The 57,671-nt window shown below is 71.4% G+C and carries 39 protein-coding genes, 2 tRNA genes and 1 pseudogene (2 of these 42 cut by a window edge); 17 read left to right on the top strand and 25 right to left on the bottom strand.

Annotated features, from left to right (window positions below):
* The 3 genes from ABD332_RS49555 to ABD332_RS49545 form a co-directional block, all read right to left on the bottom strand.
* Positions 1-340, bottom strand: partial view of a metallophosphoesterase family protein gene (locus tag ABD332_RS49555; protein WP_344512246.1) — the 5' end (the start) only. 488 nt of this gene lie to the left of the window's left edge; only the first 340 of its 828 coding nucleotides appear in the window; it begins with the start codon at positions 338-340; the stop codon falls past the left edge of the window.
* A 103-nt stretch (positions 341-443) separates the two neighbouring features.
* On the bottom strand, positions 444-1,307 hold the full coding sequence (locus tag ABD332_RS49550; protein WP_344512244.1) for a hypothetical protein: 864 nt from the start codon (positions 1,305-1,307) through the stop codon (positions 444-446).
* Positions 1,274-3,202 (bottom strand): fibronectin type III domain-containing protein, encoded by a 1,929-nt coding sequence (locus tag ABD332_RS49545; RefSeq protein ID WP_344512242.1) that lies wholly within the window; start codon positions 3,200-3,202, stop codon positions 1,274-1,276. Before ABD332_RS49545 ends, ABD332_RS49550 begins: the two co-directional genes overlap by 34 nt.
* Positions 3,203-3,227: 25 nt before the next feature.
* On the opposite strand from ABD332_RS49545, the gene ABD332_RS49540 reads away from it, so the two are divergent.
* Complete coding sequence (locus ABD332_RS49540; RefSeq protein WP_344512240.1) at positions 3,228-3,533, top strand: hypothetical protein; 306 nt, start codon at positions 3,228-3,230, stop codon at positions 3,531-3,533.
* Positions 3,534-3,894: 361 nt separating this feature from the next.
* Complete coding sequence (locus ABD332_RS49535) at positions 3,895-6,705, top strand: GH92 family glycosyl hydrolase (protein ID WP_344512238.1); 2,811 nt, start codon at positions 3,895-3,897, stop codon at positions 6,703-6,705.
* A gap of 129 nt (positions 6,706-6,834) precedes the next feature.
* Here the strand turns inward: ABD332_RS49535 and ABD332_RS49530 are convergent, their stop codons facing one another.
* Positions 6,835-7,065, bottom strand: coding sequence for a hypothetical protein (locus ABD332_RS49530; protein WP_344512236.1), 231 nt, complete (start codon positions 7,063-7,065; stop codon positions 6,835-6,837).
* A 39-nt stretch (positions 7,066-7,104) separates the two neighbouring features.
* The gene (locus ABD332_RS49525; protein ID WP_344512234.1) at positions 7,105-14,016 is read right to left on the bottom strand and encodes a polymorphic toxin-type HINT domain-containing protein; all 6,912 of its coding nucleotides are present in this window, start codon (positions 14,014-14,016) and stop codon (positions 7,105-7,107) included.
* A gap of 430 nt (positions 14,017-14,446) precedes the next feature.
* On the opposite strand from ABD332_RS49525, the gene ABD332_RS49520 reads away from it, so the two are divergent.
* Complete coding sequence (locus tag ABD332_RS49520; protein ID WP_344512232.1) at positions 14,447-19,345, top strand: LamG-like jellyroll fold domain-containing protein; 4,899 nt, start codon at positions 14,447-14,449, stop codon at positions 19,343-19,345.
* Between the two features lie 237 nt (positions 19,346-19,582).
* Positions 19,583-20,431 (top strand): alpha/beta fold hydrolase, encoded by an 849-nt coding sequence (locus ABD332_RS49515; RefSeq protein WP_344512230.1) that lies wholly within the window; start codon positions 19,583-19,585, stop codon positions 20,429-20,431.
* 20 nt (positions 20,432-20,451) lie between these two features.
* Here ABD332_RS49515 and fxsT (ABD332_RS49510) read toward each other — a convergent pair whose 3' ends face one another.
* From fxsT (ABD332_RS49510) to ABD332_RS49485, 6 genes are all read right to left on the bottom strand, one after another.
* On the bottom strand, positions 20,452-24,360 hold the full coding sequence (gene fxsT, locus ABD332_RS49510; protein WP_344512228.1) for an FxSxx-COOH system tetratricopeptide repeat protein: 3,909 nt from the start codon (positions 24,358-24,360) through the stop codon (positions 20,452-20,454).
* Positions 24,357-25,586, bottom strand: coding sequence for a TIR-like protein FxsC (locus tag ABD332_RS49505; RefSeq protein ID WP_344512226.1), 1,230 nt, complete (start codon positions 25,584-25,586; stop codon positions 24,357-24,359). The genes fxsT (ABD332_RS49510) and ABD332_RS49505 overlap by 4 nt, the downstream gene beginning before the upstream one ends.
* A gap of 270 nt (positions 25,587-25,856) precedes the next feature.
* The gene (gene fxsT / locus ABD332_RS49500; protein ID WP_344512224.1) at positions 25,857-27,527 is read right to left on the bottom strand and encodes an FxSxx-COOH system tetratricopeptide repeat protein; all 1,671 of its coding nucleotides are present in this window, start codon (positions 27,525-27,527) and stop codon (positions 25,857-25,859) included.
* 226 nt (positions 27,528-27,753) lie between these two features.
* Positions 27,754-27,826, bottom strand: a tRNA-Arg gene (locus tag ABD332_RS49495).
* Positions 27,827-27,854: 28 nt separating this feature from the next.
* Positions 27,855-28,385 carry a DinB family protein gene (locus tag ABD332_RS49490; protein WP_344512222.1) on the bottom strand — a complete coding sequence of 177 codons (531 nt, stop codon included), beginning with the start codon at positions 28,383-28,385 and terminating at the stop codon, positions 27,855-27,857.
* 67 nt (positions 28,386-28,452) lie between these two features.
* Positions 28,453-28,941, bottom strand: coding sequence for an NUDIX hydrolase (locus ABD332_RS49485; RefSeq protein ID WP_344512220.1), 489 nt, complete (start codon positions 28,939-28,941; stop codon positions 28,453-28,455).
* Positions 28,942-29,018: 77 nt separating this feature from the next.
* On the opposite strand from ABD332_RS49485, the gene ABD332_RS49480 reads away from it, so the two are divergent.
* From ABD332_RS49480 to ABD332_RS49465, 4 genes are all read left to right on the top strand, one after another.
* On the top strand, positions 29,019-29,558 hold the full coding sequence (locus ABD332_RS49480) for a hypothetical protein (RefSeq protein ID WP_344512219.1): 540 nt from the start codon (positions 29,019-29,021) through the stop codon (positions 29,556-29,558).
* Positions 29,559-29,680: 122 nt separating this feature from the next.
* Positions 29,681-34,438 carry an nSTAND1 domain-containing NTPase gene (locus ABD332_RS49475; RefSeq protein ID WP_344512218.1) on the top strand — a complete coding sequence of 1,586 codons (4,758 nt, stop codon included), beginning with the start codon at positions 29,681-29,683 and terminating at the stop codon, positions 34,436-34,438.
* A 285-nt stretch (positions 34,439-34,723) separates the two neighbouring features.
* The gene (locus ABD332_RS49470; protein WP_344512216.1) at positions 34,724-34,900 is read left to right on the top strand and encodes a hypothetical protein; all 177 of its coding nucleotides are present in this window, start codon (positions 34,724-34,726) and stop codon (positions 34,898-34,900) included.
* A gap of 8 nt (positions 34,901-34,908) precedes the next feature.
* Complete coding sequence (locus ABD332_RS49465; RefSeq protein WP_344512215.1) at positions 34,909-37,230, top strand: FxsB family cyclophane-forming radical SAM/SPASM peptide maturase; 2,322 nt, start codon at positions 34,909-34,911, stop codon at positions 37,228-37,230.
* Between the two features lie 1,460 nt (positions 37,231-38,690).
* Here ABD332_RS49465 and ABD332_RS49460 read toward each other — a convergent pair.
* From ABD332_RS49460 to ABD332_RS49435, 6 genes are all read right to left on the bottom strand, one after another.
* Positions 38,691-38,767 (bottom strand) — tRNA-Ala (locus tag ABD332_RS49460).
* A 65-nt stretch (positions 38,768-38,832) separates the two neighbouring features.
* Complete coding sequence (gene sepX, locus ABD332_RS49455; RefSeq protein ID WP_425552411.1) at positions 38,833-39,540, bottom strand: divisome protein SepX/GlpR; 708 nt, start codon at positions 39,538-39,540, stop codon at positions 38,833-38,835.
* Positions 39,541-39,732: 192 nt separating this feature from the next.
* On the bottom strand, positions 39,733-40,347 hold the full coding sequence (locus ABD332_RS49450) for a GNAT family N-acetyltransferase (protein ID WP_344512213.1): 615 nt from the start codon (positions 40,345-40,347) through the stop codon (positions 39,733-39,735).
* A complete protein-coding gene (locus tag ABD332_RS49445; RefSeq protein WP_344512211.1) occupies positions 40,344-41,639 on the bottom strand; it encodes a molybdopterin molybdotransferase MoeA in 1,296 nt (431 codons plus the stop codon). Before ABD332_RS49445 ends, ABD332_RS49450 begins: the two co-directional genes overlap by 4 nt.
* The gene (locus ABD332_RS49440; RefSeq protein ID WP_344512209.1) at positions 41,636-42,571 is read right to left on the bottom strand and encodes a UTP--glucose-1-phosphate uridylyltransferase; all 936 of its coding nucleotides are present in this window, start codon (positions 42,569-42,571) and stop codon (positions 41,636-41,638) included. Before ABD332_RS49440 ends, ABD332_RS49445 begins: the two co-directional genes overlap by 4 nt.
* Positions 42,572-42,580: 9 nt before the next feature.
* Complete coding sequence (locus tag ABD332_RS49435; protein WP_344512207.1) at positions 42,581-44,710, bottom strand: GGDEF domain-containing protein; 2,130 nt, start codon at positions 44,708-44,710, stop codon at positions 42,581-42,583.
* A 59-nt stretch (positions 44,711-44,769) separates the two neighbouring features.
* Here ABD332_RS49435 and ABD332_RS49430 point away from each other — a divergent pair, with 59 nt between their 5' ends.
* Positions 44,770-45,408, top strand: coding sequence for a 5-formyltetrahydrofolate cyclo-ligase (locus tag ABD332_RS49430; protein WP_344512205.1), 639 nt, complete (start codon positions 44,770-44,772; stop codon positions 45,406-45,408).
* 3 nt (positions 45,409-45,411) lie between these two features.
* A pseudogene (locus tag ABD332_RS49425) lies at positions 45,412-45,504 on the top strand (FmdB family zinc ribbon protein); the annotation flags it as partial.
* Positions 45,505-45,566: 62 nt separating this feature from the next.
* Here ABD332_RS49425 and ABD332_RS49420 read toward each other — a convergent pair.
* Positions 45,567-45,794, bottom strand: a complete 228-nt coding sequence (locus ABD332_RS49420) for a hypothetical protein (RefSeq protein WP_344512269.1) — start codon at positions 45,792-45,794, stop codon at positions 45,567-45,569.
* Positions 45,795-45,835: 41 nt separating this feature from the next.
* The gene (locus ABD332_RS49415; protein WP_344512267.1) at positions 45,836-46,018 is read right to left on the bottom strand and encodes a hypothetical protein; all 183 of its coding nucleotides are present in this window, start codon (positions 46,016-46,018) and stop codon (positions 45,836-45,838) included.
* Positions 46,019-46,102: 84 nt separating this feature from the next.
* Here ABD332_RS49415 and ABD332_RS49410 point away from each other — a divergent pair, with 84 nt between their 5' ends.
* Both ABD332_RS49410 and ABD332_RS49405 read left to right on the top strand, forming a co-directional pair.
* On the top strand, positions 46,103-46,249 hold the full coding sequence (locus ABD332_RS49410) for a hypothetical protein (protein ID WP_344512203.1): 147 nt from the start codon (positions 46,103-46,105) through the stop codon (positions 46,247-46,249).
* A gap of 54 nt (positions 46,250-46,303) precedes the next feature.
* Positions 46,304-46,606: a translation initiation factor 2 gene (locus ABD332_RS49405; protein ID WP_344512201.1), complete on the top strand. Its 303-nt coding sequence runs from the start codon at positions 46,304-46,306 to the stop codon at positions 46,604-46,606.
* 3 nt (positions 46,607-46,609) lie between these two features.
* Here ABD332_RS49405 and ABD332_RS49400 read toward each other — a convergent pair whose 3' ends face one another.
* The gene (locus tag ABD332_RS49400; RefSeq protein ID WP_344512199.1) at positions 46,610-47,083 is read right to left on the bottom strand and encodes a DUF2231 domain-containing protein; all 474 of its coding nucleotides are present in this window, start codon (positions 47,081-47,083) and stop codon (positions 46,610-46,612) included.
* Positions 47,084-47,207: 124 nt separating this feature from the next.
* On the opposite strand from ABD332_RS49400, the gene ABD332_RS49395 reads away from it, so the two are divergent.
* The 3 genes from ABD332_RS49395 to ABD332_RS49385 all read left to right on the top strand — a co-directional run bounded on the left by ABD332_RS49395 (position 47,208) and on the right by ABD332_RS49385 (position 50,681).
* Positions 47,208-47,666, top strand: coding sequence for a Fur family transcriptional regulator (locus tag ABD332_RS49395; protein WP_344512197.1), 459 nt, complete (start codon positions 47,208-47,210; stop codon positions 47,664-47,666).
* A complete protein-coding gene (locus ABD332_RS49390; RefSeq protein ID WP_344512195.1) occupies positions 47,663-48,469 on the top strand; it encodes an oxygenase MpaB family protein in 807 nt (268 codons plus the stop codon). The genes ABD332_RS49395 and ABD332_RS49390 overlap by 4 nt, the downstream gene beginning before the upstream one ends.
* A gap of 61 nt (positions 48,470-48,530) precedes the next feature.
* The gene (locus ABD332_RS49385) at positions 48,531-50,681 is read left to right on the top strand and encodes a hypothetical protein (protein WP_344512193.1); all 2,151 of its coding nucleotides are present in this window, start codon (positions 48,531-48,533) and stop codon (positions 50,679-50,681) included.
* Here the strand turns inward: ABD332_RS49385 and ABD332_RS49380 are convergent.
* Positions 50,615-51,280, bottom strand: a complete 666-nt coding sequence (locus ABD332_RS49380) for an SDR family NAD(P)-dependent oxidoreductase (RefSeq protein WP_344512191.1) — start codon at positions 51,278-51,280, stop codon at positions 50,615-50,617. The two genes, ABD332_RS49385 and ABD332_RS49380, sit on opposite strands and share 67 nt — an antisense overlap.
* 105 nt (positions 51,281-51,385) lie before the next feature.
* On the opposite strand from ABD332_RS49380, the gene ABD332_RS49375 reads away from it, so the two are divergent.
* Positions 51,386-51,961 carry a TetR family transcriptional regulator gene (locus tag ABD332_RS49375; protein ID WP_344512189.1) on the top strand — a complete coding sequence of 192 codons (576 nt, stop codon included), beginning with the start codon at positions 51,386-51,388 and terminating at the stop codon, positions 51,959-51,961.
* A 1,238-nt stretch (positions 51,962-53,199) separates the two neighbouring features.
* Here ABD332_RS49375 and ABD332_RS49370 read toward each other — a convergent pair.
* Together ABD332_RS49370 and ABD332_RS49365 are read right to left on the bottom strand one after the other, a co-directional pair.
* The gene (locus ABD332_RS49370; RefSeq protein WP_344512187.1) at positions 53,200-54,042 is read right to left on the bottom strand and encodes a RecB family exonuclease; all 843 of its coding nucleotides are present in this window, start codon (positions 54,040-54,042) and stop codon (positions 53,200-53,202) included.
* 33 nt (positions 54,043-54,075) lie between these two features.
* Entirely contained in the window at positions 54,076-54,693 is a 618-nt protein-coding gene (locus tag ABD332_RS49365) for a MarC family protein (protein WP_344512185.1), read from the bottom strand.
* A 115-nt stretch (positions 54,694-54,808) separates the two neighbouring features.
* Here ABD332_RS49365 and ABD332_RS49360 point away from each other — a divergent pair, with 115 nt between their 5' ends.
* The gene (locus ABD332_RS49360) at positions 54,809-56,053 is read left to right on the top strand and encodes a glycoside hydrolase family 18 protein (protein ID WP_344512183.1); all 1,245 of its coding nucleotides are present in this window, start codon (positions 54,809-54,811) and stop codon (positions 56,051-56,053) included.
* Between the two features lie 68 nt (positions 56,054-56,121).
* On the opposite strand, the gene ABD332_RS49355 is transcribed toward ABD332_RS49360, so the two are convergent.
* Complete coding sequence (locus tag ABD332_RS49355; RefSeq protein WP_344512181.1) at positions 56,122-56,883, bottom strand: TetR/AcrR family transcriptional regulator; 762 nt, start codon at positions 56,881-56,883, stop codon at positions 56,122-56,124.
* 168 nt (positions 56,884-57,051) lie between these two features.
* Positions 57,052-57,671: the 3' portion of a PHP domain-containing protein gene (locus ABD332_RS49350; RefSeq protein ID WP_344512180.1), read on the bottom strand. It continues 229 nt past the right edge of the window; 620 of the gene's 849 nt are visible here — the last part of the coding sequence; its start codon lies beyond the right edge, outside the window — the gene reads right to left on this strand; it ends in the stop codon at positions 57,052-57,054.

The raw sequence follows: 57,671 nt of genomic DNA, 5'->3' as shown, positions 1-57,671 counted from the left end.
GCCCGCCCTCGCCGTCCCACACCGGATACGGGTCCTCGGGCGTGACGACCCCGAGGTTGCGGGCCATCGCCACCAGCCGCTGGAAGCGCTCCTCGCCGCGCGACTGGTCCGGGTCGTCGCGGGTCGTCCACAGCTCGTGGTTGCCCGGCACCCAGATCACGTTGGCGAAGCGCTCCCGCAGCGTCCGGAGCACCCACCGGACATCGGCGACCTTCTCCCCCACGTCGCCGGCCACGATCAGCCAGTCGCCGTCGTCCGTCGGCTTCAGCTGCTCGACGATCTCCCTGTTCTCCTGATACGACACATGCAGATCACTGATCGCCAGCAGTCGTCCGGTCACGATTGGACCTTAGCCGCTGGCATCGCCCGGTGACGATCTCGTGCGTGCGGGACACGACGCGGGGCCCGCACCGGTGCGGGCCCCGCGGGTGGTCGACGACCGGTCAGCCCACGGTCGGGATCGGCACCACGGTGTCCGTCGGGACGGGCACCACATCGGTCGGCACAGGCACCACGGTGTCGGTCGGGACGGGCACCACGGTGTCGGTCGGCACGGGCACCACGGTGTCGGTCGGCACGGGCACCACGGTGTCCGTCGGGATGGGCACCGGGACGCTGGCGCACGACGGCGTCGAGCCGGGCACCGGGGTCGCGCCGGTGGTGTCCCCCGGCGACGGCGTCGCGCTGGTGTCACCGGGCAGCGGGGTCGAGTTGATCCCCGGCAGCCCCGTCGAGGTGTCGCCGGGCAGCGGCCACGGGTTGGTGCCGGGCTGCACCGACGTGGTGTCGGCGGGCAGCGGCACCGTGCCGGCGGCACCACCGGTCGGCACCGTGCCGTCGCCGGGCGTCGGCATCCCGGTGTCGCCGGGCAGCGGCACCGTGGTGTCGCCCGGCGTCGCGATCGGCGTCGACCCGTCCATCCCGGGCGGGATGATGATCGGCGCGCCGGTGTCGGACGGCGCCGTGCTGGGTCCGCCGGGCAGGTTCGGGTCGGGCGTCGCGCCCAGGCCGCCGGGCGTCGTCCCCGGGTAGACCGGTGGCAGGCCCGGGTCGACGGTGCCGCCGGGCGTCGGGGTGCCGAACGTGCCGGCGCCCGGGCTCGTGGCACACGGATCCGGGACCGTGAACGGGCCCCCGTTCGGGTCGGTGGTCATGGATGGGTCCGGCGGCTGCGCGATGCTTGGGTCGGTCCACGGCGGCATGGTCTCCGCGACCCTTGCCATGCCGTCGCCCGTCGCTTCGTGCGCGCCCGCCGTCTGTACGATCCCGCCGGTCAGCGCGACGAGGAACCCCGCCGCTCCGACCACGACCGGAATCCGGAGCCGGCCGCCTTTCGGGCGCTGTCGTGTCTGAGACATCTCGTAGAAACCCCCGTTGGTCTCGCTCGATTGCCCTTCACCCTACGTAGTTGGCCAACTACGGATCGCTGAAACGCGGGATCTTTGTCGTATCTCGCGACGCGCCGTAGCGCCACGCCGGCGAAGAGCAGCAGGAGGCCGGTGACCAGGAGCGAGCCGACCGGTGGTCCGGTGGTGGCGAGCCCGCCGGTCCGGGCCCGGCGCACCGGGGGCGCGGCCGCCGGGCCGGTGCCGGGGCCGCCGGTCACGGGGGCGGTCACCGGTTCGGGCTCCGGACCCGGCAGCGGCCCGATGTCCGGCGCCGAGCCCGGCAGGTCCGCCCACAGCAGGAGGCTCCGCACCGTCCCGTCGGGAGCGACCCCGCGGGCCAGGAACGCCAGCCGCATCCCCGCGGTCACTGTCGCCGGCACCCCCACCGCCACGACCGCCGTCCCGTCCGTCGTGGCGGTGGGGGTGCCGAGCAGGTCCACCCGCACGTCGTCGGCGGCGCCGCCCGAGGTGTAGGCGGCGAACCGCACCGACGAGTTGGGCGCGAACCCGCCGCCGTCCAGCGTGATCGGGTCGCCCGGCTCCATCACGTCGCGGGCGCCGCCGCGGCTGGTGTTCAGCGAGCCCGACGCGATCAGGTCCGTCGCCCGCGCCGGGATCTCCGGAAACGTCGGCGTGGTCCGGACGGCGGCCGGCACGGGCGGGGACTCGCCGCCGTACTCGCCGTGGGCGACGACGGAGACCTGGTAGTCGGCGCCGCTCGGCACGAACATGGTGCACCGGTCGGCGGTGCCGTCGAGGGTGGCGCAGCGGCCGTTGCTCGTGGAGGTCGCGGAGTAGTGGCTGATGCCGGAGCCGGCGTCGGCGGGCGGCCGCCACGACACCATGAGCCCGCTGTCGCGGGCCACGGCCGTCACCGCGAGCGGCGCGCCCGGCGCCACACCCGGGTAGACGGCCGTGCTGGGCATGCTCGGCGGCGAGTCGGCCGGTCCGCTGCCCGGGGCGGCGTACGCGACGACGGTGAAGACGTGGGCGCGGCCGTTGGCGAGCCCGGTGATCACGCACGCGGTGCCGGTCGTGGTGCAGGTGAGCCCCCCGGGCACGGCGGTGACGGTGAACCACGCGGCTGCCGCGCCGGTCGTGGCCGGCACCCAGCTCACGGTCGCCCGCCGGTCCACGGGCCCGCCGGACAGGATCGGGCCGAGCCAGCTGACCTGCGCGGAGTTGGGCAGCGCCACGACACCCACGCCGGTCGGCGGGCCGGGCGGGCCGAGCACTGTCAGCGCCGACAGGACGCTCGCCGGCGAGGTGCCGGCGCCGTTGATCGCGGTCGCGACGACGTTGAACGTGTAGCCGCCGCCCGCGGTCAGGCCGGTGACGGTGCAGCTGAGGCCGGTGGTGGTACAGGTCGCGCCGCCGGGGTAGGCGGTCACGGTGTAGCCGGCGATCCCGGCGCCCGGGTTGGCGGGCGCGGTCCACGACACGGTCGCCTGCCGCGCGCCGGCGGTCACGTTGATGCCGACCGGCTGGCTGGGCGGGTTCAGCGGATCGGTGACGTTGGCGGCGACCGGGCTCGACGCGACGGAGGTGCCGCCGAGCCCGGTGGCGGTGACGGTCACCGACCACGTGCCGGCGGGGACGGTCGGCACGGTGCAGCCGAGCAGCGCGGAGGTGCAGGTCCTGGTGAGGGCGCCGCTGGTCGCGGTCGCGGTGTAGCCGGTCGCGCCGCCCGATCCGAGCCAGCTGACGACGATGGTGTTCACGCCGCCGACCGCACCCACGCCGGTCGGGGCCGAGGGGGCCGCCTGGATGCCGGCGATGCCGTCGCCGGCGGACGGTTTGGCGGACGCCTTCACTGAGTCCTTCGCAGAGACGGACGCCGTGGGGGCGGGTGGCGCGCGCGAGCCGCTCGGCCTGACGGGGATCGACGAGGGTGGCACGCCTGCCGGCGTCGGCGGGGTCGTGGTCGCGACCGGGTGGGAGGCGGCCGCCCTGGCGGGGGCGGTCCGCGCCGCGGGCACGGCGCTGGTGGCGGGCGCGGACCGGCCCGACGGCGAGGGCCGCTGGGCCTCCTGCGCCCGGACGGGGGTCTTGCGCGGGATCCTCTTCGCGGGCGCCGGCGACGACCCGGCGGGCCCCGCGGGAGCACCGCCGGGAGCACCGCCGGCGGCGGCCGCCGGTCGCTGAGGTAAGGCTTCTCCGGTGGGCTGGGGCGCCTCGGCGGCGCCGGCCCGATACGCGAACGCGAGAACGGCCAGGCCGACGCCCGCGGCGACGCTCACGCCCAACATCACCAGTCGCGACACCTCGCGACCCTCACAAGCAGGCAATGTGCACCTCCTCGAAGATCCATTTCGAGAATCGCCCACAAATCGTTGGTGTGCCTTGCGAATTCGTGACGTCTGATCTTTCGCCACCCGGGTCGCGCCGCCCGCTTTCGGGGTGAAGACGGTGCCCTCGTGAAAAGAATGTGCCAACGATGACAGCGCCGTTGACCAGCACCTACTGATGCTCATAGGTTTCACATCCTTGGATGGATGGAGGCACTATGAGGTTGAACAGAGGCGGGCGGGTGCTCGCCGCGGTCGCGACGCTGGTGGGGGCCGCGGCGGCTCCCCTGGTGGCGACCCCGCCGGCACTCGCGGTCACCAACCCGGCGAGTTATGTCAACACGCTCGTCGGCACCAACGGCGGCGAGACGTTCCCGGGCGCCGACACGCCCTACGGGATGGTGCAGTGGAGCCCGGAGAACACCGCCGGCAACCAGACCCGGACCGTGCGGCCCGGCGGCTACGGGTACAACGCCACCCGCGTCCGCGGGTTCAGCCTGACCCACATGTCCGGCACCGGCTGCGCGGGCGGGTCCGGTGACATCCCCTTCATGCCCTACGTCGGCGCCGTGAACTCGTCGCCGACGGCGGACACGACCGACGCCAAGTACGCGAGCAACTTCTCCCACGCCGACGAGACCGCCACCGCCGGCTACTACCGGGTGGGGCTCAGCTCCGGCGTCAACACCGAGCTGACCGCGACCACCCGCACCGGGTCGGGGCGCTTCACGTACCCCACCGGCAGCACCGCCTCGATGCTCATCCGCACGTCGAACTCCGAGGTCGGCAGCAGCGCCGCGACGGTGAACATCGACGCCGCCAACCGCACCATCAGCGGCTCGGTGACCAGCGGCAACTTCTGCGGCTACATCAACGCCGTCGGCCGGCGCAGCTACTACACGCTGCACTTCACGGCGGTCTTCGACAAGCCGTTCGCGAGCGTCGGCACCTGGCAGGACGGCACGCTGCGGGCCGGCACGACCAGCGCCTCCGGCGGCACGACCTACGGCACCGACGGCTGGCCGGTCGCCGGCCGGGGCTCCGGTGGCTACGTCACGTTCGACCTCAGCCAGGGCACGGCCGTCGGCGTGCGGGTCGGCATCTCGTACGTGAGCCAGGCCAACGCGCAGGCGAACCTCGCCGCCGAGAACCCGGCCGGCACCACCTTCGACACGGTGCGCCAGCGGGCCACCGACGCGTGGAACACCGAGCTCGGCCGCATCGACGTCACCGGTGGCACCACCGCCCAGCTGCAGACGTTCTACACCGCGCTCTACCACGCGCTGCTGCACCCGAACGTCTTCAGCGACACCAACGGCCAGTACGTCGGCATGGACCAGCAGGTGCACTCGGCGGCGAGCGGCCACGCGCAGTACGCGAACTTCTCCGGCTGGGACGTCTACCGCGGGCAGGTGCAGCTGATCACGCTGCTGCGTCCCGACGTCGGCGCCGACATCGCCCAGTCGCTGCTCAACCAGGCCACCCAGAACGGCGGCGTCTGGGACCGGTGGACACACAACCAGGGCGGCACCCACGTGATGACCGGCGACCCGGCGCACGCGGCCGTGCCGAGCATCTACGCGTTCGGCGGCACCGGCTTCGACGCGACCGGCGCGCTCAACTCGATGGTGCACGCGGCGACCACCGTCACCGCGGCGGACCTCAGCCGGGACGGCTGGAACGTCATGGTCGTCGGCGAGCGCCCCTCGCTGGACAAGTGGCTGTCCATCAACTACATCCCCGCCAACGGCAACGCCTGGGGCGGCGCCGGCGAGACCCTTGAGGACTCGGTCGCCGACTTCGGCGTGTCGCAGCTCGCCCAGCGGCTCGGCAGCACCACCACCGCCTCGCAGTTCCTGGCCCGCTCGCAGTACTGGAAGAACGTCTACAACCCCGGCAACGGCGGCTACATCCAGGACCGTAACGAGAACGGCACCTGGCCGTCCTTCAGTCCAGGCAGCTCCAACGGCTTCGCCGAGGGCAGCGCCGCGCAGTACACCTGGATGATCCCGCACAACGTCCGCGGCCTCTTCGACAAGATGGGCGGCAACGCCACCGCCGTCAGCCGGCTGGACAGCTTCTTCCACAACAGCGACGGCAGCTGGGCCCTGACCGGCGCCGGCGGCACCAAGTCCGAGATGGACAACGAGCCGTCGATCGGGGTGCCGTGGCTCTACAACTTCGCCGGCCGCGCGGACAAGGCGCAGCAGACGATCCGCCAGGTGCTCAACGCCCTGTGGGCGCCGACCCCGTCCGGCATCCCCGGCCAGGACGACCTCGGCGCGATGTCCGCCTGGTACGTGTGGTCCGCCATGGGCATGCACCCGCTGACCCCCGGCCGCGCCGAGCTGCTCCTGTCCGCGCCGCTCTTCCCGGGCATCACCGTCAAGCGCGGCAACGGCAAGACGATCACCATCACCGCGCCCGGCGCCGCCACGTACGTGCAGAGCCTCACCGTCAACGGCACCGCCTCCACCCGGGCGTGGCTGCCGGAGTCCTTCGTCGCCAACGGCGGGACACTGGCGTTCACGGTCGGCACCACCGCCAACCCGTCATGGGGCAGCGCTCTTGCCGATGCCCCACCGTCGTTCGACACCACGGTCACGCCGCCGGCCACGAACCTGGCGCTGAACCGGCCCGCCACCGGCTCCGCCGCCTGCAACACCAACGAGGGCCCCGCCAAGGCCGTCAACGGCAGCGTCTCGGGCGGCACCAGCGACAAGTTCTGCTCGACCGCGGCGACGAAGTACCTCCAGGTCGACCTCGGCAGCGCCAAGGCGCTCACCTCGGTGACGGTCCGCCACGCCGGCGCCGGCGGCGAGAGCGCCACCTGGAACACCCGCGACTTCGACGTGCAGGTGTCCTCGGACGGGACCACGTGGACCACGGTCTCCCAGGTCCGCGGCAACACGGCGAGCGTCTCGTCGCACACGTTCACCGCGACCGCCCGCTACGTGAAGCTCAACATCATCGCCGCCGAGCAGGGCTCCGGCGGCGCGACCCGCATCTACGAGTTCGAGGTGTACTGACAGCTCACCGGCCGGCCTCGCGCAACCGCGCGGGGCCGGCCGCCCGTCGCCGCTGCGGGACGAAGAGCCACGCACTCGCCTCGCCCGCTCCACGTTTGTCCCAATGCCGGACAGGAAAGTCCCGTTCAGCTACGTAGGCGTCCTGCGTTGGTGCGCCTCGAGCGTGGCTCGCTTGATGAAGATACGGTAACTGTCACTCCGGCGATCCGCATTCTGCATGGGGTCGACCCTGAATTCATCGTCCGCAATGTCCGAAATTTGAACTCCGAAATCATTGAGCAGGCGCAGTGCAGCCTCATTCTTGACGTCGGTGAGTACGTCACCACGGGCGAGCAGGAACCATTCGCCACCATTGTCCATGCGCGGACGCCACCCTTCTCCGATTTTAGGCACACCGCACTAGCGACGCCGCCGCATGGAATGTCTCATGATATCCAGCGCCCACTGCTCGGCCCCTGCATGGTCGGCCGGGGCCTCAAAAACGGCATGGGCCAGCTCGTGACCGATGGTCAATGCGGCTGTACGCGGCGAGCGCAGCGCCATATCCGTGAGGTCAGTGGTCGACCTCCCACCCGGTGTCCGAATCACCCTGTCTGCAAAATTGAAATGGGTCCAGGCGTACCTGTTTGGCTCCCAATACGGGTCATCCCTGGGAATGTATCGCAAGTCCATGCTCTGCGTGCCGATTCCATAAGATTCGGCAGCTGCCCTTGCCTCGTCGACCGTCAGCGGCGGCCCGTCATAGGTGTCCTGCTCGGCAGTGCAGGAGCAGGAAATTCCGTTTGGTGCCTGACCCGAACCACAGTTGTGAACGAGTACCGACGCTTCACCAGCAACCACATAGTACGTGTGGACATCGGCGACGGTGAGGTCGTGCATGATCCGCGTGGCGTTAAGAAGCGTGATGCCGAGGACGACCGCCACCTTGCCGTCAAGCGTGTGGACGCGCTCGCCCGGCAACAGATCCGCTGCGTCCACCCACGTTCCGCGCGTCTCGGACCAGAACGGATGCCGCTGCGTGGTGCTCATGGTCTCGATGCCGTCGTCGACGGCGATGATGACGTCGACCAAGTCGCTGTCCAGGTTGACATGCTTGCGCGTCACCACCCGCGCAGTCGTGTCACCGGTCTCCGGGTCGGTGGCGAGTACCTCGTCACCTGCTTGAACGTCGCCGATGGGTTCAGTGGAACCATCGGCCATGCGGACCGGTGTGTCCGCATCAAAGCTGTGCTTCCGGCATCTGCGGCCGCCCGAATTGCCGGCATTCGCCGCACCGCCGGCCGCATTACTCGCCTCGTCGGCCACGCCACCCGCGGCGTTGTCGGCCTTCTTGGCGCCGGCGCCGATGTTGGCGGCGAGTTCGTCGGCCTTCTTCCTCGCCGCGGCGATGAGGTCGTCGGTGCGTTTGATGACGTCGTTGGCGATCTTCATCGCCTTTTGCCACGACTGGTAGGCGGAGAACGCCCGTTCCACGCCCTTGACGATCGACTTGAGTGACTTCAGGACGCGGCCGGACGGGAAGAGGCCGATCAGCGCGTTCACGCACGAGCTGACCTTGCCGGATCTGATGCAGTCGACGATGTCGGTGATGCCGAGGAAGTCGAGGAGGAACGCCAGCCCCTGTTCGAGGATGATGTCCATCAGTGACTTCTTCTTGGTGGCCTCGGCCTCGGCGCGCTCGGCCAGTTCCTTCGGCGTGAGACCGGTGCCTTCGGCCGGGGGGTACAGCTTCATCTCGTCGGCGGTCTGGTGGGTCGGGTCGCCCGGGAACGCCTCGCCGGTCGGGTCGGCGTTCACGATCGGGGCGTTGTTGCCGTAGGCGTAGCCGTTGAGCCGCTGCGGGTCCTGCGGGATCGTGAGCGGGTCGACGGAGATGAAGCGGCCCAGGGTCGGGTCGTACTCGCGGGCGCCGAGGTGGGTCAGGCCGGTCGACTGGTCCTTCGTGCCACCGATGAAGCCCTTGTCGCCGGGCCAGCCGACGACGGCCGCGCCGCGGTCCTCGCCGAACGGGGTGGCGCGCCGCTTCTGGAAGGTGCCGGTCGACGCGTCCATCGCCAGGGTGGCGGTGCCGTGCGGGTCCGATGCCAGGTAGGTGAGCTTGTTGTCGTCGGTGCGCACGGCGACGGTCATGCCGCCGTGGCTGTAGTAGCGGGTCGCGGTGTTGACGCCGCTGGTGCTCTTGTGGATCTCCTGGCCGGGCAGGTAGAGCGTGGTGCCCGTGTCGTCGCGGCGGATGAGGCGACTGCCCGCGGCGTCGTTGAGGTACTCGGTGATCTTCGTGCCCTCGGTGACCGTGGCGAGCTTGCCCTCGGAGTTCCACTTGAGGGTCTGCGTGCTGCCGCCGACCACCCGCTGGGTGGTGTTGCCGGAGGCGTCGTACTGGTACGAGGTGAGGGTGCTGCCGCCGACGGTGGTGCTGCCGAGCTTGTGCCCGGTGCCGTAGACGTAGTGCTTCGTCGGCTCGCCGGGCAGCTCGTGCTTCTGCTCGGTCGTGCGGTTGCCGGTCTTGTCGAAGGTGTAGCTGCTCCAGTACGGCGCCGGACCGCCCAGGTTGGCGGTGGTGCGATTCGCGGTGGTGCAGTCCAGCGTGGCGGGTGTCCACGCCTCGGTCATCCGCCGCAGGTAGTCGTACTGGAAGCACTGGTGGTCCTGCGGCTGGCCGGTGAGGGCCGGCTGGTCCGACACCGACGTGACGTTGCCGACCGCGTCGTAGGTGTACTTCGCGTTGTAGGCGGACGCCCCACCGTTCGGCCGGGCCGACGACGTGAGCAGCCGGCGGGTCGCCTCCTCGTAGGTGAACTGCAACAGCATCGAGCGGTTGCCGGCGCCGGTGGCGCCGACGGTCACGCTGAGCGGTTCGGCGAAGGAGTTGTAGGCGCTCGCCTGGACGTAGGAGGAGGCGCCGGCCAGGGAGATCGGCAGACCCCAGGTGTTGTACCCGTAGGTCAGCGTCTCCGCGGCGAGGCTGCCGGCCGCCGGGAGCTTCGTCGTCTTCGGCGAGCCGTCGAAGTTGAAGGTGTGCTCGTACGTATAGGTGCCGGCGAGACCGCCCTCGATCATGGGGATGCCGACCGACGTCTTGACCGGCCGCATCGCGTGGTCGTACTCGACGACGGAGTTCCGGTACTCGTCGGCGCCGACCCAGCGCGACGACGACGTCAGCAGGCCCTTCTTGAGGGTGTCGTACGTCCAGGTGGCGAGGCGCTTCTCCGGCGTGCTCGTCACGTCCTTGAGCTCGAGCGGGCGGCCGACCGTGTCATAGGTGATGCCGAGGGCGTAGTTCCGTGCGTCGATGGTCTTGACGACCTCGCCGTACTGGTTGTACTCGATCTTCGACGTGCCGCGGTCCGGCTCCCGGGTCTCCTTCGTGCGGTGCAGGTCGTCGTAGAAGTACTCCCACGTGTTGCCGGCGGAGTCCTGGACGACGCTCTGCTGGCCGTCCTTGGCGTAGCTGTACTTGGTCTCGTCGTAGCTGGTCGGGTCCGACGGGGTCGGCACGCCGGTCTTGTACTGCCAGAGCTTCGACACCCGGCCCTGCGGGTCGTAGGTGACCGTGGCGGCGCCCGCGCCGGCCGGCGGCGTCGTGCTGATCTGGTCGCCGTTGTACGTGGTCGTCGTGCGCCACTTCTCGAACAGGCCAGACGAGTTGTGCCCGAACAGGATCTCGGCGGTGACGCGGCTGGCGCCGTCGTAGGTGGTCTGGATCTGGTTCGGCAGCGACGCGTCTGCCAGCGGCAGGTAGCTGAAGCCGGAGGGCGCGTCGTTGTTGATCGGCCCGGAGCGCTTCACGATGCGGTTCTGGCTGTCGTAGTCGATCGTGTTGACCGAGCGCCCGCCGTTGGCGCTGGCGATCTGGGTCTGCCGCAGCCGCAACAGGCCGTCGTAGATCTCGTACTTCGAGGTGTACTGCGGGGCCAGGGTCCCGGCCGGGGAGCCGGTGACCTGTGACGGTGACTGCAGCGTCGTGGACATGACGACCGGCGGGGCGTTCCGCTGGATGAGGTACTGGTAGGTGGTGTTCGGGGTGTCCACGCCGCGGATGCGGGTCGGCCCCCAGACCTTGAGCACCCGGCCGAGCGCGTCGAGCTCGACCTCGGTCTTGACGTCACCCTGCGCGGTGGCGTTGCTCGAGTCGCCGTTGACGACCGGGGCGCCCCACGCGGGGTCCGAGTCGAGGTAGGTGACGTGGCCGATCGGGTCCGTCGTCGTGATACGGGTGATCGGGCCGTTGCCGGAACGGGTGTAGTCCGTGTGCGTCCAGTTCTGTTTGACGTCGTACGAGTCGGTCATGTTGCCGCCGGCGTCGTAGACCGTCTTCGACTTCGTCTGGTAGGTCACGCTGCTCGCGTTGGCGCCGGTGAAGCCGTTGAACTCGTCGACGCGGGTCACGAGACCGCGGGCGCCGACGTAGCCGAGCGTGTCGGACCCGTCGTAGTAGGTGCGACTGTCGGACAGCACATCCGCCTTCGGCGGGTCGGCCACCGAGCATGCGGCGCTGAGCTTCTGGGCGCGGACCGGCCGGTTCGGCAGGTACGCGACGCTGCTCGACGCGAACGTGTACTTCGTGCACTCGTCGTCGTTGACGTCGCCGACGACGCCCATGTTGTGCACGGCGGTGATCGTGCCGTCCGCGGCGAGGGTGTTGACGACCCGCGTCTCGCGGACGTTCGTCGGGCTGAGATAGGTGAACGAACTGGTGGCCGTGGTGGCGACCTTGGTGGCGTTGATGACGCCCCACGGCCGGGTCTGCGACGCGGTCGCCGCGGAGACCCAGAAGTCGGCGATGGAGGTGCTGAGCCTGGTCGTGGCGTCGAGGAACTGGGTCGTCTCCCGGGTCATGCCGGTGAAGCGGTCCTCGTCGGGGACCGACCCGCCTCTGGAGTCGGTCACGTTGACCGTCTTGAAGACGCCGGCCGTGGCGGTGCGGTCGCCGTGCATGCCGCGGTAGAACCGGGACTCGGTCTTGCCGCGGGTGCCGTCGACGCCGTCGCCGGTGTAGGTGACGACGGTGCCGTAGCCGCGCCACTGCGACCAGGTCTTGTCCTCCTCGGGGGTGATGCCGTCGAGCTCGTCGAAGCGCCAGGCGGCGTCGCCGACGTAGTCGTAGTCGGTGACGACCTGGGTCACCGCGGGCACCGTGTAGCCGGAGACCGACTGCGTGACCCTGTCAACGATGTACTTGTGGAAGTAGTCGATCCGGTTGGGGTACGCGTCGTCGCTGCCCTTCACCGGCATGCAGCGCTGGGTGTTGGTGGCCGGTGACGCCGGGAGGTTGGTGCGGGAGCAGTTCGTCGGCGCGTAGCGGACCGCGAGGGTGCCGCCGTTCTCGTTGGTGATGCCGATGATGCGGCGCCAGTTGAGTGGTGCGATGTTGTTGGCGAGGTCGTCGACCCGGTTCGGCATGAACGTGCCGTCGAAGGTGACCTCGGGCATGACGATCTCGGGTGCGGCGCCGCGGCCGGTCTGGGTGATCCCGTCGAGCCACAACGCGTAGCCGGTCGCGGCGTCGCCGCTGACGTAGGAATGGCGCAGCGTCCAGCGGTCGACCGGCCGATAGCCGACGCCGTTGTTGTTCAGGACCTCGGTGTCGACCTGCTTGAGCCGGCGCTTGGTGAAGAAGGCCGGGGAGAACGTCTGGGTGCACGGCGCCGCCGAGCAGTTGAGGTCCATCGGCGTGTCCGGCCAGTTCCACGCGTCGTTGCAGTTCGTGTTCGGCAGGCACCGGTCACCGGTCTCGAACAGCACCCGGGCCAGGGCCGGCGTGCTGGTGACGGCGTTGCTGCGCTGGCCGTACTCGATGCGCTTGAGGTTGCCGCCGCGGGTGTACCAGTCCGGGCTGTTCGCCTCGCCGTAGCGGGCGTACTTGTTGGTCTCCGGGTCGTAGAAGTACGACATGGTGTTGCCGTTGACGTCCACGACGTAGTCGACGTTCCACTTGTACCCCTGCCGACAGGCGGAGTTCTGGAACGACGACTGGTAGCAGGCCTCACCGGGGTGGTTGCCGTACACCGGCAGCGTGAACGTCGACTGCGTCGTCTCGCCGCCGCTCCAGCCGGGCAGCCGGTTGTAGCCGAGGTAGTACTGCGTGCCGTCCGGCGACGTGAACTTCCAGTACTCGCCGTTGTCGTCGTCGTTGCCGCGCCCGGCGTCGAACAGCTGCTCGACGATCGAGCCGTCGTCGTCCTTCAGTTTCCAGAAGTTCGTGGTGCCGACCCGGACGAGCTCGGAGGAGTGGCCGTTGAGCGAGATCGTCGCGTTGTCGGAGAACCAGCACATGTCGCCGGTCGGGCGGGTCTTGTTGTTCGCCGCGCCCTCCATGTCGCTGGCGCACGGCTTGTAGCGGCGCTCGATCTGCCCGGGCGAGAACTCGAAGCCCATGCCGATCCACGACGTCTGGTTGTTGGCGGCGTTCGTACGACCGTCGACGCCGCTGGAGGCGTAGGACAGGCTGATGCTCGGGCTCGGCCCGCCGTTGGCCGGCGGCACCCGCAGCGGGTAGGACCAGGTGAACTCGCCGGTGGCGCCGCCCGCACCCCACGACGACGAGGTCGTCAGCGACGTGGCACCGAAGTTGCCGGCGCTGCCCTGGACGCCTGCCTGGACGGCGAGCAGCTTGGTCGCGCCGCCGGCGAGGGTCACGTCACCGCCGATGCGCGCCGCCCCGGTGTCGTTGGTGGCGGCCAGCTTCCGGCCGGTCCGGCAGGCGCTCAACTCGGGGGTGGTCGCAGCGCAGTCCGGGAGCTCGACGAGGCGCAGCCGGGAGTTCCAGGCGCCGCCGTACGCAGCACGGAAGCCGCTGTAGTCGATCTCGACCGCGATCTTGTCGGTGCTCATCGCCCGGTCCGGCCGGGACACCCGCAGCAGCAGACCGTCCACACCGGACTTCGCGGTGCGGGCCCGGTCGTACACCTCCACCTGCACTGCCTGCGGGCCCGCCAGCGGCACCTTGCGCAGGTCCTCCCGCACGTCGCCGCGGGCGTCGCCGACGAAGACCGGGCTGCCGCCCGCCCGCGTCGGCCCCGCCTTGGCCGGGCTAACGACGTCGGCGTTGGTCCGCGCCGGCTCCGCCGCGAGACGCCGCGCGGCCAGGTCGACCGTCGAGGTCTCGGCCTTCGGCCACACCACCGGCGGGCTCGCCTTGAGGGCGATGTCCTGCTCGGCGTCGGCGATCGGCTTGACGACGTTCCTGCGGCTCTTGTCCTCCGGGACGATCCGCTCGACCTGGTTCGGCTGGGCCGCGAAGGGGTCGACCGGCGCGGCGTGCGCCGGCAGGACCGACACGGCACCGCCGGCGAGTGTGACGCTGAGCACCCCGATGAGCGTCGAGACAGCCCAGCGACGTCGGCGACCGCGCTGACGAGCCGGCGGAACTTCGGGCCGCACAACAGAAACCACAGACCAGGCCACGGCATCCTCCCCGTTACGAGCCGTAGAGCGATACCTCACGGAGAGGGGTCGCCGCTCGATCATGCATGTGCATGTGGAGATCCGCAAGACATTGAAATTTTTATGCATATCGTTCTAGGCTCCGGCACGACGACACCGCGGAGCAGTGCAGCCGGCCCTCCAGCCAGCGCATATGCACCCGGCCGGTGTCGACGTCATGAACAGCGGATGTCGTGTGGGTCGCCCAACGGGCGACCCACACGGCGTTGCGGGCGCGGCGACAGGCACCCACGGGGAGGGCACTCATATGGCGACACAGGGGACGCGGCACAGCCGTGGCCGGCGATGGCCGGTCTTGTCCATCGCGGCGGTTCTGGCCGCCGCGGCAGTGATCAACTGGCCGCAGTTCGACCGGCCGGAGCCGTCGGCGTCGCAGCCGCCGGTCGCCGGGCGGCAGGCCCAGCAGCAGCCGGGGGCGACGGCGGCCGACGTGCCGACCGCGCAACGGTTCACCGAGGCCAAGCGCACCAGCCGGCCCGTCGAGATCCTCGAGCGGCGCACCGAGACGACCGAGTACTTCGCGAACCCGTCCGGCACGTACACGATGCGGCAGTACACCGTGCCGGTGCGGGTCAAGCAGGGCACGACGTGGGTGCCGGTCGACCTGACCCTGCAGCGCGCCCCCGGCGGCGGCGTGCACTCGAAGGCCGGCCCGGTCGACGTGACGTTCTCCGGCGGCGGCAACGGCGACGTCGTCCGCGTGCGGGACCACGGCCGCGAGTTCACCCTGACCTGGCCAAAGGCGCTGCCCGCGCCCCGGCTCGACGGCGACTCGGCCGTCTACCCCGACGTGCTGCCCGGCGTCGACCTGCGGGTCACCGCGCAGCGGACCGGCTTCAGCAAGCTCTTCGTCGTGAAGGACCGCGCAGCCGCCGACAGCGCGGCGTTGCGCAGCCTCACGTTCGGCGTGAAGACGAAGGAGCTGAAGCTCACCGGTCGTGCGGACGGCGGGTTCGTCCTGAAGGACCGCGAGGGCAACCAGGTCTTCGCCGGCGACGCACCGTCCATGTGGGACACCCCGCTGCTGCCCGCCGACGCAACCGAGGAGCAGCGGCTGCAGGCGCAGCCGGCCCACACGGCGACGGCGGGCTCACGCGTCACCGGCCACGACATCACGATCGTCCCCGACCGCGCGATGCTCGCCCGGTCGGACCTCAACTTCCCGGTGTTCGTCGACCCGTCCGCGATCGTGGTCACCAACGGCAACTGGACCCACATCAACCAGGCCAACGGCAGCAAGTCCTACTGGTCGGAGGACCGCGACCGGGCGAAGGTCGGCTACTCGTACTGGGCCTCGACGAAGACGCCGTGGCGGTCGTTCTTCCTCTTCGGCACCCCGACGCTGAGCGGCAAGCAGATCACCCGATCGACGTTCTCCATCACGCTGGACCACTCCGGCAGCTGCAATGACACGCTCGTCTACCTGTACTCCACCGCGAACGTGTACAGCTCCAACGCCGTCACGTGGAACAACTCCTCCGGCAGCGGCACCTGGAACTGGCACCTCGGCGCCCAGTCCGGCCACGCCAACCAGGGCAACGGCTGCGCCGGCGGCAACCAGCCGGACATGAACATGTACTGGTCGAGCGACCAGTACCCGGCGATCAACTCCGTCGTGCAGAACGCCGCCAACGGCGCCTACGGCGCGCAGATGACCTTCGGCCTGCGCGCCGCCGACGAGGGCGACCGGTACCAGTGGAAGCAGTTCATGCCGTTCAGCGCGGCGCTGACGGTCGAGTACAACAGCACCCCGAACGTGCCGTCGGAGCTCGACACCGTCCCGCCGTCGGGCTGCGGCTCCGAGCAGCGGCCCACCCGGATGCCCGCCGGGATGCTGACCCCGACGTTCACCGCGCTGCTCAACGACACCGACGCCAACACGCTGCACGGCGAGCTCAACGTGCTGCAGGGCGCCACCGAGACCGTCGTCTTCGCCGCCAAGACGTCCGGCGTCGCCAACGGGTCGTCGGCCGCCTGGCCGCAGGTGCCGGCCGGCACGCTCGCGGCGAACACGCTGTACTCCTACCGGGCCCGGACCAACGACGGCACCGGCGTCAGCGCGTGGAGCAACCGGTGCTTCTTCATCGTCGACAACCAGGGCCCCGATGTCCCGGTCATCGACCCGGCCGTGCGACCGGTGACCGACCCGGCCGGACCCGAGGACTTCCCGAACGGGGTCCCGGTCCGCAACACCGGCGAGTCCGGCAGCATCGCCTTCCGCCACGCCGCCGGTGACACCGACATCGCCGGGTACCGCTACGGCTTCGCCGCGGACAAGCTGACCGGCTGGGTGCCGGCGCAGGAGGACGGCAACGCGACGGTGCCCATCACGCTCTGGACGAACCCGGAGACCGGCTTCCCCGAGTCCGAGCTTTACGTGCAGGCCGAGGACCGGGCCGGCAACGTCAGCCAGACCACCGCCGGGCCGTACTACCTGGTCGCCAACGACACCGGTGCGGTGCCGGCCGCCAAGCGCGGCGACGTCAACGGCGACGGCAAGGGCGACATCTCCGCGATCATCGACGCGGGCGGCGACCGGCTCCGCGCGTGGACGCTCACCTCCGACGGCGCGGCCCCGGACGGCAACATCCAGCTGTCCACCCAGACCGTCGGGTGGGACACCGGCCGCGACGGCTCGTCGTTCGTCACCATGCGGTTCGTCAGCGGGGACTTCACCGGTGACGGCCTGAGCGACCATGCGCTGTTCCGGCAGGACCCGGACGGCCGGCTGCGGCTGTACCTGCTGCAGTCCAAGGGCAACCGGTTCGACGTGGTCGACGGCGTGCTGTGGACGAGCCCTGCCGGCGATCCGCTGTGGAACCTGGCCGGCATCAAGGCCCAGTCCGGCGACTTCGACGGCGACGGGGACACCGACATCGCCGTCCTGCGCGACAACGGCTCCGGCGGCTGGACCGCCTTCCGCTTCAACAGGGACCCGGCGACCGGCCAGTACGTCCCGACCCAGTGGTACACCCAGGCGAGCGGTTGGGTGTGGGGCCAGTACGACATGCTCACCGGCGACTTCGACGCCGATGGTTACACCGACCTCGCGCTGGTGAAGGAGGCAGGCAGCGGCATCACGAGCCTGCAGAAGTATCTGTCGAGCTCCACCGGCCCGCAGACCCCGCCTTCGCAGCTCATTTCGGTCGCCTACAACCGCAGCCGCTTCGTGGCGGGGAACTTCGACGGCGACACGACCAACGGCCGCGGACGCACCGACATCCTCGTGCTGACGGAGACGTCCTCGAACACGAGCAACCTCACCGTCGTCACCTCGACCGCCACCGGATCCACCGTCGGCGCCGCATGGCCGGTCGACACCGCGTTCGACTCGCGGAAGGTCAACCAGCTGCAGTCGGCCGACTTCAACGCCGACGGTCGCGACGACCTGGCGGCGTTCGCCGGCGGCCAGGTCGCCGGGGTGACGCAGCTTTGGACGGCGCTGTCCACGACCACCGGGTTCGCGGCGCCGACCATGCAGCGCACGTGGACCGTGTCGGAGAAGCCGGAACGCCGGGCCGCCTGGCGCTTCGACGAGACCGGCACCGGCGTCTCCGACGACTACGGCGACAACCCGGCCACCGTGTCCGGCGGCGCCGCCCGCGGAACGGGCCGCACCGTGCGCGCCGGCGACCGCAGCCTGGTGCTCAACGGCACGAACCAGTACGCGTCGACGACCCAGCCGGTCGTGCGCACCGACCGCGGGTTCAGCGTCGCGGCCTGGGTGAAGCTCGCCAGCACCGGCGGCTACTACACCGCGGTCGCGCAGGAGGGTGTGAACCAGCCCGGGTTCATCCTCGGCTACGCCCCCGGCCAGTGGCGGTTCCTGTTCACGGCGGCCGACAACACCACCCCGACCTACCTGGGCGCCATCGCGGCGGTCAACCCCGTGGCGGGGGTGTGGACACACATCGCCGGCGTCTACGACGAGAGCGGGCTCATGCGGCTCTACGTCAACGGCGTGCTGGCCGCCACCTCGTCCCCCCGGTCCACCGTCTGGAACGCCTACGGTCCCCTGCAGATCGGCCGGACGAAGCTCGGCACCTCCACCGGCGGCCAGGACTACTTCCCCGGCAGCATCGACGACGTCGACATCTTCGACCACGCCGCGACGGCGCACGAGATCGCCACCCTGGCGACGACCGGCACCGTCACCGGCAGCCCGACCGCGTCCAGCACCGTCACCGCCGGGCGCAGCCTCAACATCGCCAACGGATACAGCGACTTCCAGCGCGACGACTACGGCCACATCATCCGGTTCACGACCTCGGTGACCGTCGGCGTCACGATCGAGGACTGGGGTGGCAGCGCCGCGAGCCAGCCGGTGGTCTACCAGGTCGGCCCCGACCTGGACGTGTTCTTCCGCGGCACCGACAACCACCTGTGGAACTTCCGGTGGTCACCGGCGAACGGCCTGACCAAGACCGACTGGGGCGCCGGCGCGACGGGCGGCGTGAGCGGGTTCGCCTACAACGGCGAACGGCATGTCTTCACACCGGCCTCCGACGGCACCCTCCGGCACTGGTACCAGAAGCCCGGTCAGGCGCCGGCGTCCGAGACCTGGAACGGCACCCCGGCGGCGGAGGCGACCCCGTCAGCGTTCCTGACCACCGACAACCGCTTCGAGGTCTTCGTCCGCAACACCGCCAACCACCTCCTGTGGTGGGAGCAGCCCCGGACGATGACCACCGCACCGGCACCCGTCGCGTTCGCCGGCGCCCAGACGGTCGCCGGGGACCCCTCCGCCGTCGTCGTCGCCAACCAGATCAACGTCTTCGCCCGTGTCGGCACCGGCACCGGCGGCAAGCCGATCCACCGCTGGTACTTCACCAGCAGCGGTCCCTCGACCCCGATCAGCGACGTGACCTGGGGCGGCGGCGCGCTCGGACAACCGACCGCGGTGTGGTGGTGGACCAACGAGATCTGGGTCTACGCCCGGGGCACCGACGGCCACCTGTGGCGCTGGAACGGCCGCTCCGGTGCGCCGAGCACCATCACGTACACGTCCTTCGGCGGTGGCTTGCTCTCGTCGGGCTTCAGCGCGCCGAGCGTCCACACCGACGTCGGCGCCCAGCATTACATCTTCGACCACGGCCAGGGCGGCACCCTGCAGTACTGGTACTGGTACTACACCGGCGAGATCGGCTGGGGTGACTGGAGCGGCAACCTGGGCGTCCTCAGCCAGGGTTCGTAGTACACGCCGGTGGTGCCGGGATCCCCGATCGGATCCCGGCACCACCGGCGGGCACCGCCACGGCCCCGTGGGGCCGGTGGATGATTGCCGCACCGTGCGCGGCGCCTACCGGGTGCAGCCATCGACGGATAGGCTTGGCCGACCGTGAAACTGCGGCCGGCACCGAAAGGCAACTCTGTGACCGACGTCGATATGGATAACCGCGAGGTAATCACTGCGGACGGTCGCAAACTGTTCGTGGCGGCGTCCGGAGCGCCCGGCGGGACGCCGGTCGTGCTGCTGCACGGGACGCCCGGCAGCCGCTTCGGGCCGCGCCCCAGATCGAGTGTGCTCTACCGGCTCGGCGTCCGGCTGATCTCCTACGACCGCCCCGGCTACGGCGACTCCACCCGGCACCGCGGGCGGCGCGTGGCCGACGCCGCCGCCGACGTCGAGACCATCGCCGACGCGCTCGGCCTGGACCGCTTCACCGTCGTCGGGCGCTCCGGCGGTGGCCCGCACGCCCTCGCCTGCGCGGCCCTGCTGCCCGAGCGGGTGACCCGCACGGCGGTGCTGGTCGGCCTGGCCCCGCGCGACGCCGAGGGCCTCGACTGGTACGACGGGATGACCGAGGCCAACGTCGACGAGCACACCGCCGCCGACGCGGACCAGGCGGCGCTCACCGAGCGCCTGGACGAGCTGGCCCGCCGCACGGCCGACGACCCCGAGTCGTTCATGGACCTGCTCTGGGAGCAGATGACGGAGGCGGACCGGCGGGTGGTCAACGGCCTGCCCATCCGGCGGCAGTTCCTGGACACCTATCGCGAGGCGCTGCGCCGCGGCCCGTACGGGTGGATCGACGACGATCTCGCATTTCAGAACAACTGGGGATTCGCGTTCGAGGACATCACGGGACCGGTCCTGCTGTGGCACGGCGCCGACGACAATTTCTCGCCCGTGAATCACAGCCGCTGGCTGGCCGGCCGGATCCCGCACGCCGAAGTGCGGGTCCAGCTGGAGACCGCGCACTTCGGCGCCGTCGAGGCGCTGCCGGAGGTCCTGGTCTGGCTCGCCGCCGACCCCGTCCCGACCGGCGACGCGCTGTAGCCCGCCGCCGGGCGGCGGTCTTAGTACGGGTGCGGGTCGATGATCCGGTGGACCAGCTCCCGCCGGCGCAGCGCGTTGACGGTCGGATGCTGCTGACCCACCCGCTCCTCCAGCGCCGCGACCCGGTCGACGAAGTCTCCGCCGCCCACCTCGGCCAGCTGCCGCACCAGGCTCAGGTTCGCCTGGCAGCGCAGCGCGTTCGGGTGGTCGGGCAGCAGCACCACCTGCATCTGCTCGGCGACCCGCTCCAGGGTCTCCATGGCGTTGTCCAGCCCGCCTGGCGTCTCCGCGACGCAGACCGCCCAGTTCATCCGCGTCGACAGCGTGTACGGGTGCTCGTCGCCGAGCTTGCGGTGCAGCCCCTCGACGGCCTCCTCGGCGAGCCGCACCGCCAGCTCGTGGTCGCCCTGCGCCCGGGCCAGCAGCGCGAGGTTGCCGATGCAGACCAGCGTGTGCGGGTGCTCGTCGCCGAGGTTGTCGCGGTACGACTCGTACACGTCGGTCAGCAGCTCCCGGGACTCGGCGAACTTCCCGAGCGACAGCAGGGTGACCGCGAGGCTCAGCCGGCTGCTCAGCGCGTCCGGGTTGGTGCGGCCGAACGTGACGGACAGCTGGCTGCTGGCCGACTGCAGCAGCTCCGCGGCCTCCGCCGCACGGCCGGCGCTGTGCAGGGACACGGCCAGGTTGGTCTGGCACACGAGCATGCCCCGGGAGTCCTCGGCGCGGGTGACCTTGTACTGCTCGTACACCGACGCGAGCCAGTCGACGGACTGGTCGTAGTCGCCCGCGTCGCGGATGTCCCGGCCCAGGTTCGTCGCGGAGTACAGCGTGTACGGGTTGGACTCGCCGAGGATCGACTTGCGGGAGTTGTACGCCGCCTCGTCGCGGGCCCGGGCCTCGTGGAAGTCGCCCATGAGCCGGTAGGAGATGGCGAGGTTGCTCAGCGCCGCGAGGGTGCGCGGGTAGTCCTCGCCGAAGTCGTCCAGCCACGCCGCGTAGGTCGAGATGTCGGTGTCGAGGGCTTCCCGGTACCGGCCGAGACCACGCAGGTCGCGGGCGAGACCGCCGGCGGTCATCAGGGTGTGCGGGTGGCGCGCCCCGAGCAGCTCCTGCTGGGTGGCGAGGACCGCCTCGTCCAGGCGCAGCGAGTCGGTGAAGTTGCCCTGCGAGCCCAGGATGTTGGCGTGGTTGAACCGCAGGTGCAGCAGCTGCCGGTGCAGCGTGCGGCGCTGGTCCGGGTCCTCGGTCTCCTCCAGCATCTGCGACCAGATGGCGTCGAACTGCTCGGCGCTCTGCCGGGCGCCGACGAGGTCGCCGCGCAGCCACTGGTACCGGACCCGGTCGATCATCAGTGCGCGGACCGACTCGTCGTCGCTCAACGCGGCCTTCGTGACCTCAACGTGCGGCCACAGCATCCTGTACTGCGGCCACGCGTCCGGGTCGTCGACCTCCTGGTTCTTCGGCCGGGCGGCGGCCAGCACCCGGTGGACCTGCCGGCGGGTCTGGGTCAGCTCGTCCTCGCTCATGCGGATGCGCACGGCGTGCTGCAGGAGCCGGTGGACGAACACGGTGCCCGTGCGCTCCCGGCTGCCCGGCTCGCCGCGCAGGTCGAGCCGCAGCAGCGCGAGCCGGTGCACCTGCTGCACCAGCGACGCGCGGAACATGTAGTCGGACACGTTCGGGTCCAGCGGGCGCAGCGCCGCCGCGAACTCGTCGCTGTACACCAGGTCGAGCGCGATCTCCGGGGCGAACACCGAGCACATCTGCAGCAGCCGGTACGCGGCGGGCGAGCGCTGGTTGAGCCGCCGCAGCGACAGGTCCCAGGTCGCCTCGATCGGGGTGTCGGACTGCGGCTCGCGCAGCCCCCGCGGCCCGGACCGGGCGATGTGCACGAGGTACTCGTCGACCGCGTTGCCGGTGTCAGCGAGCCACGCGGCGGCGGCCGCCACCGCGATCGGCAGGTCGCCGAGCAGCTCGGCGATGCGCCCCGCGTCCACGTCCTGCATGGTCGGCACCCGCTGGCGCAGGTGCTGCTTGCTCTCGTCGCGGGTGAACACGTTGACCGGCAGCAGCTTGACCCGCTCGCCCCAGGTCGACATGCGCGACGTGATGATCACGTGGCCGGTGCCGGTCGGCAGGTACTGCTCGATGCCCGGGGCGTCCTCGGCGTTGTCGAAGACGATCAGCCAGCGCTTGTCGGTGTGCTGCAGGCTCTGCAGCACCGCGCGGGCGTACTCGGGCGTGGACTGCCGCGCCGGCACGCCCAGCAGCGTGCCCAGGTCGGCGAGCTCGGTCTCGATGACGTTCGACTGCTCGACGTTCATCCAGAAGATCACGTCGTAGGCGGCCCGGAACCGGTACGCGTACTCGATGGCGAGCTGGGTCTTGCCGATGCCGCCCATGCCCTGCAGCGCCACCGGCTCGTTGCCGGCGAGCACCACCGCGGTGCCGGCGCGCAGCTGGTCGCGCAGCTGGCGCAGGTCCTGCTCGCGGCCGGTGAACCGGATGTTGCGGCTGGGCATGCTGAAGACCAGGTTGTCCCGGCCCGGGAAGCGCGGCCCGCCGGCCACCTCCGCCTCGACGTGCTCCACGTCGGCGCCGATGAGCCGCAGGATCCTGTCCACGGCCACCTCGGCGGTGGCGCCGAAGACGGTCGCGGTGTTGGCCTGCGGGATGCCGGCGAGGCGCCGGACGTCGGCGACGTAGACGGCGAACGGCGCCCGGTCCGCGGCCCGGTCCGGGACCACGTGGGTCGCCTCGCGCTCGACGTTTGCCTGCGAGACCAGCACCAGGGTGCGGGTGAACCCGTCGACGGTGGTGTCCTTGGGGTCGCCGTCCCACGGGTCGATGACCTGGACGCCGGCCTGCTGGAGCACGTGCGTCACCCACTCCGCCCAGACGCGGTCCTGCCGCGCGTACCGCAGCAGCACCTCCCGCTCGGCGACCACGGCCTGCCGGATGAACCGGGCCCTGGTCCGCTGCCGGGTCACCTCGTCCATCGGCGGGAGGCTCGTCACGTCCCCGCTCGTGATCTGCGCGGTCAGCGCCTCGTAGGCGGCCAGCAGCGACGTGCGCACGCCCGGCTCGTCGCCGAAGACGGCGAGGACCTCCTCGTAGGCGTAGAAGGCGCGGTACGGGATCTCCACCTTCTTCCAGTACTCGCCGCGCTGGTCCGGGTCGAGGCCGACCGGCAGGCCGGCGAAGCGCTGGATGGCGACCCGGCGGCCGATGTCGGCCTTCTCCTGCTCCGACGGGTCGACGCGCATCGGCACCGGCAGGACCCTGATCTTGCGGTGCCGGCGGTCGACCAGCCGCGCCACGTCGGCGGCGCCGTCGATGCCCTGGTCGTTGAGGGTGAAGCAGGTGACGAGGGTGTCCGGCAGGTGGATCGTGCAGATGTCGGCGACGTCGCTGAAGCCGGTGCGGCTGTCGATGAGCGTGTAGTCGTAGTGCCGCTTCATGTCCGCGCGCAGCGCGTCGAGGAACAGCCCGCCGCGCTGCCGCTCGTAGAACGCGTCCCAGTCCATCGCGGCGAGGTTGCTGGAGTAGTCGTTGTTCTGCTGGCCGGCGGACAGGAAGTCCAGCGTGCCCTCGTCGGGGAAGCCCGGCCAGCGCAGCGAGAACGAGTACTTCTGGACCCGCGCGTACTCCTCGTACCAGCGCTCGTCGTCGCCGCGGTGCCGGGTGGTCGCCCACTCGTACTCGCGGATCATCTCGATGACGCCCTCGGTGCTGTCGAGCGCGGCGCGGTCCAGGAACGGGCTGAAGTACCGGGCGAGGCCGGGCGACTCCAGGTCCCAGTCCACCACGAGCACCCGCTTGCCGTTCGCGGCGAGGATCCAGGCGACGTTGGCCAGCGCCATCGTCCTGCCGGTGCCCCCCTTGTACGAGTAGAAGGTGATGACCTTGCCGTCACGGTGGTCACTCATGCTTCCTCACCCTCGCTGGAGGACGGTGTGCCACGCCCGGCCTCCGGCCGGCCGAGGCGGGGCCTGGTGCCGGGCGGGCTGGCCGGCGCGTAACTGGGTCCGTTGTTCATGTACTCGCGGCGCATGCGGCTGACGATCTCGGGCATCTCGCTGCGCCAGCTCGCCACCGTGGTGAACCGGATGAACCGGTCGGTCCGGCGCAGCAGCGACTCGAGCTGGCTGAGGTACCGGGTGCCGTGCGGCTCGAACCGCGGGTGGTGCTCGTCGACGACCGCCGCGATCGTCACCCACGAGTACGGGCAGCGCAGCGTCGAGCGCACCAGGTCGCGTCCGCCCGGGGTGGCGAGGATCCACGGATCGATGAGGATCATGCCAGGGTAGTCGCGGTACATCGAGTCGTCAGCGGTGTAACCGACCACGTCCACCGGTAACCGCAGCCGGTCGGCCTCGGCGGCGACCTCGTCCGCGACGGCGTGCCCGCCCGCGAACGGCTTCCAGTGCTCGGCGCGCAGGCCGTAGCCGTGCGCGGTGCCGCGGCCGTCGGGCAGCGGCAGGTCGCCGCTGGTCGGTGCGAGGACCGCGATGGTGAACGGCGCGGTCGGCCACACCCGCACCCGGTAGGCCTCGACCATGTCCACGGTCTGCGTCGCGACGAGCGGGGACCGGTCGGCGATGCGCACGACCTCCTCCGCCATCCGCCGCAGCACGCGCTCGTACTGCTTGCGGAACGTGCCGATCCGGCACAGGACGCTCAGCCCGTTCATCACGTACTCCGGCACGTCCTCGGCGAACCGGCGCGCGTCGGCGACCTCGGCCCGGTAGACGTTGCCCGGCAGCGGCGCCCACAGCACCGGCAGGATGTGCTCCTCGGCGGGCGTGCCGTTCGCGGCCGACGCGAGCCGGCCCATGAACGTCGCCCGGTCGCTGCGCGCCTCGCGGCTGACGAGGTACTTCTGCGAGTACAGCGCGACGAAGACGTCCGCGGACGCGAGCGCGGCCTGGATCTCCGCCTGCCGGTCACGGTCGGCGGGCACGGCCACGTCCGCGAAGCCGATCGGGGTCTTGCCCGGGCCGACGATCGCACGGATGTGCTGCACGAGATCCTCGTAGAACTGCTTCACCCAGTGGTCCGGGGTGACCATGGCCGCCGTCGCGCGAGGGCGGGCATAGCTGAGGTAGAAGTACCGGCGGACAGGCTCGTCGACGCCGTCGTCCGGCTGGCTCACGGGGCGCGCTCTGACATCACTCGAGGCACTCCCGTCGTCACCCGGCGCAAGGTACGACCAGAGTAAATGCGTGACTCAACCTCACGCCACCCTCACGAAGCGGCGTGGGCTACGCGAAACTACGGCTGGTTCGTTTGCAACTCTCCCACCAGGAGCCGCGTGCCTCTTGGCGTATCCCAGCGTGTGCGCCCGCTGGACCCACCAGGGGATCAGGTCCCGTTCGAGAGTGAAGCCGTGCAGGCCTCCCGCGGCTCCGCTCACACACAGCGCTCATCCGTCGGCGCTGGCGAGCCAGCTGCCGTCGGGCGCGACTGCGGGCTGGCTCATGTGTCGTCCTCCGGTGGCGGTTGTGTCGATGGTTGGTGCTGAGGCGGGGGCAGGCGGTCCATCCTGAAACGGATGGCGCGTACCTGGGGGTGGTCGGGGCCGTGGGCTGCCTCGCTGATGCGCAGCGCCTGCTCGTACTGGTCGCGGGCACCGGCCAGATCCCCCAGAGCCTACAACGAGCCGGGCGTGGATCACCGCCTGCACCAACCGGTGCAGCCGCAGCTCACCGCCGCTCGCCGTGGCGAGGGAGTAGCGACCCACGGCAGCCACGAGCCGGTTGTACGCCAGCCGGTCGCGGACCGCCGTCCTGAGGGGCTCGGGCAGCACCTGCGGCTGCTCAGCCGGCAGCATCCGGGGCACCTCCGGGGCGAGGAACGCCAGCAAGTTCAGTAGCGCCCCCGCTGCCGGGGCCTCGACGCTGACCCGGTCCAGCGACACCGACCACACCGTGGCCACCCGACGACGATCACGCTCGTCCACCTCACCGCCGCCGTCTCCGGGATGGTCGAGCCCGAACAATTCCCGCGCCCGGCTCCGCAACAGCTCCAGATAGTCCGCCAGGCTCTCCCCGGTCTCCTCCAGGTATGCGACGACCTCCTCCAACGCCAGCGGTAGGTCCCCCACCAACTCCGCCAACTCCGACCAGGCCACCTCACCGTCGGCCGTGTCCCGGCGCACCGCAACGGCTGACCCAGCGCGTCGGCGCAGGAACTCGACGGACTCCTGGCGGGCCAAGACGTCCAGCGGCAGCGGCGACGCCAGCGCCGCCCACGCCGCCCACCGCGACGTCACCAGCACCTGCCCACCCCCACCAGAAGGCAGCAACCCCGCCAGTTCAGCCGGAGACTCCGCGTTGTCATACACCAACAGCCACCGATCCCGGCCCCGCAACAACTCCAACACACCCATAGCCAGGTCCGTCTGGTCCGCCACGTCCGGCACGCCCAACCGGCGCGCCAACCCCGCCAACGCCGCAACCACCGCACTCGGCTGCTCCGCCGGAATCCACCACACCACGTCAAAGTCGCTGCGGTACCGATGCGCGAACTCCACCGCCAACTGGGTCTTGCCGACCCCACCCAACCCATGCACCGCCCCGACCGGCAACACCGCTGCCACCGAAACCGTTCGAAGCACCCCATACAGCTGCTCCAGCGCGGTGTCCCGGCCGCAGAAGTTGCCGTTGCGCGCCGGAAGGTTCGACACCCGCGGCCCCAACCCCGGGAACCGTCCCCGCCCATCCACCGCATCACCCTGGCCCGGCCACGGCGCCGTGACCGGGCGAGGCCGCCCCCGATCGACCGCCGCGAGCAGCTTCCGCCGCGCACCGACCTCGTCCACACCGACCAGATCCACGTGCACCCGGGTCGCCAGCAACCCCGGCGGCTTACACGGCTGCACCCGTACCGGCAGCAACAGACCGGACTCACCCGTCGGATCCTTCGCGAACGCCACCCGCCACTCCGCCTCACCAAACCGTGAACCGAAGTACGCCGGCGACAACACCGCGATCGTGCGAACCGCCGAGCTCACCGCACGCTGCATCTCATGCACAAAGTCCGCACCCGGCCGGAAGTCGAACCCGCGTCCGGGCGCCGCGGTCGATTGGTCCACGGGCGCGATGGCGTATCCGACGCGCCAGTGCAGAAGACAGAGCCTCCACGTGATCCCGAGAGCCAGCCGAGCGAACTCAGCGACACCGTCGAAAGGTTGTGGTCCATCTAGCCGACAGGTCAGCCGGCCTGACGCAGGGCGCGTGGCGGGAGCGAAAGTGGGAGCGGAGAGCCTCGCTCAGGTGCGGTCCGAGGCTCGGCGGGTGGGGGTCGTGGGCCGTTGGAGGCAGTGCCGGCCGGATTCGAACCGGCGTCCTTCCGATCCGGAGTCGGGCGCGTCAACCTCTGCGCTACGGCGCTGCCGTCGCTGAGTGTATCGAGGGGGCGGCTACTCGGCGGGGGCGAAGCGGTCCAGGGCGGGCATGTAGCGGCGGTAGGGGCCGACGTCGTCGCGGTGGCGGCCGGCGAGGACCTCGGCGATCTGGGCGGTGTGGGTCAGGTCGTGGGCGACCCAGGCGGAGAGGACCTGGGAGAGGGTCACCGTGCCGAACTCGGGGTGGGTGCCGGAGCGGGGCAGGTCGGAAGGGGTCAGGCCGAGCGCGTCGAGGTCCTCCAGCGAGCGGGACCGGACGGAGCGGAAGCGGTCCAGCAGGTCGGCGACCGGCTCGCGGTCCCAGGAGAGCATGGCGACGCGGTTGAAGGGTTCGAAGGGGCGGTCGGTGCCGTGCTCCATGATGAGGCGGATGCGGGGCAGCCAGTTCGTCTCGTCGCCGTGCAGGAGGTGGCCGGCGATGGCGTAGGCGCTCCAGGTGTCGGGGCCGTCGTCGCGGTGCAGCCACTCGTCGGGCAGGTCGAGCAGCAGCGCGGAGACCGTGGTCGGGGTGCGGGCCAGCAGGGTTGTCGCGTCGGAGATTCGCATGTGGCCCATGCTCGGCGCGCCGTGGCCGCGGGGACAGGGCCACCTCGCGATGACTGGCCTGGCGTCCTCAAGGCGATGGATGCCCGGGTTCCAGGTGCTGCTCGAGCCGGTCGAGGAAGGTGGCCTGGGCCTTGACCAGCTTGGTCCTGGCGGGCTCCAGGCCGAGCCATGCGACGCGGTCCAGCTCGGGGAACGACTGCATGACGCCCGAGCCCTTCGGCCACTCCATCTCGAAGGTGTTGCTGACCGCGGTCTGCTCGTCGAAGTCGCCTTCCAGGGCGAACACGGTGACGACCTTGCCGCCGCTCTGGCGGACCTCGCCCAGGCTGATGGGCGTGCCCGCGGGGGCGGGGGCGCCGAGCTCCTCCTCGAACTCGCGGAAGGCGGCGGCCTGGGCTTCCTCGTGCTCGTCGTACTCACCCTTGGGGATGGACCAGGCGCCGGCGTCCTTCCGGGCCCAGAACGGGCCGCCCATGTGCCCGACGAGCACCTCGATTCCCTGGTCTGAGCGGCGGTACAGCAGCATCCCCGCGCTCAGCCGAGCGGGCTTCGCCATGTCTGGCCTCCCTGTGCGCCGGCCGGTCCGATGTCTTGATGCAAACACAGCCGGGCGGCCCTGGCACCCTTGGGGCCATGGATGAGATCGACGACGACGCGCTGCGGGGGCTGGTGGCGCGGATCGCGGCCGCGCGCGGGAAGGTCGTCGCGGTGGAGCTGCCGCCGGACCAGTTCCAGGGCCTCGTCGACGAGCTGCGGGTGGCGGCGTACGAGCACGAGGCCGACGTGCGGATCGTGCTCGGCGCGGCGTGCACCACGGCCGCTCGCACCGTCGAGCACCTCGCCGGCGTGCTGCAGCTGCCGTATGCGGCGAGCCGCGGATGGCTGGACATGCTGGAGGCGGTCGGCGACCGGGCGGCCTCGCTGCGGCAGTGCCTCGTGGTCGCCGACGCGGCGGATCTGGTACGGCACGAGGACGAGGACCGGTGGCACGAGCTGGTCGGCGCCCTGTTCGGCGGGCCGTACTGCCTCGGCGGCGGCTGGAACACGATCGTCCTGGCCGATCATCCGTGGCGGTGGGAGGGCACGCCGTTCCGGTCGGCGGCTCAGGCACAAGAGCGGGCCGAGACGGGCCGACGGTCCATGCACGGGGAGCATTCGTCCATGTTCGAATAGTGACCGTCGTTGCTATGATCCAGAGCCGGACACCGATGCGTGGCGCGAGCGGGAGGTGGGCATCATCCTGACCAGGGTCACCATGGTGTGGCACCGCGCGGCGCTGGAGACGACCGGCACCGATGACGGGCACTGACGGCGTCGCCGTCGTCCGGATCAGCGGGTCCGGGCGACCGGTGGGCATGGGCGTGCTGGTCGGCCCGCGGCAGGTGATCACCTGCGCGCACGTGGTCAACGCGGCGCTCGGTCGGGACCACCGCAGCCAGCCGAGGCCGGACCAGACCGTGACCGTGCAGGTCGAGTTCCCCCGGGTCGGGGGCAGGCCGATCCGGACGGCGCGGGTCGTGGCGTGGAACCCGCCGCCGGAGTGGGGCACCGGTGGCGACGTGGCCTGCCTGGAGCTCAACGAGGCCGCGCCCGCGGACGCCCCGCCGGCCCGGTTCGCGGAGACGCCGACGGGGCCCGACGACCGGCTCGTCGTGTTCGGCGACCCGGAGGCGGTGTCGCGGCCGAACGGGGTCTGGGTCGAGGTCGGCCTGGTCGGCGCCGTGGAGGGCGGGCTGATCCAGGTCGAGAGCCTGGAGCGGCAGAGCATCCGCGCGCAGCCGGGCTACAGCGGCTCGCCGGTGTGGCGCGCCGACGGCCGGGTGATCGGGCTGCTGCACGCGACCGCCCCGCCCGACGAGCCGCACCGCGACGCCTACCTGCTGCCGCCGGAGTTGCTCGCCGCCACCTGCCCCGACCAGCTGGACTACCTGCTGATCCCGGCCAACCCATACCGCGGCCTGGAGAGCTTCACCGAGGCACACGCGGACGTGTTCTTCGGCCGTGAGGACGTCGTGACGGCCCTGGCGCAGCAGGTGCGGCACCAGCCGGTGACGATGCTGGTGGGCCCGTCCGGGGTCGGCAAGTCGTCGCTGGTCCAGGCGGGTCTCATCCCGAGGCTGCTGGCGGAGCACGCGTGGTCGGTCGCGGTCATCCGTCCGGGACGGGACCCGTGGCACCGGCTGGCGATCGGTCTGCTCAGGGCGCTCGACGACCGGCAGCCGCAGGCGGCCCAGATCGAGGCGACCGTCGCCCGGCTGCGCGCGGACGGCCTGGACTGGATGGCCCGCCTGCTGAGCAGCCAGGACCGCCCGCTGCTGCTCGTCGTCGACCAGTTCGAGGAGCTGCTGCTCGGCGACGCCCCACCGGAGCAGGAGCTGCTCGACCTGCTGCTGCCACCGGGCGAAGGCCCTCACGAACGCCCGCCGGGCAAAGACCGGGATCCCGGGTTCCGCACCGTCCACACGCTGCGCGCCGACTTCGTCCCGGCCCTGCTCGGCATCCCGGGCGTTGGCCCGCGGCTGGTCGAGCGGCTCTTCCCCCTGTCGAAGATGACACCCGCCGAGATGCACGCCGCCGTCCTGCACCCCGCCGAGGCGCGCGGCGTCACCTTCCAGCCGGGACTGGTCGACAAGATCGTCGAGGACGCGGCCCGGGGGTCGCTGCCGCTGCTGGAGTTCATGCTGACGCGGCTGTGGCAGACGCAGCGCAAGCGGCTGATCGACTACACCGGCTACCGGCACCTGGGCGAGATCGGCGAGGTCCTCGACCAGTTCGCGGACAGCCAGATCGCCAAGGTCGCCGACACCCCGCGGGCGCTGCTGGACCAGGTACTGCTGAGCCTGGTGCAGCTCGTCGGCGACGACGTCGACCGGGCGATCCGGCGCCGGGTGCACCTCGCCGGGCTGCCGCCCACCCACGAGCGGGTGCTCCAGCACCTGGCCCGGGAGCGGCTCGTCGTGTTCGACAACGAGCCACAGTCCGGCAGGTTCGCCGAGTTCGCGCACGAGGCCCTGATCCGGTCGTGGACCTACCTGCGCGACCTGGTGCGCGGCAACGCCGAGTTCCTGATCTGGCTCGACATCACCCAGCGGAGGATCCGCGAGGACGACCCGCTGCCCGAGTCGCGGATCGCCGAGGCGACCGCCTGGATCGAACAGCGGCCGGAGGAGATCCCGTTCGACGTCCACGACTTCGTCGCCAGGAGCCGGGCGGCCGCGGAGGCGCGCAACCGGGAGACGGAGGACGCGCGGCAACGCGCGGAGGCGGCCACGGACCAGGCCGAGGCGCTGCGGTTGGCGGCGGACTGTGAGCTGGTCGCGCGGCTGCCCAGGGTGCCGACCCATGTGGCGCTCGCGCTGGCGGTGGAGTCCGTACTGACGAAGCCGACGCTACAGGGCAACCTGGCGCTCCAGCACGTGCTGCGGCAGCACCCCCGGACGCTGCGGCAGATCGACTCGGGGGTCCCGCCGACGGCGGTGGTGTTCGACCGTGAGGGGACCCGCATGGCGATGTGCGGCTCCGGCGGCGAGACCCTCGTGTACGACACGGACACCGGCGAGGTGGTGGCCGCGCTCACCCACCCGTCGGCGGTGGTGGCGGCCGCCTTCGACGCCGACGGTGACCGTCTCGCCACGTCGGGGCAGGACCAGGTCGTGCGCGTCTACAACCTGGCGGACGCGGAGCCGGAGCCGCTGGAGATCCCGCAGCTCGGCGAGGTGACGTGGATCGAGTTCGACCCGGGCGGCGCGCTGCTGGCCACCGCCGACCGCAACGGCACTGCGCGCGTCCACGACGCGGCGACCGGGGCGCAGGTGGCCGAGTTCGGGCACGAGGGGCCGGTCTCGAGGGTGACGTTCGCGCCGTACGGGCAGCGCCTGGCCATCGCGTCGCACGACGGCACGGCACGCGTCGTGGACGCGAGGACCGGCCGGCGGCTGCTGGCGGTGCGGCACACAAGGGAGGTGCTCGACGTCGCGTTCGCCGAGGACGGCGCGCGGCTGGTGACGGCGAGCGGCGCCACGGCCCAGGTGTTCGACCTGCTGACCGGTGCCTCGGTGGCCCAGTGCCAGCTGGAGCGCCCGGTGACCTCGGTGGTGTTCAGCCCGGACGGCGCCCTGGTCGCGGCCGCCGGACTGGACTGGACCGCGCGGATCTTCCGGGCCGGCGGCAACGGCTCGCTCGTGGTGCTGCCGCACGACGGCGCGGTCCTGGCGGTCGCGTTCTCGCCCGACAGCACCCAGGTCGCGACGGCCAGTTTCCGGTCGGTACGGGTTTTCGACGCCGCGACGGGCACCGAGCGGGCCCGCCTCGACCACGACAGCGAGGTGTTCGCGGTGGCGTTCACCGCGGGTGGCCATCGGGTCGTCGCGGCGGCGAACAACGGCTCGGCGCTGGTCGTCGACGTGACCTCCGGCGCGGAGCGCACCCGGTTCCGGCATTCGGGTGAGGTACGGGCGGTCGCCTTCGACCCGGGCGGCGCCTGGCTGGCCACCGCCTCCAACGACATGACCGCCAGGGTGTTCGACGTAGGCACCGGGCGGGAACGGGCGCGGATGCACCACCACGCCGAGGTCCTGGCGTTGGCGTATGGGCCGGACGGGCGGCGCGTGGTGACCGGCGACCGGGAGGGGTTCGCCCGCTCGTTCGACGCCCGCACCGGCGCGGAGCTCATCCTCGGCCGGCACGGCGCCGAGGTCCCAGCGGTCGCCTTCGCCGAAGCCGGCGAGGGCGACAGCGACCGGGTGGCGACGATCGGCAAGGACGGGTTCGCGCGGATCTACGACGCGCGGACCGGCGTCGAGCTGCTCGAGCTGCCACACGACGGGCCCGTCACGGCGGTCGCGTTCGACGGCGCCCGCGACCGGGTCGTCACCGGCGGGCACAACGGGGTGACCCGGGTCTTCGACGCCACCACGGGACTGGAAACCGTCGAGTTCGTCCAGGACCGGGCGGTGGTGGCCGTCGCCGTCTCGCCCGGCGGCGCGTACGTGGCGACCGCCAGCTACGACGCGACCGCGCGGATCTTCGAGGTGGCGACGGGGCGCGAGCTGGTCCGCCTGCCGCACCACGACGACGTGGTCGCCGTGGCCTTCTCACCCGACGGCAGGCTCCTCGCCACCGGCAGCTTCGACAAGTCCGCCCGCGTCTTCGACGTGGAGACGGGGATCGAACGCGGCCGGATCGACCACTTCGAGGCGGTGGTGGCCGTGGCGTTCTCGCCCGACGGGGCCCGGGTCGCGACCGCCAGCCACGACAAGACCGCCCGCCTGATCGACGCGGCCAGCGGCGCCGAGCTGGCCCGGTTCGACCATCCGGACTGGGTGACCGCGGTGGCGTTCTCGCCCGACGGCACGCTCGTCGCGACCGCCTGCCGGGACGGCTCCGCCCGCACGTTCGAGGCCGACCAGGCGCTGTTGCTGGAGCGGGCGGTGCGGCACATGGTGCGGCCGATGCGCAACGGGGAGCTGCGCCAGTACGGCCTGCGCCCCAACTGCCGGCACGTCGAGCACTGGGCCCGGCACAGGGCGGAGGCGGGCGACGTCGAGGAGATGCGCCGGCTGCTCACCATTGTGCTTTCCCGCCGCGACGAGGTTTCTCTGGCCGAGGCTGAGGCACTGCTCGAACGACTCGAAAACCAGCCCGAAATCGACCTGAGTCTTGAGCGTGGCGGGTTGGCGGTCCGGCGGCACGCGTTTGACGAGGCCATTGCCATCTGGCGGCGGGCGGCACACGCCGGAAATGTCCAAGCGGTCGCGCGACTCGCGCCGATTGCCGCCGCGGACGGCAATCTTGAAGAAGCGAAGCGGCTGCTACTCAGAGCGGTGGAAGACCTTGATCAAGCCACCACGTACCTTGCGGTGGTGAGCCGCAAGCTCACGCAACGGCAGCGTAACCATCTGCGAGCGCTCGGTGGCCCTGCGGATACCGACGCGATCAACTTCCTGGGCCTCGCGGAGTACCTGGACGGCCACCCGGTCGAGGCCGGCAAGCTGTGGGCGAGCAGCGCTGAGCTGGGCAACTGGAGCGCCCCGATCCTGCTGTCGCGGCTGTAGTCCTCCCTTGTATCGCCCCGGTCCGCGATGAGCCGGACGAAAAGCGGGAATGACTACGCATGGTCACGAAACGGTGAGATGATCCAGGTGGAATACCCGATCCAGCTCCACTGGGCCACTGCGGGGTGACTGCCCGCGAGCCCGCTATGGCGCAGGCATGCATTCGGCTAGAGTGGCGGAGTTCCAGGCGCGCGTGATGATCAATACCACGGCGTTTGGTGCCTACCTGCATTATAGCAATCGCCTGACCAAGGCACCTACAGCTTCCCTAGAAGGATCAACTTGATGAAGACAAGTGTCGAAGACCGGCCGCGTCCGGCGGGTAATGCAACCGCTGTTGCCGCCCGAGTCCCGCTGACCCGTCTTTCCGACGACGACAGCCGCCGTATTGTCGAGCGCATCCTCGAAGACGTCGACGGCATTACGAGCCTCGACGTGGCCGCCTTCAATTCGTCGATCTAGCCACCACAGTGGACAGTGGCGGGCGGGTTGCGAGCGGCCTGAGCCAGTTCGTGCTCAAGGTCCACTCGCGATGTGATCTTGCCTGCGACCACTGTTACGTCTACGAGCACGCCGATCAGTCGTGGCGCCGCCAGCCGCGGACGATGGACCGCGACGTCGTCCGGGCGACCGGCGCCCGCATCGCCGAGCACGCGAAGGCGCACGGCCTCGCGAGCGTGCGGATCGTCCTGCACGGCGGGGAGCCGCTGCTGCTCGGTCCGCAGAGGATGCGCGAGCTGGTGGGGGAGCTGGTCGCCGCCCTCGATCCGTTCGTCCACGTCGACCTGCGGATGCAGACCAACGCCGTGCGGATGTCCACGGAGTTCTGCGACCTGTTCCGCGAGTTCGACATCAAGGTAGGTGTCTCCCTCGACGGCGACCGGGCCGCCAACGACCTGCACCGCCGGTTCCGCAACGGCGGCAGCAGCTACCGCGAGGTCGTCGCCGGGGTCGCGCTGCTGCGCCGGCCCGAGTACCGGCGCAGCTACGCCGGCCTGCTCTGCACGGTCGACCTCGCCAACGACCCGGTCGCGGCCTACGAGGAGCTGCTGCGGCACGAGCCGCCGCGGGTCGACTTCCTGCTGCCGCACGGCACGTGGGACCACCCGCCGGCCCGCCCGGGCGGGGAGGCCGCCCCGTACGCCCGGTGGCTCGCGACGATCTACGACCGGTGGCTGGCCGACGGCCGGCCCACCGGCATCAGACTCTTCGAGTCGCTGCTGTCCACCGCCGGCGGCGGACCCAGCTACAGCGAATGGGTCGGCCTCGACCCAGCGGACCTCGTCGTGGTCGAGACCAACGGCGAGTGGGAGCTGGCCGACAGCATCAAGATCACCTACGACGGCGCCCCGGCGACGGGGATGGACGTCTTCACCCACAGCGTCGACGACGTCGCCGGCGCGCCCGGCGTCGCCCGCCGCCAGCTCGGCCTCGCCGACCTGTCCGCGACGTGCCGGGCCTGCCCCGTCGTCGCGCAGTGCGGCGGCGGCCTGTTCGCCCACCGGTACAGCACTGGGCGCGGCTTCGACAACCCGTCGGTCTACTGCCCCGACCTCATGGAGCTGATCCAGCACATGCGGCACCACCCACCGGCGCCTTCCGGGCCCGCCGCCCCCGTCCCGGACGCGATCGCCCTCCCGCTGGAGCACCTCGACGCGATCGCCCTCGCCGGCGACGACGTCACCGCGGTCGAGGCGCTGGCGTCGGCCCAGCTGGCCATCACCCGCTCGCTGCTCCGGGAGGTCACCAGGCGGTGGCCGGACGACCCGCACGTGCGCGGCGGATGGGACCTCCTGACCGCCGTCGACCAGCAGGCGCCGGAGCCCACCGATGAGGTGCTGCGGCATCCGTACGTGCGAGCCTGGGCCGTCGGATGCCTGTCCGGCACCGGCTCCGCCACCCCCGGCTACCTCGCGGTCGTCGCGGCGGCGGCGGCGATCAGGGCCGCGGCGCCGGTCACGGTCACGGTGCCGGCGCAGGCCGGGCAGCTGTACCTGCCGACCCTCGGCACGGCGGTCCTCGCCGGGCGCGCGCACTCGTCCGCGGTCGTGGCCGTCACCGCCGGCGGGTTCACCCTGAAGGCCGGCGACGACGCGGTGACGGTGCCCGACGCCGGCCGGGAGACCGCCGGATGGCGCCCGATCCGCCAGGTCATGCCGGGCCTCGCCCTGGAGGACGCCGACCCGCACCGCGACTGCCACAAGTGGAAGCCCACCGACCGGCTCGACGACGACACCGCGCAGCGCTGGCGCCAGGCCCTCACCACGGCCTCCCGGCTCATCGCGGTCGAGGCGCCGGCCCGCGTCGGCGGCCTGCGGGTGGGCCTGCGCACGGTGGTCCCGCTGCACGCCGCCCCCGGCGGCGACAGCCGGGCGTCGACGACGAAGCAGGCCTTCGGCACGATCGCCGCGACCCTCGCCTCCCCGGCCGAGCTCGCCGTCGTGCTGGTCCACGAGTTCCAGCACAACAAGCTCAACGCCGTCCTCGACGCCTGCAACCTGGTCGACCGCACCGACCCTCGCCGGCTCAAGGTCGGCTGGCGCACCGACGCCCGCCCTGTCGTCGGCGCCCTGCACGGCACCTTCGCCCACCAGGCCGTCGCCGACATCTGGCGCGCCAGAGCGGTCCGCACCGACGCCGCTGATGCCGCCGACGCCTGGCGCAACTACCGGATGTACCGCGACTGGACCGCCGACGCGGTCGACACCCTCCAGGCTTCCGGCGCCCTGACGACCCTCGGCACCCGCTTCGTCACCAACATCGCCCGCTCGATGACCGCCTGGCCCGACTGACCCGACGAACCCCTACCGGCGATCCGCTCCACCTACCTTGAACGACTGTCTGCTGAACGAGCGGACTGTTCCACCAACAGCGGCATCCACGCCCAAATGTTGACGTCCGTCGCAATCGACGAGTACGCCATCACCGATGACGACGCCGAAGCTCAGTCGTCGCGCCGAACCTGGCGCCGGCCACCGCTGTGAACTACGACATGTTCGTCCGGCTCTGCATCGCTCTCGGCCTCGGCGGCATGCGCCTGGAGTAGCCACTGACATCCCGAAGCAGCAGGTCAGCCGACTCCGTCGAACCAACGTGTCCCCTTGGCCCACCCGAGAAGCAATCTGCGCTCGGAGTCCGGCCATGCCCGAAGGCTCTCGGCAAGCCTGGCGCGGCCCCTCTGGTCCTTCACTGAGTAGCCGAGACAACACGCGGCTATCCAAGCCAGCGTTACCGAACCAAACCACCTGCTCGCCGCGAGGTCCGCATCGCCGACCCAGCCGAACAGTCTCTCCTGCAGCTCAGGCTGCCCCTCTGCCCGACGGCCGACCTCGAGTGACGCCCGACCCCGTAGGACCGCGGACGCCGAACCATTGCCGATCATGAGAACAAGTTCGTCGACACCAAGGTCGCGGAACTCGGGTCCTCCTTATCAATTATGGTGCCTGACTCAGCCACCGAGAATCCCTTCTCCACGTCATGGCGACCCAAAGACTCGGGCCCCGCGCCATCACGAAGCCCATCGCTCGGCACAAGGTCCGCAAGCCCGAACCGCCGCGCCGATCGGTCCCACATTCACCTCGCCGGGCTTTCACCTGAGGCGTTGCGTGCGGCTCACAAACCGACGTGCCAAAGCGATCGGTCAGCTCGCGTCGGGCCTGAGACCGAGAACAAGGGCCGAGGGTCCTCTTGTCGGGTCACGACTGGAGGTTACGGCGCCGGGGCGGTCAACGTCGTTCAGCAATCTGTAGCGTCTCGGCGACGTCGCTCACCGCGGCAAGGTTGTTCCCTCTGAGCGCAGCGTGAATAGGCTCCCGGCTGCGCTTGAGCACCGACGTGATGGGCCGCTCGGCTCTGAGTACCCCGGACCCAGGCCTGAAGGTCGCTGGAGTCGACGACATAGCCGAGCTGGAACGCCTCACGGTTGTACGCCTGCTGTCGCTGGCGAAGGTCGCCAAGCCCCGAACCCGCAAACCCACCGCGTGGACCGCCGAGGAGGCCAAGACCTTCCTGGAGGCCGCCCAGGAGGCCTCGGACCCGTTCTACGCCGCGTACGTGCTGATCCTGGTACAGCGCGGGCCCCCGAGGCGGCGCAGCCGACGAGCCCACCGATCAGAGCGCCACGCGACGGTCTTGAGGGGGCGTGGGTGGAGCGAAGCTCCCCCAATGGGGAGCGCGGGCGAAGCCCGTGCGGGGGGAACCAACTCCACCACCAACGCGAAACGGCGCAGTCCGTTGAGCAGACTGCGCCGATTGGTGGAGTTGAGGGGACTCGAACCCCTGACCCCCTCGATGCGAACGAGGTGCGCTACCAGACTGCGCCACAACCCCAACCGGCCCGCCGGAGTGGGCCGGGGCCAAGAGTAGCAAACGGGTTGGACGGGGCGCGAATCAGATCACTGACCTGACGCCCGCGTGTCGTAGGGGCGGCCTCGGACGGCGCCCAGGGCGCCCAGGCGGGCCGCTTCGCGGCGGGCCCGGTCGCGTTCGGCGAGCTGGGCGGCGACGGCCTCGCGGCGTTGGGCGGCGCGGCGGAGTTGTTCGCGGCGGACCTGGGCCTGGCGGCGGGCGATCCACGCGGCGTACTGGGCTTCGCGGCGCCGGCGGCGCTGCTCGGCGAGGGCGCGGGTGCGCAGGTGGGCGACGTAGGCGACGAGCAGCGCGCCGGTGACGGCGAAGCCGACCCAGAAGCCGGTGCTGACGAGGGCGACGCCGCCGAGCTCGACGAGGTTGAGCAGGACGAGGGCGAGCAAGACCCGGCGGCGGCGGTACATGGCGCGGGGCGCCCGGTGTGGACGGCGCCGGCGGGCGGTGGGCGGCACGACCCGCAACGGCGGCGGGGCGGCGCCGCCGGGAGAAGAACCGGGAGAGGAAACTGTGCGGTGCACCACTGTGCGGGGCGGGTTGACCGGGCGGCGGCCGGGGATCGTGCGCCGGCGGCGGTCAGCGCGCATTCCGGCACGGGTCAGCACCCGTGCCGTGGACAACGCCCGCTCCGCCACCAGCCGCTCTGTGGCGTCGTACCGGCGCACCAACGCGGGCGCCAAGGCCAGGAGCCCAGCAGCGGCAAGGACGGCGAGGAGCACCGAGGTCGGCACCCTCACGCCTCCGTTCACCGACTTCGTGCGCCGGTCCCCCCAGGCGCGCGAAGTCATCCAAGTCTGTGGAAGTTACAGCGTGGTAACTCCGACTCAGAACAGTACGGGTTGCGCAGCGTTACACCACGTCAACACGCAGGAGGAAACACCCGAAAAGGAGGAGCCGAGCGGGAGGGGCCGGAATGAAGGGGCCGGAAGTCAGCCCGCGAGGACCTTGTGCCAGCGGGCGAGGAGGCCGCCCTCGGTGGAGACGTCCTCGGTGGTCATGGCGTAGCCGAGGTGGTCCCGCCAGTCGCCGTCGATGTGCAGGTAGCGGTGGTGGTACGCCTCCTGGCGGAAGCCGAGCTTCTCCACGACGCGCCGGCTGGCGAGGTTGTCGGGCCGGATGTTGACCTCGATGCGGTGCAGGCCGCCGACGCTGAAGGCGTGGTCGACGGCGAGCGCGAGCGCGGTCGGGGTGATGCCCTTGCCCGCGTGGCGGGAGTCGACCCAGTAGCCCGCGTAGCCGGAGCAGAAGGCGCGCCGGACGATGTTGCCGAGGGTGAGCTGGCCGACGAGCTGGTCCTCGTAGCAGACGGCGAACGGCATGGCGCTGCCGGTGCGGGCGGCGCGGCGCAGGTCGGCGTGCACGGCACGGAACGCGGCCGGCGAGTTGAGGTCGTGCCACGTCCCGTACGGGGTGGGCTCCCACTTCGACAGCCACTGCTCGTTGGCGCGGCGGACCTCGGCCCACAGGCGGGCGTCGGCGCGCCGGTAGGGCCGGAGGGTGACGGGACCGTCGGTCAGGACCGCCGGCCATCCAGGCTGACTCATCGCCGTCTATCCAACATGATGACGTCCACTGTAGAGCCCGCGGCGGCGCTGATCACCTTCTCGCCCAGGACCATGAGTCCGTTGGCGTCGGCGAGGCCTGACAGCGTGTACGGGCCACCGGCGAGCGGCATGACGGTGTAGCCGCCACCGCGGCGCTCGGTGATGTACGCGGGGCGGAACTCCCGCATGCCGGAGGGCGAGCTGACGGTCTCCAGCAGGTGTGCGCGCACGCTGGGCCGGAAGACGGGGTCCGCGCCGGCGAGCAGCTGGATGACGGGCCGGGCGAGCACCTCGAAGCCGATGAGCGCGGCGCCGGGGTCGCCGGGCAGGCAGACGATCGGCACGCCGTTGACGCCGGCGGCGCCGCCGATGGTCCCGTAGCCGAGCGACGAGCACGGGTACACGGAGAGGTCGGAGAAAACCACGGACCGTGACAGGATGCGCCGGACCATGTCGCCGGGGCCGGTGCCGGTGCCGCCGGTCGTGATGATGAGGTCCGCACGCAGCATCTGGTCGTCGAGCAGGCCGCGGAGCCCCTCGGGGTCGTCGTCGCAGATGCCGACGCGGTACGCGTGAGCCCCGGCCTCGGCCGCCGCGGCGGTGAGGGCGTGGGAGTTGGCGTCGACGACCTGGCCGGGCTGGCTGGCGCGGCCGACGTCGACGAGCTCGTCGCCGGTGGCGATCACGACGACGCGGGGGCTGGGGCGCACGACGACGTGCCCGATGCCGCTGGCGGCGAGGACGGACACCAGCGGCGGGGTCACGTACGCACCGGCGCGGGCGAGGACCGCCCCGGCGGGCAGCTCGTCGCCGGCGCGGCGCACCCCGTGGCCGCGCTTCGTCGGGTGGTACACCTCGACCGCCGCCATGCCCTGGTCGGTCATGCCGGGCGGGACCACCACGTCCGCCGAGACCGGCATCAGGGCGCCCGCGGCGACGGAGAAGCAGGTGCCGGGGGTCAGCCGGACCGGCCGCCAGCTGGAGGCGACGAGGTCACCGACGACGCTGAGCCGGACCGGGCGGCCCGGCTGAGCGTCGCTGATGTCGTCGAACCGGGCGGCGTAGCCGTCGATCGCGGAGTGGTCGAACGCGGGCACGGGGCCCGGTCCGACCACGTCCTCGGCGAGCACGTTGCCGTGCGCGGCGGTGATCTCAAGGTCCAGCGGGGGCAACGGGCGCAGGCCCCGGAGCACGCCGGCGAGATAGTCGGCGAGTGGGACGCGCGCGTTCGACCCGACGCCCGCATCGCGTGCGGCGTCGTGGTGGGAGCCCGTCGCTGGAACCGCTGTCACCCGCGCAGATCCTTCTCCACGAACTGGGTCAGCCACTCGCTGAACGCCGGGCCGAGGTCGTCGCGCTTGCACGCGAGCTGGACGACGGCCTGCAGGTACCCGAGGGGCATGCCGGTGTCGTACCGGGTGCCGCGGTAGACGATGCCGTGCACCGGGGTGCCCTCGGCGAGCAGCAGGGCCATCGCGTCGGTCAGCTGGATCTCGCCGCCGGCGCCGGGGCCGATGCGGCGGATCGCGTCGAAGAGGGTGGGGGGCAGCACATACCGGCCGATGACCGCGAGGTTGCTCGGCGACTCCGCGGGCTTCGGCTTCTCCACGAGGCCGGTCACCTTCAGTACCTCGCCCGCGTCCGCCGACAGGTCGGACGGCTCGACGGACGCGATCCCGTAGCGGCTGGTCTCGTCGGGCTCGACCTCGATGAGCGCGAGGACGATGCCGCCGGTCTGCGCCTGGAGGTCGAGCATCGCGGGCAGCAGCGGCTCGGTCTCCTCGACGAACTCGTCGCCGAGCAGGCACGCGAACGCTTCGCTGCCGACGTGCGACTCACCGTACGAGATGGCGTGACCGAGGCCGAGGGGCTCGCCCTGCCGGCAGGTGTAGATCTCGGCGAGCTCGCTGGGGCGCTTGACCGCGGCGAGCCGCTCGTCATCGCCCTTCTCCTGCAGGCGCGCCTCAAGGTCGGGACGGCGGTCGAAATGATCGACCATCGATGTCTTGCCCCTGCCGGTGACCAGCAGGATGTCTCGGATGCCGGCTGCCGCGGCCTCTTCCACGATGTACTGGAGGACGGGCCGGTCAACGACCGGCAGCAGCTCTTTCGGCACGGCTTTGGTCGCCGGGAGGAAGCGGGTGGCCAGGCCCGCCGCCGGGATCACGGCTTTGACAGCCCGCTGGCGCTGCGCCGCGGGCTGGTGAGGAGTCGTGTCAGGCATGTGGCAAGGCTAGCCGCCGCGGCTCTGTCGTGGCGGTTGTGCCGCCTTTGGCGCGCCGGGCGTCACCTCCGTACTAGCCTTCGCGGGCCCCTGCGCACCCGTGAACGACTCCTGTGCACCCGGAAGCGCACCCGGAAGCGCACCCGGAAGCGGCACTGCCACGACCACGTCGGGGGCGATCTTGTACGTGTCGCGGCCGGCGGCCTTGGCCGCGTAGAGCGCGTCGTCCGCGGCCTCCAGCACGGCCGCTCCCGTCGCGCCGTGGATCGGGAAGACCGCGATGCCGATCGAGACCGTCACCGGGATGCGCCGCGGCGGCTGGCCGGGCGTGGAGGAGACCACGAGGACCGGGCTGCGCCGTACCGCGGCACCGAGGCGCTCGGCGAGGACCGCGGCGCCGGCCGCGTCGGTCTCCGGCAGCAGCACGACGAACTCCTCGCCGCCCTGCCGGAACGCGAAGTCGACCTCGCGGATCTCCGCCCGGAGCCGGCGGGCGAACTCGGCCAGCACCGCGTCCCCGGCCGCGTGGCCGTAGGTGTCGTTGACCTCCTTGAACCGGTCGAGGTCCAGGGCGAGCGCGGCGAGGCTGCGGCCGAACCGGCTGGCCCGCTCGACCTCGCGGCGCAGCGACTCGCGCAGGTACCGGTAGTTGGACAGGCCGGTCAGCGGGTCGGTGAGGGACAGCCGCTGCGCCTCCTCGTGCACCCGGACGTTGTCGACGGCGACGGCCGCCTGCCCCGCGAACGTCCGCAGCGTGATCAGGTCGGCGTCGTCGAACTCGTCGAAGCCGTGCCGGTCGTACAGGGCCAGGACCCCGCGCGCGGCGGGCGGCAGGTCGGACTGGGGCTCCAGGCCAGTGGTGGGCCCCACGCCGGGCGCCGCGATCGGGACCGCGACGTACGTGATGCAGCGCGGCTCGACGGGTGCCAGGACCGGCCCGTCCCGGTCGACCCGGCCGCGCCGCGGCTCACCGGAGGCGGCGACCGTGCCGAGCAGCCCGTCGCCGAGCTGGAGCCGCAGGTCGGCGACGTCGAACCCGGCGAGCCCCTCGGCCACCTGCCCGCGCAGCTCGCCGCTGGCCGGGTCGACCATCAGCACCACCCCGGACTGCGCGCCGGTCGCGGCCGCCGCCGTCTGCAGGATGACCTGCAGGATCCGGTCGAGGTCGTGGGTGCCGGCAAGGGTGTCGCCGAGGACGCCGAGCTGCCCGCGCAGCTGGTCGCGGCTGGCGGTCAGCGCCTGCACGTACCCCTGCATCTCGCGGGTCATCCGGTTGAACGTCTGGCCGAGCCGGCCGACCTCGTCCTGGCTGCGGACGGGCACTCGGGCGCTGAGGTCGCCGTCGGCGACGCGCTCGACCGCCTGCGCCAGCTCGGTCAGCGGGTGGGTGGTGGAGCGGGCCAGCCACCAGGCGACGCTGACCGCGACCACCCCGGCGCAGGCGACGACGGCGACGAGCACCGCGTAGAGGCCGCCGGTGTCGGGCTCGGGCACCGACAGGGCCAGGGTCAGCGGCTGGTCGGGCCGCGGCTCGAGCCGCCGGACCAGCAGGCCGCCGGGCGTGGTGCCGGTCGCGTCGCGGTCGAGCTTGGCGGCGACGCGCACCGACTCCGACTCCGTCTGGTCCGTCGCGAGCGAGTCGACCCGCACGCCGCTGGCGTCGGTGAGCCAGGCGAGGAGGGTGGCGTCGACGGGCTCGACCGCGTACGCCCGCCCGATGCGCCGCGAGCTCGGGTCGAGCACGTCGACGGACGCGGCGATCGCGGCGAACGGCGCGTGGGCCGGCGCGGCGCAGTCGGCCCACGGCTTCGGCGGCAGCACGCCCGCGGTGGTGAGCACGGTGCCGTCGGCGCCGCTCACCTCGACCGCGCGGGCGAGCCCGCGCTGGACGGTCCGCTGGGCCGCGTCGGGCTGGTCGCCGTCGGCGGTGACGAGGGCCGTGGTCTCGGCGGCGAGCCGCAGCCGCTGGCAGGTGACGGCGAGGGCGGCCTCGACGTTCTGCGCGCCGGACTCGAGCCGCTCCTTGGCCCGCTGCTGGCTGACGGCGGAGACGGCGATGCCGACGAAGATCGCGCCGAGCAGCACCGGTCCGAGCACGACCGCCAGGAAGGCGGCGGTGAGCCGCGCCCGCAGCGTCACGTCCGTCCTCCCGAAGCTGTGTTTCTGCGATGCTGTCACAGATGAGGAGGATTTGAGCGGTGCCGCCTGCGGTGTCCCCGAAATCCGAGCTCCGGTCGCACATCCGGTCCGCTCGGCGCTCCTCCGCGCACCCATTTTCCGACAAGTCGCTCATTGAGGCTGTTTCCGCCATGGTACGGGCAGCCGACGCACGCACGGTCGCCGCTTACGCGCCGCTGCCGTTCGAGGCGGGCGGCCCGGGACTCCTGCCCGCACTGTTCGCCGTGGCGCCGCAGGTCCTGCTGCCCGTGCTGCTGCCCTCGCGCGACCTGGACTGGGCCCGCTACGACGGGACGCTGGCGGGCGGGCCGCTCGGCCTGTCCGAGCCGACCGGCCCGCGGCTCGGCGTCGACGCGGTCCGGTCGGTCGACCTGATGCTGGTCCCGGCGCTCGCCGTCGGGCTGGACGGGACGCGGCTCGGCCAGGGCGGCGGCTCCTACGACCGGGTCCTCGCCCGGGTCACGGCCCCGACGATCGCCCTGCTGCACCCGGGTGAGCTCCTGCCGTCCGTGCCCGCCGAGCCGCACGACCAGCGGGTCTCGGGAGCCCTGGTGGGGGCTACCGCCAGGTATGAGACCGCCCACCTCCACTGGACGAAAGGATGTGCGATACCGCACTATTGGCACTCGATAGGGTTGAGTGCCAATGATGGAGGCTGAACGGTGCCTACCTACCAATACGCCTGCACGGCCTGCGGCCACCAGCTCGAGGCGGTGCAGTCGTTCACGGACGACGCGCTGACCGAGTGCCCGGAGTGCCAGGGCCGCCTGCGCAAGCAGTTCTCCGCGGTGGGTGTGGTCTTCAAGGGCTCGGGCTTCTACCGCACCGACTCCCGCTCCTCGACGAAGTCGAGCAACTCCTCGTCGACGTCGTCGTCCTCCGAGTCGAAGTCGTCGTCGGACTCGAGCTCGTCCGCCTCGTCGTCGTCCTCCGACTCGAAGCCGGCCGCGGCCGCGTCGTCGGGCACCTCCTCGGCGGGCGCGTCGACGAAGTCGGCCTCCTCGACCGCCTGAGGTCGCCCGCACCACCCGGCGCTACGCCCCACCGGTCACCGGTCCGGGGCGTAGCGCTGTCTGTGCCGGTCCGTCAGTCCCAGTGCGGGGGGCGGTCGGCGAGCAGGCGGTCGTCGTTGGACGCGCTGCGCTCGCCCCAGCCGGCGTCGGTGTCGTCGGTCGTGGTGTCCGGCAACACGACCAGCTCGTCGGCGAAGTCTTCGAAGCTCACTTCGCGCTGCTCATCGGTGGATGCCCACTCGTTCGTCGTCGCCACGCCGCGAGCGTACTCCGGCGAGTTTGCGGGAAGTTGGCCGAATGACGACAGTCGCCCTTCCGTCGACAGGTCACACTCGGCGGCATGACAGACGACAGTGCCCCCCAGCACCAGACCGACCCGCAGCAGGCGGAGCAGGCGGCGGACGAGCAGCCGACCGTGCGCCTGGACCAGGGCGACCCGGACGCCACCCGTCCGATGTCGCTCGCCGATCTGCTGAACAGCGACTGAGGTTCCCCCACCGGGCCGGGTCTGGCGGCCGGGCCCGGTGGGTACGCTCGTGGCGTGAGTGACGACGCCTTCTGGCGGCGGCCGCCGGAGGGGGCCGCACCGCCACCGCCGGCAGCGCCGGCCGAGCCCGCGGCGGTTCCCTACACCGGCGCGCCGCGCAGCGCGCCGCCCCCACGCGGGTGGCGGCCGCCGACCGTCGAGCGACCGGCGGCGCCGCGGAAGCTCCCGGCCCAGGATCCCGAGCGGATCGACCGGGAGGAGCAGGCCGCGACGATCCTGACCAAGGGGATGGGGATCTTCGCCGGCGCGGTCATCCTCGTGCTGCTGCTGATCTTCTGCGGCCGCCTGCTGTTCTGAGGGCTAGAAGCCGTCCCAGACCATCTTGGCGCCGGTGTCGCCGGCCTTGAAGACGTAGTAGAGGGCGGCCACCGCCAGCACCACGGTCAGCCCGCTGAGCGCCCAGTGGGCGACGGCGGGGCCGATCGGCTCGCCCGGGGCGGGGCGGACGACGTACGCCATGACGAGCGCGACCAGGACAAGACCCACCACGATCAGAAACAGCGTGCTGCCGAAGTCCTCGTGCTCGCTGATCTTCGCCTGCAGCTGGTCGGACTGGAAGTTGGGGCTCTCCTCGAACGCCTCGCCGGACTCCTTGGCGGCGAACACGGCGCCGGGGGTGGCGACGGCCAGGACGATCATCGTCCAGCGGACGTGGCGGCGCGCGGCCGGCCAGACGGCGTACAGGATGCCCGCCACCGCCAGCAGCGGCACGAGCACGACTGCCGCATGGATGAAGAACGGGTGAGCCGGTAGACCGAGCACACGTTCGAACACGGGGCCTCCTCTTCGTCGGTGCGATCCTCCCCCACCGGACGTGTACACAACCCGAGTACCGGCAGTTCAATCAAGAGCCCGGAAACATTTGAACGGTTCCAGGGTGCGTGGTGTTATTAAAAGCGTGTCGGGTGAGGACTTGCTGCGCGCCCGGGGTCTGCGGGTGACGCGGCCCCGGCTGGCCGTGCTGGAGGTCCTGGAGGCGTCGCGGGGGCAGGCGCAGGGTCACCTGGACGTCGACCAGATCGCCGCGCGGGTCCGGGCCCGGCTCGACACCGTCTCCACCCAGGCCGTGTATGACGTGCTCAGCGCGCTGTCCAGGGCCGGCCTGGCGCGGCGGATCGAGCCCGCCGGCAGCCCCGCGCGATACGAGTCGCGCGTCGGCGACAACCACCATCACATCGTCTGCCGCGGGTGCGGGGAGATCGCCGACGTGGACTGCGCGGTCGGCGACGCGCCGTGCCTGACGCCGTCGCAGGCGCACGGGTTCGTCCTCGATGAGGCCGAGGTCACGTTCTGGGGGCTGTGCCCCGCCTGCCAGCAGCGGCTCGCCGACGACACGGTCGAGGACCTGCCGAGTTGAGCGACCCGGGGCTCTTCGGACCGGACTCGGTCACCTGGCGGGTGCACCGGGAGCCCATCGTCACCGTCGGCGGCCTGCGCAGCCTGTACCTGCAGGCGCTGCTCCCCCGGGCGGTCGCGGGCGTGGAGCAGAACAGCCGGTACCGCAAGGACCCGTGGGGCAGGTTCCAGCACACCGCCATGTACGTGGGGACGGTCGTCTACGGCACGACCGAGCAGGCCGAGCGCGCCGGCCGCCGGGTGCGGGCGATCCACGCGAAGATGACCGCGACCGACCCACGCACCGGCGAGCGCTTCCGCGTCGACGACCCCGACCTGCTGCGCTGGGTGCACGTCACGGAGGTCGAGTCGTTCATGGAGGCCGCCCTGCGGGGCGGGCTGCGGCTGAGCGGGCCGGAGATCGACCGCTACTACGCGGAGCAGACCAGGGCGGCCGAACTCGTCGGGCTCGACCCCGCCACGGTGCCGGACTCGGCGGCGGCGGTCGCGGACTACTACGAGCGGATGCGTCCCGAGCTGGAGCTGACCGTCGACTCCGCGGCCACGGGGCTGTTCCTGACGCTGCCCCCGCTGCCGTACGGGCTGGGCCTCACCCCCGTCCGGGGCGCCGCGTTCGGGGTGTCGGCGCTGGCGATCGGCCTGCTGCCGGCGTGGGCGCGCCGCCTGTACGGGCTGCCCGGCCTCCCCGGGACGGATCTCATCGCGTCGGCGAACGCGCTGGTCCTCGGCCGGATGCTGAGCGTCATCCCGATCGACTGGATCTCCCCGCTGCGCCGCGACGCGATGCGCCGCCTCGCCTCCTGAGGACCCTCACACCACCGTCACACCGTCACACCTTCGCGCTTCGCCGCGTTGAGCGGTTGGCATGAAACTTCCATGGCTCGCGCTCGCCCTGGCCACCGCCGCGCTTCCGCTGGCGCTCGGCACCGCCCCGCTCGACGTTGTCCAATATGCCGGATATTTCGTTTATGCCGTCATCGTGTCGGGGACGCTGCTGTACCGCGCGATCCGGCCCACACCGCGGTCGCTGCTCGAAGATCTCACATACGGCACGGTCGTCGGGCTGCTCGCCGAGACCGCCTTCCTGACCGTCGCGAGCCTGCTCGACCTGCGCGGCTGGCTGTGGGTGTGGCCACTGCTGGTGATCGTCCCGCTGGCCCGCTTCCGGAAGCACCCCGACTATCCCGAGCGGCCGACGGCGGCCTGGTCGTGGGCGGTCGCCGGGATCGCGGCCGGGTTCCTCGCGTACCTGACGGCGGCGTTCCTGGCGGTCAACCCGGCGCTGCCGACCGGCGGCGCGCACGACTACATGATCGACCAGCTGAACCTGCTCGCCGTCAGCGCCGACCTGAAGCACCACTTCCCGCTCACCGTCCCCGAGCAGGGCGACCGGACGCTGGGCTACCACTGGTTCGCGTACGGCCACGTCGCCGCGAGCAGCCTGATCAGCGGCGTCGACCTGCCGGTCGTGTGGTTCCGGCTGGACCTGCCGGTGCTCGCCGTGCTGGCCGTGTGCCTGCTCGCGGTCACCGGCCGGCGGGTCGCCGGGCATCCGTGGGCGGGCCCCGTCGCGGCGGCGCTGATGTTCACCGTCGGCGAGCTCGTCCCGCAGCGGCAGGCGCCGGCGTTCTTCGGCTCGATCACCGCGTACTACAGCTGGTCGAGCCGCTCGCTGCTGTTCGGCGCGGCGCTGAGCATGCCGCTGATCGCGGCGACCGTGTCCGTGCTGCGCGGCGGCGGGCGGCGGGACTGGCTGCTCGTGCTGCTGTTCGCGGCCGGGACGACCGGCGCGAAGTCGACGATCGTCCCGCTCTTCGGGGCGGGGGTCGCGGCCGTCTGCGCGGTACACCTCCTGCGGCGACGGCCACAGTGGACCCCTTGGCTGCTCGGTGGGCTGCTTGCCGCGGTCACGGTGGGTGCGGTCGCCATCCTCTACGGGTTCGAGGGGCAGGGCCTGCGATGGGGTCCCTTCGCGATCATGCTGGACTTCGTCGGGAGCCAGCGGCACGGCACCACGGTGCGCGACGTCCCGCTCATCCTGTGGGGCCTCGGCGCGTACGGCATCGCGATGGGCGCCCGCCTCGCCGGCGTGCTGTTCGTTCGCCGCTGGGATGACGCCTGCGTCTTCCTGGCCGGCACGACCGCCGCTGGCGTCGCCGGCGCGCTGTGCGTCTGGCACGTGTCGTGGAGCGAGCACTTCTTCGTCGTCGCCGCCTGGCCGTGCGCGGCGATCCTCTCGGCGACCGGCCTGGTCCGCCTGCCCGGCGCACCGCGCGCGCTGTGGACGGCGCTCGCGGCGGCGGCGGTGCTCGCGGCGGTGTCGGTCGCGCTCACCCTGCCGGTGCCGCGGCATCGCTGGTGGGTGCCGCTGCCGGTGTACGCCCTGGGCGCCCTCGTCCTGGTGTCGGCCCTGCTTCTGCACCGGCGCGCCGGGGTCTTCGGGGCCCTGGTCGTGGTGCTCTTCGCCGGTGCGGCCCGGCTGCCGTTCGACGCGGCGACGAACGCGAACCTCGGCGTCGCGTACCACATCCGGATCACACCCGACCAGGTCGCCGGCGCCCGCTGGCTGCGCGCCCACAGCACCCCCGCCGAGTACGTGGCCACGAACGTGCACCGTGTCGGCGGCAGCGGCCTGATGCAGGGGCAGAGCCTCGCCTACTGGATCTCCGCGTACAGCGAGCGCCGCGTCCTCCTGGGCAGCTGGGGCTACTCGCCCGAGTCGACGGAGTCGCAGTCCCGCGCGCACCGCATCGGCCCGGCGCTCACCTACTGGGATCCGGAGCGGCTGGCGCTCAACGACGCGGCCGTGCTCGACCCGACCCCGTCACGACTGTCGTGGCTGTGGCGGCAGCGCGTCCGCTGGATTCTCGTCGACCGCGCCCACGGTACGCCGACCGCGGCGCTGCCCGCCCTCACCGACCTGTCCTGGCAGCGCGGCGACATCGCGGTCTACCGGCTCCGCGCGCCCTCGAACTGCACGCCCGTCAGCTGCTCCGACAGCGTCCAGAGCCGCTGAGCGTCGGCCGGGTCCTTCGCCCGCGCGACCGGCTCGACGACGCTCGGCCAGCCCCGGTTCTCCCCCATGCCGTCGGGCCCGATGAACTGCCCGCCTTCCGCCCGCGGGTCGACCGCCGCGTACAGCTGGTTGAGCGCCCCACGGGCGGCGGGCTGCGCGAGGACGGCGTTGCCAACGCGCATGAACGCCTTCATGACGCCGGTCGGCCCGGACGTCTGCAGGTTCGTCGCCGAATACCCCGGATGCGCGAGGATGCTGCGCACCGGCGAGCCGGCCCTCCGCAGCCGCCGGTCGAGCTCCAGCGCGAACAGGACGTTGGCGAACTTCGACTGGCTGTAGTACCTCGTCGGCGAGTAGCTCCCGGCCCCGTCGAGGTCGTCGTAGTGGATCCTGCCGGGCCGGTGCAGCGTCGAGCTGACCGTGACGACCCGGTCCCTGATCAGGCTGTCGTTGCCGCCGTGGCCGTCGTGGCCGTCGTGGCCGTCGTTGCCGTCGTTGCCGGCGCCGAGGAGGAGGCAGGTGAGCGCGAAGTGCCCGAGGTGGTTCGCGGCGAACTGCAGCTCGTGCCCCTGCGCGCTCAACGTCCTCGGCGGCATCATCACCCCGGCGTTGTTGACGAGCCTGCATCTTCACTCGACGTGGCACTGAGTGTCAACCGTGCGCTTGAGTGCCATAGCTGCCGTACGGCGAATAGAATGCCCTGCGTGAGCCTCGCCGAACGCAAACGCCAGCTGGTCCGCGACGAGCTGACCGATGCCGCGCTGCGGCTCCTGGCGTTTCAGGGGTTCGAGGAGACCACCATCGACCAGATGGCCGCCGCCGCGGGCGTGTCCCGCAGGACGTTCTTCCGCTACTTCCAGTCCAAGGAAGACGTCATCATCGAGCACCTCAGCGACCTCGGCCGCCAGCTCACCACCACCCTGTCCACCCGCCCCGCCGCCGAACCCCCCGCCGTCGCCCTCCAGCACACCCTGCGCACCTTCACCGACACCTTCTGGGAGCACCCCGAGAAGTCCCGCCGCCTGGCAAAGATCATGGTCACCACCCCACCGCTGCTGGCCCGCTACCTGGAGCGCCAGGTCAGCTGGCGTGCCACCCTCTCCACCGAGCTCGCCACCCGCCTGGGCACCGACCCCACCACCGACCCCCGCCCCGCCGTCCTGGTCGCGGTCGCGTTCGCCGCCTTCGACACCGCCCTGATGCGCTGGGTCACTGCGGACCCCTCCCCCGACCTGAACACCCTCCTCACCACCTGCTTCACCGCCGCCTTCCCCAATTGATCAAACGGCGAATCCGACTGGGGAGATGGCCGGATCGGGAGTTGACCCCTGATCCTGGACACCTGAGGCCCGGACGGCCACCAGCCCGACCACCGCCAAGGTCGAGCACTGCGCACCGTAGGCCGATCCCGCGCCGCAAGCCGGGCACCGCGCTCGGCATGCCGGCTATCCCGCCACCGGCCACCGCGAACAGGCGGCGCCGGCACCAAAGGCGCCAGCACAGACCACTCGTCACCACGCGCCACACCGGTTCAACGCACGAACCCCATGAGCCGCGAGACAGAACCTGGCCCCTCTACCGGCAACCACTCCGCCTGCGCCACCACTCAGTCCTGCCTCGCCCACACGACCGCTCCTCCATCACCGCAACGCCCAACCCCGCACCCTGCCGCCCACCGCCCCAGCACTCATCACGACCCCTGATCGCGCCCCGCCCACACGATCGCTCGCCCACCACAGCACCCAGCAGCCGCCGGCACCGCCACCCGGTCGCGCCTCGCCCACACGGCCGCTTGAGCACCGCCGGATCGACCGGCAGCCCCCCTCCCCTCCTCTCCCACCCACCCGCCCTCAACCCACAGACATTGATCAATGTCCACGTTTGCACCCTTTGCTCCATCGAGGTTGCGCGATCCACCCACAAAATGATCTCCGATTTGCAGGTGGATCGCGCAACGTCAATGCCGAATTGGGGCATCTTGGGGCATTGACCAACGTCATGGCGTGAGTCAGCAGCCAGACCGGACAACCAAACCAGGCGACCCAGACCGGGCAACCAGACCAGGCGGCCGTCGGGATCGGTGTCGGCCAATTGCTGATCCAAGTCCGCATGGAGGGCGAGCCTGTCCTGGTCGATACGGCTGTGCCTCCTGCGTCGAGGGCGCGTTGAGGGCCAGACCAGGCGGCTGGGTCTCGTCTCGCGGATCATGGTTGTCGGGAACCGCCCGTCTCGACCAGGTCGAGGGTGGCTTGGAATTCCCAATGTGTCGTTGCGGGTGGCCCGCCCGCGCCGGTGTTTCGCCGGTTGAAGCCGCGTTCAACCTAGTTGCGCCGGCAGTAGGCGGCGCGGTCGAAGTCCGGTGAGCCTGCCGCCGGCCCGCTGGACCGATACCCGGTCCAGCAGCGACTCCAGCTGACGGGTGCCCGCCGCCTGGCCAGGGGTGATCCGGGTAGCAAATGGAACGAACCAACCGCACGATCCGGGAGACGAAACCTGAGGGGAACGGGAAGCGGGCGGGCTACGTGGTGGGGCGGTCCACGGCGGTCCAGGGGTCCTTCGGGGTGGCGTCGAGGCCGGCGGGGCAGGAGCGGCGGAAGTCGCACCAGGAGCACTGCGGGCCGGGGGCGACCGGGAAGGCCTCGTCGGCGGGGGTGCCGGCGGCCAGGGCGGCGTCGGCGGTGGTGATGTCGGCGGCGGTGGCTTCGGCGCGGCGGAGGTGGCGGGCGAGGGAGTCGTCGGTGTGGTCGTGGGCGGCGACGGTGCCGGTCGGGAGGTGGTGGAGCTCGACGCGGTGGCAGGGCTTGCGGAAGACGCGGGAGGCGGCGATCGCGTAGAGGGCGAGCGCGCGCGAGCCGCGGGCGTCGTCGGGGGTGACGCCGGAGCGGCCGGTCTTGTAGTCGACGATGACGAGGTGGCCGTCGCGCTGGTCGATGCGGTCGACGCGGCCGGAGAGGGCGAGGGTGTCGGTGCGGGCGGCGACGGTGCGCTCGACGCCGAGTGGCTCGTCGTGGGGGTCGAGGCCGTCCACATAGGACTCGAGCCAGCCCAGGGCCCGGCGGAAGACGTCGCGCTCCTGGGCCTCGTCGCGGTAGCCCTCGCCGACCCAGGTGGCCTTCAGCAAGGTGGGCAGGGCGGAGCGGTCGCGGCGGTCGGGGTCCAACGCATACCAGCTGCGCAGTGCCGTGTGGACGGATGCGCCGAGCGAGTTGTGCGCCCAGGGCGGACCCTTGGGCGGGGTGGGGCGGTCGACATAGGTGAACCGGTAGCGGCGCGGGCAGTCCTCATAGCTGCCGAGCTTGCTGGGCGTGCAGGTGAACAGGCGCCGGGGCGGGGCGAATAGGCCGAGCTGCTCGTTCTCCACACCCCGATCCTGCCACCGCGGTACGACAAAACCTCAATGGGGCGATTGCAGGTACTCGGTGACGAACGCCCCGATGGCGTCGGCCAGCAGCTGGACGGCGATGGCGGCGACGAGCAGGCCCGCGATGCGGGTGACGACCTCGATGCCGCTGGGCCGCAGGATGCGCACCAGGATGCCGGAGAAGCGCAGCGCCAGGTACACGATGGCCATGACGGCGATGATGCCGACGGCGATCGCCACGAAGTCCAGAGGGCCCGAGGACCGCTGGACGAAGAGCATCGTGGCCACGATCGCACCGGGGCCCGCCAGCAGCGGGGTGCCGAGGGGGACGAGCGCGACGTTGGAGGTGGCCTCCTGGCGGGGGTCGTCGGTCTTGCCGGTGAGCAGCTCGAGCGCGACGAGGAGCAGGAGCAGGCCGCCCGCGCCCTGCAGGGCGGGAAGGTCGATGTGCAGGTACGCGAGGATCTGCCGCCCCACGAGCGCGAACGCCACGATGACGCCGAGCGCGAGCAGCACGGCCTGTAGAGCGGCACGGTTACGGTGCTTCGCCGCCATCGATCCGGTGAGGGCGAGGAAGATCGGCACGGCGCCCGGCGGGTCGAGGATGACCAGCAGGGTCACGAATACTTCGCCGAAGAGCTTGAGATCCACTCCCGGATTGTCGTGGTGTGCCTACATAGACCGGAAACCAGGGTCTTGACGGCACCGGGCGGCGCCCCTACGTTGCCCATCAACAGCAAGGTTTCCTTACAGTCATGGAGGGTTCATGGGCAGACGCTCCGTCCTGGCCGGGTTGGCGGTGTCGCTCACGCTCGCGTCACTGGCGATCGTGCCCGGCACCGCCTCGGCGCACAGCGCGTCGCATCAGGACCAGTACAAGCGCGTCGGGTACTTCATCCAGTGGGGCATCTACGGCCGCCAGTACTACGTCAAGAACCTCGAGACGAGCGGGCAGGCCAAGAACCTGACCCACATCAACTACGCCTTCGGCAACGTCGACGCGACCGGCAAGTGCGTCTCCGCCGACCCGTGGGCCGACTACCAGCGCCCGGTCTCCGCCGAGGAGAGCGTCGACGGTGTCGCGGACGCGCCGGGCCAGACGCTGAACGGCAACTTCAACCAGCTGCGCAAGCTGAAGCTCAAGCACCCCGGGCTGAAGGTCATGCTGTCGCTCGGCGGCTGGACACTGTCGGCCAACTTCTCCGACGCCGTGCTGACCGACGCGTCGCGCAAGGCGCTCGTGCAGTCGTGCATCGACACGTTCTGGTCGACCGGGGTCTTCGACGGCTTCGACTTCGACTGGGAGTGGCCGGGCTCCGAGGGCAACCCGGGCAACGTGATCCGCCCCGAGGACAAGCAGAACTTCACGCTCATGGTCGCCGAGTTCCGCAAGCAGCTCGGCAAGAAGGCCACCCTGACCGCGTTCCTGCCGGCGAACCCGGCGAAGATCGACGCCGGCTTCGAGGTCAACAAGATCTTCAAGTACCTCGACTTCGGCACCATCCAGGGTTATGACTTCCACGGTACGTGGGAGCCCACCACCAACCAGCAGTCCGCGCTGTTCGTCCCGCGCGGCGCGCCGACCACGCCGGACTTCAGCGGTGCCACCACGCTGAAGGCCTGGACCGACCGCGGTGCCCCGAAGAAGGCCCTCGTCCTGGGCATCCCGTACTACGGCCAGGGCTGGACCGGCATCACCAGCACCGCCAACCACGGCCTCTTCCAGCCCGCGACCGGCCCCGCGCCGGCCACCTGGGCCGCCGGCAACGAGGACTACAAGGTCCTCGCCACGCTGCCGCAGCAGGGGTACAAGGTGTACCGCGACCTCCGCTCGGGCCACGCGTGGCTGTTCAACGGCACCACGTTCTGGACCTTCGACGACCAGCTCACGGTCGCCCAGAAGTCGCTGTACGTCCGGGTCAACGGCTACGGCGGCGCGATGGTCTGGTCGCTGGACGGCGACGACGCCAGCGGCACGCTGACCAAGACGATCGGCACCGTCCTCAGGTAACACCCGAAAAGCAGCACCACGAACAGCAGCACTACGAGAAGCAACACCACGAACAACCTGGGCCGCCTTCAAGGACGAAGGCGGCCCAGGTGCGTCTCGATGCCGTCCAGCACCCGTTCGAGCCCGAAGGAGTACGCGCGCACCGGGTCACCCGCGCCGTACTCCTCGCCCGCCGCCTGCCCCACCCGCGCCGCCGTCGGGAAGCGCGCCGGGTCGAGGACCTCGCCGAGCAGCGGCGCGTAGGCCGCCCACCACTGCTCCTCGCTCATCCCCGTGCCCTGTTCGGCCTGGTCCGCCTGTACCGCCGCACGCACGGCACCCGCGACGTAGTTGAGCACGAGACCGAGGAGCAGGTCGGCGTCGACGTCCGGCACGGCGCAGGACTCGAAGGCCCGCAGCTCGAAGTCGTACTTCGCGATCACGTTCGGGCCCAGGACGGGCCGGCTCGTGGCCACCTGCAGGAGCCACGGGTGCCGCCGGTACAACTGCCAGTTCGACGAGGCGATCTCGACGAGCCGCTCGCGCCACCCCGCGGCCGTGAACGCCGGACGGACGGCCTCGGCGCTGACCGTGTCGACCATGACGTCGAGCAGCTCCGCCTTGCTGGGGACATAGGTGTACAGCGACATCGCCGTCACCCCGAGCTGCTCGGCGACGCGCCGCATGGACACCGCGGTGAGACCTTCGGCGTCGGCGAGCGCGATCGCGGCCGCGGTGACGTCCCCGACGGTGAACTTCGCCTTCGGGCCCCGCCGCGACGGCGCCGCGGTGCCCCACAGCAGCTCGATGCTGCGTCTGGGATCGCCGGCGCCGGCGTACTCCGTCGTCACGCCGCCACCTCCGCTGCGCTCCGGCGTCGGCCTGACCCAAACCTGCCACATGATGACCGGGCCGAGCCGCTTCGCTGCCCGGTCATGCCGCCACCTCCGCTGCGCTCCGGCGTCGGCCTGACCCAAACCTGCCACATGATGACCGGGCCGAGCCGCTTCGCTGCCCGGTCATGCGACCACACCGGACCCGGTCGCGGCCGCCACGATCTGCTCGAACACCTCGGGTGCCGTGGTGCGGGCGCCGAGGCGGACGGTCTTGTTGGTGCCGTGGTAGTCGCTGGAGCCGGTGACGACCAGCCCGAGCCGGTCGGCGATCGCCCGCATGTGCGCCCGCTCGGCCGGAGTGTGGTCGGTGTGGTCGGCCTCCACGCCGAAGAGCCCCTCGCCGACCATCTCCTCGATCGCCACGTCGGGGACGACCGGGCCGCGGATGCTGGCCCGCGGGTGGGCGAAGACCGGCACGCCGCCGGCCCCGAGCACCAGCCGGATGGCGTCGAAGACGTCGAGGTCCTCCTTGCCCACCCGGTACCGGTGACCGAGCCACTCGGGCAGGAACGCCTCCGACACCGTGTCGACGAGTCCCCGGCGCATCAACGCCTGCGCGAGGTGCGGGCGGCCGACGGTGCCGCCGCCGGCGTGCTCGAGGACCTCGGCCCACGTGACGTCGATGCCGTCGGCGCGCATCAGGTGCACCATGCGCTCCGCGCGGGTCTCGCGGGACGCCCGGATGCGGGCCATCTCTCCCGCCAGGGCCGGCTCGGCCGGGTCGAACAGGTACGCCAGCAGGT

The organism is Dactylosporangium maewongense, from assembly GCF_039531485.1.
In the GTDB taxonomy this organism is placed as follows: Bacteria; Actinomycetota; Actinomycetes; order Mycobacteriales; family Micromonosporaceae; genus Dactylosporangium; species Dactylosporangium maewongense.
Note: the sequence above shows the minus strand (reverse complement) of the source record. Positions and strands in the feature narration are given on the sequence as shown.

Excerpts from the sequence above, each read along its gene's own strand:
- ABD332_RS49535 (WP_344512238.1), top strand. The coding sequence starts at position 3,895 with ATGAGGTTGAACAGAGGCGGGCGGGTGCTCGCCGCGGTCGCGACGCTG.
- ABD332_RS49530 (WP_344512236.1), bottom strand. The coding sequence starts at position 7,065 with ATGGACAATGGTGGCGAATGGTTCCTGCTCGCCCGTGGTGACGTACTC.
- fxsT (WP_344512228.1), bottom strand. The coding sequence starts at position 24,360 with ATGAGTGACCACCGTGACGGCAAGGTCATCACCTTCTACTCGTACAAG.
- ABD332_RS49490 (WP_344512222.1), bottom strand. The coding sequence starts at position 28,385 with ATGCGAATCTCCGACGCGACAACCCTGCTGGCCCGCACCCCGACCACG.
- ABD332_RS49485 (WP_344512220.1), bottom strand. The coding sequence starts at position 28,941 with ATGGCGAAGCCCGCTCGGCTGAGCGCGGGGATGCTGCTGTACCGCCGC.
- ABD332_RS49480 (WP_344512219.1), top strand. The coding sequence starts at position 29,019 with ATGGATGAGATCGACGACGACGCGCTGCGGGGGCTGGTGGCGCGGATC.
- ABD332_RS49475 (WP_344512218.1), top strand. The coding sequence starts at position 29,681 with ATGACGGGCACTGACGGCGTCGCCGTCGTCCGGATCAGCGGGTCCGGG.
- ABD332_RS49470 (WP_344512216.1), top strand. The coding sequence starts at position 34,724 with ATGAAGACAAGTGTCGAAGACCGGCCGCGTCCGGCGGGTAATGCAACC.
- ABD332_RS49450 (WP_344512213.1), bottom strand. The coding sequence starts at position 40,347 with ATGAGTCAGCCTGGATGGCCGGCGGTCCTGACCGACGGTCCCGTCACC.
- ABD332_RS49440 (WP_344512209.1), bottom strand. The coding sequence starts at position 42,571 with ATGCCTGACACGACTCCTCACCAGCCCGCGGCGCAGCGCCAGCGGGCT.
- ABD332_RS49410 (WP_344512203.1), top strand. The coding sequence starts at position 46,103 with ATGACAGACGACAGTGCCCCCCAGCACCAGACCGACCCGCAGCAGGCG.
- ABD332_RS49385 (WP_344512193.1), top strand. The coding sequence starts at position 48,531 with ATGAAACTTCCATGGCTCGCGCTCGCCCTGGCCACCGCCGCGCTTCCG.
- ABD332_RS49380 (WP_344512191.1), bottom strand. The coding sequence starts at position 51,280 with ATGATGCCGCCGAGGACGTTGAGCGCGCAGGGGCACGAGCTGCAGTTC.
- ABD332_RS49360 (WP_344512183.1), top strand. The coding sequence starts at position 54,809 with ATGGGCAGACGCTCCGTCCTGGCCGGGTTGGCGGTGTCGCTCACGCTC.